The 55208-nt window shown below is 70.1% G+C and carries 59 protein-coding genes, 2 tRNA genes and 1 pseudogene (2 of these 62 cut by a window edge); 44 read left to right on the top strand and 18 right to left on the bottom strand.

Features of this window, described 5'->3' with window-relative positions; translation table 11 throughout:
* From AOM00_RS03365 to AOM00_RS03395, 7 genes are all read left to right on the top strand, one after another.
* Positions 1 to 391, top strand: the end of a protein-coding gene (locus tag AOM00_RS03365; RefSeq protein ID WP_082096500.1) for a sugar ABC transporter ATP-binding protein. Its footprint begins 1109 nt before the window's first position; only the last 391 of its 1500 coding nucleotides appear in the window; its start codon lies beyond the left edge, outside the window; its stop codon occupies positions 389 to 391.
* A 29-nt stretch (positions 392 to 420) separates the two neighbouring features.
* Positions 421 to 1470: an ABC transporter permease gene (locus AOM00_RS03370; RefSeq protein WP_062516528.1), complete on the top strand. Its 1050-nt coding sequence runs from the start codon at positions 421 to 423 to the stop codon at positions 1468 to 1470.
* 68 nt (positions 1471 to 1538) lie between these two features.
* Positions 1539 to 2768, top strand: a complete 1230-nt coding sequence (locus AOM00_RS03375) for a type 1 periplasmic-binding domain-containing protein (protein WP_156159011.1) — start codon at positions 1539 to 1541, stop codon at positions 2766 to 2768.
* Positions 2769 to 2802: 34 nt separating this feature from the next.
* On the top strand, positions 2803 to 3834 hold the full coding sequence (locus tag AOM00_RS03380; RefSeq protein ID WP_082096506.1) for an ABC transporter permease: 1032 nt from the start codon (positions 2803 to 2805) through the stop codon (positions 3832 to 3834).
* Between the two features lies 1 nt (position 3835).
* Positions 3836 to 5530 (top strand): glycoside hydrolase family 3 protein, encoded by a 1695-nt coding sequence (locus tag AOM00_RS03385; protein WP_062516449.1) that lies wholly within the window; start codon positions 3836 to 3838, stop codon positions 5528 to 5530.
* Positions 5527 to 6171: an HAD-IA family hydrolase gene (locus tag AOM00_RS03390; RefSeq protein WP_062316023.1), complete on the top strand. Its 645-nt coding sequence runs from the start codon at positions 5527 to 5529 to the stop codon at positions 6169 to 6171. The genes AOM00_RS03385 and AOM00_RS03390 overlap by 4 nt, the downstream gene beginning before the upstream one ends.
* Positions 6172 to 6208: 37 nt before the next feature.
* Complete coding sequence (locus AOM00_RS03395; protein WP_062516450.1) at positions 6209 to 8728, top strand: GH39 family glycosyl hydrolase; 2520 nt, start codon at positions 6209 to 6211, stop codon at positions 8726 to 8728.
* Positions 8729 to 8815: 87 nt separating this feature from the next.
* Here AOM00_RS03395 and fucO read toward each other — a convergent pair whose 3' ends face one another.
* The 10 genes from fucO to AOM00_RS03445 form a co-directional block, all read right to left on the bottom strand.
* Positions 8816 to 9970, bottom strand: coding sequence for a lactaldehyde reductase (gene fucO / locus AOM00_RS03400; protein ID WP_267127708.1), 1155 nt, complete (start codon positions 9968 to 9970; stop codon positions 8816 to 8818).
* A 149-nt stretch (positions 9971 to 10119) separates the two neighbouring features.
* Positions 10120 to 11163, bottom strand: a complete 1044-nt coding sequence (locus tag AOM00_RS03405; RefSeq protein WP_062316018.1) for a LacI family DNA-binding transcriptional regulator — start codon at positions 11161 to 11163, stop codon at positions 10120 to 10122.
* A 27-nt stretch (positions 11164 to 11190) separates the two neighbouring features.
* A complete protein-coding gene (locus tag AOM00_RS03410; RefSeq protein WP_062316016.1) occupies positions 11191 to 13788 on the bottom strand; it encodes an alpha-L-rhamnosidase in 2598 nt (865 codons plus the stop codon).
* Positions 13785 to 14696, bottom strand: a complete 912-nt coding sequence (locus tag AOM00_RS03415; protein ID WP_062316013.1) for a carbohydrate ABC transporter permease — start codon at positions 14694 to 14696, stop codon at positions 13785 to 13787. Before AOM00_RS03415 ends, AOM00_RS03410 begins: the two co-directional genes overlap by 4 nt.
* A 5-nt stretch (positions 14697 to 14701) precedes the next feature.
* Complete coding sequence (locus tag AOM00_RS03420) at positions 14702 to 15586, bottom strand: carbohydrate ABC transporter permease (protein ID WP_062516452.1); 885 nt, start codon at positions 15584 to 15586, stop codon at positions 14702 to 14704.
* A gap of 89 nt (positions 15587 to 15675) precedes the next feature.
* The gene (locus AOM00_RS03425) at positions 15676 to 17007 is read right to left on the bottom strand and encodes an ABC transporter substrate-binding protein (RefSeq protein ID WP_228372999.1); all 1332 of its coding nucleotides are present in this window, start codon (positions 17005 to 17007) and stop codon (positions 15676 to 15678) included.
* A gap of 326 nt (positions 17008 to 17333) precedes the next feature.
* The gene (locus tag AOM00_RS03430) at positions 17334 to 18488 is read right to left on the bottom strand and encodes an acetyl-CoA C-acyltransferase (protein WP_062316010.1); all 1155 of its coding nucleotides are present in this window, start codon (positions 18486 to 18488) and stop codon (positions 17334 to 17336) included.
* A complete protein-coding gene (locus AOM00_RS03435; protein ID WP_062316008.1) occupies positions 18485 to 19132 on the bottom strand; it encodes a 3-oxoacid CoA-transferase subunit B in 648 nt (215 codons plus the stop codon). Before AOM00_RS03435 ends, AOM00_RS03430 begins: the two co-directional genes overlap by 4 nt.
* Position 19133: 1 nt before the next feature.
* Positions 19134 to 19829, bottom strand: a complete 696-nt coding sequence (locus AOM00_RS03440) for a CoA transferase subunit A (protein WP_062516453.1) — start codon at positions 19827 to 19829, stop codon at positions 19134 to 19136.
* Position 19830: 1 nt separating this feature from the next.
* On the bottom strand, positions 19831 to 21039 hold the full coding sequence (locus AOM00_RS03445; RefSeq protein WP_062316004.1) for an alpha/beta hydrolase family protein: 1209 nt from the start codon (positions 21037 to 21039) through the stop codon (positions 19831 to 19833).
* Between the two features lie 238 nt (positions 21040 to 21277).
* On the opposite strand from AOM00_RS03445, the gene AOM00_RS03450 reads away from it, so the two are divergent.
* Positions 21278 to 22294, top strand: coding sequence for a VOC family protein (locus AOM00_RS03450; protein ID WP_062316003.1), 1017 nt, complete (start codon positions 21278 to 21280; stop codon positions 22292 to 22294).
* 41 nt (positions 22295 to 22335) lie between these two features.
* Here AOM00_RS03450 and AOM00_RS03455 read toward each other — a convergent pair whose 3' ends face one another.
* A complete protein-coding gene (locus AOM00_RS03455) occupies positions 22336 to 23262 on the bottom strand; it encodes a LysR family transcriptional regulator (RefSeq protein WP_062316002.1) in 927 nt (308 codons plus the stop codon).
* A 178-nt stretch (positions 23263 to 23440) separates the two neighbouring features.
* On the opposite strand from AOM00_RS03455, the gene AOM00_RS03460 reads away from it, so the two are divergent.
* The 6 genes from AOM00_RS03460 to AOM00_RS03485 all read left to right on the top strand — a co-directional run bounded on the left by AOM00_RS03460 (position 23441) and on the right by AOM00_RS03485 (position 30097).
* A complete protein-coding gene (locus tag AOM00_RS03460; protein WP_062316929.1) occupies positions 23441 to 24415 on the top strand; it encodes a cyclase family protein in 975 nt (324 codons plus the stop codon).
* 23 nt (positions 24416 to 24438) lie between these two features.
* A complete protein-coding gene (locus tag AOM00_RS03465) occupies positions 24439 to 25572 on the top strand; it encodes an FAD-dependent monooxygenase (RefSeq protein ID WP_062316000.1) in 1134 nt (377 codons plus the stop codon).
* Positions 25569 to 26543 carry a fumarylacetoacetate hydrolase family protein gene (locus AOM00_RS03470; RefSeq protein WP_062315999.1) on the top strand — a complete coding sequence of 325 codons (975 nt, stop codon included), beginning with the start codon at positions 25569 to 25571 and terminating at the stop codon, positions 26541 to 26543. The genes AOM00_RS03465 and AOM00_RS03470 overlap by 4 nt, the downstream gene beginning before the upstream one ends.
* A gap of 26 nt (positions 26544 to 26569) precedes the next feature.
* Positions 26570 to 27808, top strand: a complete 1239-nt coding sequence (locus AOM00_RS03475) for an MFS transporter (RefSeq protein ID WP_062315997.1) — start codon at positions 26570 to 26572, stop codon at positions 27806 to 27808.
* 82 nt (positions 27809 to 27890) lie between these two features.
* The gene (locus AOM00_RS03480) at positions 27891 to 28868 is read left to right on the top strand and encodes a PDR/VanB family oxidoreductase (protein ID WP_062315996.1); all 978 of its coding nucleotides are present in this window, start codon (positions 27891 to 27893) and stop codon (positions 28866 to 28868) included.
* 17 nt (positions 28869 to 28885) lie between these two features.
* On the top strand, positions 28886 to 30097 hold the full coding sequence (locus AOM00_RS03485; protein ID WP_062315994.1) for a cytochrome P450: 1212 nt from the start codon (positions 28886 to 28888) through the stop codon (positions 30095 to 30097).
* A 58-nt stretch (positions 30098 to 30155) separates the two neighbouring features.
* On the opposite strand, the gene pgmB is transcribed toward AOM00_RS03485, so the two are convergent.
* Positions 30156 to 32543: a beta-phosphoglucomutase gene (pgmB, locus tag AOM00_RS03490; RefSeq protein ID WP_082099348.1), complete on the bottom strand. Its 2388-nt coding sequence runs from the start codon at positions 32541 to 32543 to the stop codon at positions 30156 to 30158.
* Positions 32544 to 32646: 103 nt separating this feature from the next.
* Entirely contained in the window at positions 32647 to 34197 is a 1551-nt protein-coding gene (locus AOM00_RS03495; RefSeq protein WP_062516454.1) for an ABC transporter substrate-binding protein, read from the bottom strand.
* Between the two features lie 131 nt (positions 34198 to 34328).
* Here AOM00_RS03495 and AOM00_RS03500 point away from each other — a divergent pair, with 131 nt between their 5' ends.
* Together AOM00_RS03500 and AOM00_RS03505 are read left to right on the top strand one after the other, a co-directional pair.
* Positions 34329 to 34943 (top strand): TetR/AcrR family transcriptional regulator, encoded by a 615-nt coding sequence (locus AOM00_RS03500; RefSeq protein WP_062315991.1) that lies wholly within the window; start codon positions 34329 to 34331, stop codon positions 34941 to 34943.
* A 78-nt stretch (positions 34944 to 35021) separates the two neighbouring features.
* Positions 35022 to 37907, top strand: a complete 2886-nt coding sequence (locus tag AOM00_RS03505) for an alpha-L-rhamnosidase (RefSeq protein WP_082096514.1) — start codon at positions 35022 to 35024, stop codon at positions 37905 to 37907.
* Between the two features lie 476 nt (positions 37908 to 38383).
* Here AOM00_RS03505 and AOM00_RS15915 read toward each other — a convergent pair.
* A pseudogene (locus AOM00_RS15915) lies at positions 38384 to 38794 on the bottom strand (methyl-accepting chemotaxis protein); the annotation flags it as partial.
* A 155-nt stretch (positions 38795 to 38949) separates the two neighbouring features.
* Here AOM00_RS15915 and AOM00_RS03510 point away from each other — a divergent pair.
* The 4 genes from AOM00_RS03510 to AOM00_RS03525 all read left to right on the top strand — a co-directional run bounded on the left by AOM00_RS03510 (position 38950) and on the right by AOM00_RS03525 (position 42464).
* Entirely contained in the window at positions 38950 to 39375 is a 426-nt protein-coding gene (locus AOM00_RS03510; protein WP_062315990.1) for a hypothetical protein, read from the top strand.
* Between the two features lie 324 nt (positions 39376 to 39699).
* Positions 39700 to 40998 carry a hypothetical protein gene (locus AOM00_RS03515; RefSeq protein WP_062315989.1) on the top strand — a complete coding sequence of 433 codons (1299 nt, stop codon included), beginning with the start codon at positions 39700 to 39702 and terminating at the stop codon, positions 40996 to 40998.
* Between the two features lie 301 nt (positions 40999 to 41299).
* Entirely contained in the window at positions 41300 to 42070 is a 771-nt protein-coding gene (locus AOM00_RS03520) for a metallophosphoesterase family protein (RefSeq protein ID WP_062315987.1), read from the top strand.
* A 31-nt stretch (positions 42071 to 42101) separates the two neighbouring features.
* On the top strand, positions 42102 to 42464 hold the full coding sequence (locus AOM00_RS03525; protein ID WP_062516455.1) for a hypothetical protein: 363 nt from the start codon (positions 42102 to 42104) through the stop codon (positions 42462 to 42464).
* Between the two features lie 226 nt (positions 42465 to 42690).
* Here AOM00_RS03525 and AOM00_RS03530 read toward each other — a convergent pair.
* Positions 42691 to 42764: transfer RNA gene (locus AOM00_RS03530), tRNA-Ile, on the bottom strand.
* Positions 42765 to 42911: 147 nt separating this feature from the next.
* On the opposite strand from AOM00_RS03530, the gene AOM00_RS03535 reads away from it, so the two are divergent.
* Both AOM00_RS03535 and AOM00_RS03540 read left to right on the top strand, forming a co-directional pair.
* The gene (locus AOM00_RS03535; RefSeq protein ID WP_062516456.1) at positions 42912 to 43112 is read left to right on the top strand and encodes a CsbD family protein; all 201 of its coding nucleotides are present in this window, start codon (positions 42912 to 42914) and stop codon (positions 43110 to 43112) included.
* 77 nt (positions 43113 to 43189) lie between these two features.
* A tRNA-Asn gene (locus AOM00_RS03540) sits at positions 43190 to 43262 on the top strand.
* On the opposite strand, the gene AOM00_RS15920 is transcribed toward AOM00_RS03540, so the two are convergent.
* Positions 43224 to 43526: a helix-turn-helix domain-containing protein gene (locus tag AOM00_RS15920; protein WP_082096548.1), complete on the bottom strand. Its 303-nt coding sequence runs from the start codon at positions 43524 to 43526 to the stop codon at positions 43224 to 43226. The two genes, AOM00_RS03540 and AOM00_RS15920, sit on opposite strands and share 39 nt — an antisense overlap.
* Before the next feature lie 132 nt (positions 43527 to 43658).
* Between AOM00_RS15920 and AOM00_RS03545 the strand changes: the two genes are divergently transcribed.
* Positions 43659 to 43919 carry a hypothetical protein gene (locus AOM00_RS03545; RefSeq protein WP_156159013.1) on the top strand — a complete coding sequence of 87 codons (261 nt, stop codon included), beginning with the start codon at positions 43659 to 43661 and terminating at the stop codon, positions 43917 to 43919.
* Positions 43920 to 43924: 5 nt separating this feature from the next.
* Here AOM00_RS03545 and AOM00_RS03550 read toward each other — a convergent pair whose 3' ends face one another.
* A complete protein-coding gene (locus AOM00_RS03550; protein ID WP_156159014.1) occupies positions 43925 to 44290 on the bottom strand; it encodes a hypothetical protein in 366 nt (121 codons plus the stop codon).
* A 68-nt stretch (positions 44291 to 44358) separates the two neighbouring features.
* On the opposite strand from AOM00_RS03550, the gene AOM00_RS03555 reads away from it, so the two are divergent.
* The 14 genes from AOM00_RS03555 to AOM00_RS03615 all read left to right on the top strand — a co-directional run bounded on the left by AOM00_RS03555 (position 44359) and on the right by AOM00_RS03615 (position 51248).
* On the top strand, positions 44359 to 44577 hold the full coding sequence (locus AOM00_RS03555; protein ID WP_062516459.1) for a hypothetical protein: 219 nt from the start codon (positions 44359 to 44361) through the stop codon (positions 44575 to 44577).
* Positions 44574 to 44735, top strand: a complete 162-nt coding sequence (locus tag AOM00_RS15345) for a hypothetical protein (protein ID WP_156159015.1) — start codon at positions 44574 to 44576, stop codon at positions 44733 to 44735. The genes AOM00_RS03555 and AOM00_RS15345 overlap by 4 nt, the downstream gene beginning before the upstream one ends.
* Positions 44732 to 44977: a hypothetical protein gene (locus AOM00_RS03560; RefSeq protein WP_062516460.1), complete on the top strand. Its 246-nt coding sequence runs from the start codon at positions 44732 to 44734 to the stop codon at positions 44975 to 44977. Before AOM00_RS15345 ends, AOM00_RS03560 begins: the two co-directional genes overlap by 4 nt.
* On the top strand, positions 44974 to 45198 hold the full coding sequence (locus tag AOM00_RS03565) for a hypothetical protein (protein WP_062516461.1): 225 nt from the start codon (positions 44974 to 44976) through the stop codon (positions 45196 to 45198). Before AOM00_RS03560 ends, AOM00_RS03565 begins: the two co-directional genes overlap by 4 nt.
* Positions 45195 to 45551: a hypothetical protein gene (locus AOM00_RS03570; protein ID WP_062516462.1), complete on the top strand. Its 357-nt coding sequence runs from the start codon at positions 45195 to 45197 to the stop codon at positions 45549 to 45551. The genes AOM00_RS03565 and AOM00_RS03570 overlap by 4 nt, the downstream gene beginning before the upstream one ends.
* 1 nt (position 45552) lies before the next feature.
* Positions 45553 to 45840, top strand: coding sequence for a hypothetical protein (locus AOM00_RS03575; RefSeq protein ID WP_062516463.1), 288 nt, complete (start codon positions 45553 to 45555; stop codon positions 45838 to 45840).
* Positions 45841 to 45863: 23 nt separating this feature from the next.
* Positions 45864 to 47345 (top strand): ParB/RepB/Spo0J family partition protein, encoded by a 1482-nt coding sequence (locus tag AOM00_RS03580; protein WP_062516464.1) that lies wholly within the window; start codon positions 45864 to 45866, stop codon positions 47343 to 47345.
* A complete protein-coding gene (locus tag AOM00_RS15925) occupies positions 47345 to 47737 on the top strand; it encodes a WhiB family transcriptional regulator (protein ID WP_082096519.1) in 393 nt (130 codons plus the stop codon). The genes AOM00_RS03580 and AOM00_RS15925 overlap by 1 nt, the downstream gene beginning before the upstream one ends.
* The gene (locus AOM00_RS03590; RefSeq protein WP_062516465.1) at positions 47734 to 47925 is read left to right on the top strand and encodes a hypothetical protein; all 192 of its coding nucleotides are present in this window, start codon (positions 47734 to 47736) and stop codon (positions 47923 to 47925) included. Before AOM00_RS15925 ends, AOM00_RS03590 begins: the two co-directional genes overlap by 4 nt.
* Positions 47922 to 48464: a hypothetical protein gene (locus AOM00_RS03595; protein WP_062516466.1), complete on the top strand. Its 543-nt coding sequence runs from the start codon at positions 47922 to 47924 to the stop codon at positions 48462 to 48464. Before AOM00_RS03590 ends, AOM00_RS03595 begins: the two co-directional genes overlap by 4 nt.
* The gene (locus tag AOM00_RS03600) at positions 48457 to 48906 is read left to right on the top strand and encodes a hypothetical protein (protein WP_062516467.1); all 450 of its coding nucleotides are present in this window, start codon (positions 48457 to 48459) and stop codon (positions 48904 to 48906) included. The genes AOM00_RS03595 and AOM00_RS03600 overlap by 8 nt, the downstream gene beginning before the upstream one ends.
* A 109-nt stretch (positions 48907 to 49015) precedes the next feature.
* The gene (locus AOM00_RS03605; protein ID WP_062516468.1) at positions 49016 to 49906 is read left to right on the top strand and encodes a hypothetical protein; all 891 of its coding nucleotides are present in this window, start codon (positions 49016 to 49018) and stop codon (positions 49904 to 49906) included.
* A gap of 120 nt (positions 49907 to 50026) precedes the next feature.
* Complete coding sequence (locus AOM00_RS03610; protein WP_062516469.1) at positions 50027 to 50761, top strand: hypothetical protein; 735 nt, start codon at positions 50027 to 50029, stop codon at positions 50759 to 50761.
* 31 nt (positions 50762 to 50792) lie between these two features.
* Positions 50793 to 51248 carry an ASCH domain-containing protein gene (locus AOM00_RS03615; RefSeq protein WP_062516470.1) on the top strand — a complete coding sequence of 152 codons (456 nt, stop codon included), beginning with the start codon at positions 50793 to 50795 and terminating at the stop codon, positions 51246 to 51248.
* Between the two features lie 2 nt (positions 51249 to 51250).
* Here the strand turns inward: AOM00_RS03615 and AOM00_RS03620 are convergent, their stop codons facing one another.
* Positions 51251 to 51433: a hypothetical protein gene (locus tag AOM00_RS03620; protein WP_062516471.1), complete on the bottom strand. Its 183-nt coding sequence runs from the start codon at positions 51431 to 51433 to the stop codon at positions 51251 to 51253.
* A 71-nt stretch (positions 51434 to 51504) separates the two neighbouring features.
* On the opposite strand from AOM00_RS03620, the gene AOM00_RS03625 reads away from it, so the two are divergent.
* The 7 genes from AOM00_RS03625 to AOM00_RS03655 all read left to right on the top strand — a co-directional run.
* Positions 51505 to 51876, top strand: coding sequence for a hypothetical protein (locus AOM00_RS03625; RefSeq protein WP_156159016.1), 372 nt, complete (start codon positions 51505 to 51507; stop codon positions 51874 to 51876).
* Complete coding sequence (locus tag AOM00_RS03630; protein ID WP_062516473.1) at positions 51876 to 52298, top strand: hypothetical protein; 423 nt, start codon at positions 51876 to 51878, stop codon at positions 52296 to 52298. Before AOM00_RS03625 ends, AOM00_RS03630 begins: the two co-directional genes overlap by 1 nt.
* Positions 52299 to 52529: 231 nt before the next feature.
* Positions 52530 to 52730 (top strand): hypothetical protein, encoded by a 201-nt coding sequence (locus AOM00_RS03635; RefSeq protein WP_062516474.1) that lies wholly within the window; start codon positions 52530 to 52532, stop codon positions 52728 to 52730.
* Positions 52731 to 52765: 35 nt separating this feature from the next.
* Entirely contained in the window at positions 52766 to 53761 is a 996-nt protein-coding gene (locus AOM00_RS03640; RefSeq protein ID WP_062516475.1) for a hypothetical protein, read from the top strand.
* Positions 53762 to 53763: 2 nt separating this feature from the next.
* Positions 53764 to 54486, top strand: a complete 723-nt coding sequence (locus AOM00_RS03645; RefSeq protein WP_062516476.1) for a DUF7341 domain-containing protein — start codon at positions 53764 to 53766, stop codon at positions 54484 to 54486.
* Positions 54483 to 54689: a hypothetical protein gene (locus tag AOM00_RS03650; RefSeq protein WP_062516477.1), complete on the top strand. Its 207-nt coding sequence runs from the start codon at positions 54483 to 54485 to the stop codon at positions 54687 to 54689. Before AOM00_RS03645 ends, AOM00_RS03650 begins: the two co-directional genes overlap by 4 nt.
* A 238-nt stretch (positions 54690 to 54927) precedes the next feature.
* Positions 54928 to 55208: the 5' portion of an HNH endonuclease gene (locus AOM00_RS03655; protein WP_228373394.1), read on the top strand. 31 nt of this gene lie beyond the right edge of the window; only the first 281 of its 312 coding nucleotides appear in the window; it begins with the start codon at positions 54928 to 54930; the stop codon falls past the right edge of the window.

A 55208-nucleotide genomic window follows, 5' to 3' on the forward strand; every position in this document is an offset into this window, starting at 1 on the left:
CCTCATCACCAAGGGCGCGGAGAACGCCTACGTCCAAGAGCCGATCGACACGCTGGAGATCAAGGCGCCCGGCGCCGGCACCATCGTCTCGACCCTGTCGGGCGGCAACAAGCAGAAGGTCGTCTTCGGCAAGTGGATCGCATGCGGCACCGAGGTGCTGATCCTCGACTGCCCGACACGCGGCGTCGACGTGGGCGTCAAGCAGGCCATGTACCGCCTCATGACGCAGCTCAAGGACGAGGGCAAGGCGATGGTCCTCATCTCCGAGGAGATGACCGAGCTCATGGGCATGAGCGACCGCCTCCTGATCATGAAGGACGGTCGTGTGGTGCGCGAGTTCGAGCGCAATGCCGACCTCAACGAGATGGAGATCATCGAATGCATGATCTGAACCCCACTGACGTCAGCAAGGAGACCGACGTGCCCGTCGACACCAGGAACGACGCGACCGCGAAGGCGGCCGACAAGGCCGAGTCGACCGCGAAGGCGGAGGCCAAGGCTGCGTCCAAGGCCCGCCGCAGCAAGCTCTTCGCGGACCTCGCTCCGCTCATCGGCCTCGCGGTCCTCGCGATCGCGTTCGTGGTCGTCGGCACCTCGAGCGGCACCAACATGAGCTACGCCCTCGAGACGCTCATCAACCAGTCCGTGATCATCGTGATCATCGCGACCGGCGCGATCTTCATCTTCGCCATGGGCTCGTTCGACATCAGCCTCGGCGCGTCGACGCTCGTCGCGGCGATGGTTGCCGGGCTCGTGCACAACGCCACGGGAAGCCTCTGGCTCATGCTCGGCGCCGCCGTCCTGACCGCCGTGGTCACGTCGCTCATCAGCGCCACGCTCGCCGCCGTGTTCAACCTGCCGGTCTTCGTCACGACCGTCGCGATGCTCTCCGTGCTGGGCGCGGTCGCCTCCGCGCTCGTCCAGACCACGGGCGGCGCGCAGATCCGCGTCGATCGCTCCTTCGCCCGCGAGTACGACACCCTGACCGTGAAGCTCATCGTCGCGGCGGTCTTCATCGCGCTGTGCGTCTTCCTGTTCAACTACACGCGCCTGGGCCGTGTTGAGAAGCTCATCGGCGGCAACCCGATCACAGCCAAGCTCACCGGCGTGTCGATGAAGCTCACCGCCATCGCCGCCTTCGGCATCGCCGGCCTCGGCGTGGGCCTCGGCGCGTTCCTCACTGTGCTGCGCACGCCCACGCTGACCGTCACCAGCGCCTCCGACATCGGGATGAACATCCTCGTCGCGATGGTGTTCGGCGGCATGGTCATCTCCGGCGGCCCGCGCAGCCGCATCTACGCGGCGATCATCGGTGGCATCTCGATGGCGCTGCTCAATCAGACCATGGCGATCATGCTCCAGGGCATGGCCGGCGGTGCGGGCATCGCGCAGATGGTGCGCGCCGTCCTGTTCCTCGCGGTCGTCTGGCTCGCAGCCTCCGGGTTCCGCACCAAGGTGCTTCCCCGCTGACCCCCAAGACCCCTCCTCCCCACGCAGTACCTCACCAAGCGCAGTACTCACCCAATGAAGGGAAGATCATGAGAATCACACGCAAGACCGTGGCCGGCACCGCCGCCGCCGTCGGCACCACCCTGGTGCTCGCCGCGTGCAGCAGCACCGCGTCCCCGGAGGCCTCCGGGTCCCCCGACGCGGATGGCGACGCCGCTGCCCTCGAGTCCGTCAAGATGTGCGTGCTCGTTGCTGACGTGACCTCCTCCGAGGCGCTCAGCTTCCGCGACTACTACACCCAGTACGTCGCGAGCGAGTTCCCGGTCGAGTTCGTCTACTCGGACGAGCTCGCCGACGCCGAGGCCGAGAAGACCGCGATGGAGGGCTTCATCGCGAACAACTGCGAGGCCGTCATCTCGTTCGCGTCGGCTGACCGCCCGACGCAGCTCGACATGGCCGAGGACGCCGGCATCTACTACGCGGTGGCCACGGGTGCGCTGTCCGAGGAGGAGTACGAGACCTTCAAGGACTACGAGTACTACGTCGGCGCGATCGGCCCCGACGTCATGACCGAGTACCAGGCCGGCTACGACATGGCCCAGTACTTCATCGGTGAGGGTGACACGTCCTTCGGCATCTTCGGCGGCGGCATCCCCTACTACCTGGAGATGCACATCTACCGTGCCGCTGGCATGCTCGCCGCGCTCGCGGAGGACCCGACCACGTCGTACGGCGGCGCCACCGAGATGGGCGACATCCTGGGCAAGATCTACGCCGACGGCACCATCAACATCGGCGACTTCGAGTCCGACGTCTACGAGCTCACGGGCTACCTCGAGACTTGGGACTTCGACGCCGCGTGGCAGGCCAGCATGGCGGACATGGTGGGTGCGAGCCCGGACGCGATCCTCGCAGTGGGCACCGGCAACGCGATCCTCGGCTCCGCCGTCGACGGCACCGGCATCCAGATCGGCGACATCGATGCCTACACCGAGGACAACCTGGCCGCGATGGAGAACGGCACGCTCGGCTACCTTGCCGGCAAGTTCACCTCGATCAACGGCCCGATCTTCGCCGCCACCTACTCCGCCGTCGTGGGCGAGCCGTACCGCACCGAAGACGGCTCGGCCTTCGCGCTCAGCCAGGGCTACTGGACCGCAACCTCGGCCGAGGAGTTCCAGGAGATCATCGACGCCGACAACGTCGAGACGCCTGTCTACGACGCCGACACGCTGACTCCGTTCATCGCCCAGGGTGCGACGTTCGACGAGTTCGCGGACTTCGTGAGCAAGTACACGTTCGCCGACCTCGCCGGCTGACACATCTCTAAGAAAGGACAGGGAGGCACCGAAGATGGGTAGCTTCATGCAACGGACCACGGGAACCTTGATCATCCCGGTCGGGGTGTTCGCAGTCGTGTGGGCGTTGGCCGCCATCGACGGTGCCTCCCTGTTCAGCTCGGGTGACAGCCTGCTGATCCTGGCTCGCACCACCGCGGTGACGATGCTCACGACCATGGCTCTCGCGATCAACCTCAACAGCGGGCGCTTCGACTTCTCGCTGGGCGCGATGGCGCTCGCCTCGAGCACCATCGGCGCCCATATCGCGATCACCTACGGCGGGGGCTTCCCCGCGATGGCCGCGATCACCCTGGTCGCCGGCGCGCTGCTCGGCGCGTTCTCCGGCTTCCTCTACACGACGCTGCGCATCTCGCCGCTCGTGAGTTCGCTGGGCGTCACGCTCCTGTACGAAGGCTTCGCCTTCACCATCACGGGCGGCGCGAACATCAGCTTCACGCAGTACCCGGAGCTGGTGTCATTCGGCAAGAGCCTCACGGCCATGATCGCCGTCATCATCGTCGCGCTGTTCGCCGTCTACATGGTCTTCGACCGCTCGCGCTTCGGCTCCGACTACCGGTCGCTCATCACCGGCCAGTCCGCCGCAGTCTCCGCTGGAGTCAAGGAGAAGGGCAACGCGATCAGGACCTACGCGGTCTCCGGCGCCCTCATGGGTATGGTCGGCCTGATCCAGGCGTCGAGCAAGGGCCTCATCGAGGCCGGAAGCATCAACTTCTCCACCATCGGCATCATGTTCACCGCGTTCCTCCCGATGTTCGTCGGCGGCTACATCGGCCGCTTCTCGAACGACAAGCTCGGGTACCTGCTGGGCGCGCTGTCCATGTCGGTGATCGGCCTCGGCTATTCGGCGCTCCGAATGACGTCCGCGGAGCAGTCCCTGATCACGGCGCTGCTGCTCGTGGCCTTCCTCATCTTCCTCAGCAACGAGGAGCGCGTCACCCGCTGGTGGCGCCGGATGAAGGCCGGCAAGGGCGCGGCACCGTCGGAGCCGACCTCCCTCGAGTCAGTCGGCGCAGGAGCCCGCTGACATGATCGACCTCACCGCGGCGCCATTTTCGCTCGGCGCGGACGATGCCGCCTGGGTCTCCTCCACCCTGACCGGCATGAGCGACGAGCAAAAGCTCGGCCAGCTCTTCTGCCTCATCACGTACACGAACGACCCGGGCTACCTGAACTACCTCACCCGGGGGCTCCACGTAGGCGGCGTCATGCTGCGCACCATGGAGATCGATGAGGCCGCCGCCGCGGTGACCACCCTTCAGCAGTGCGCCGACGTCCCACTGCTGATCTCCGCCAACCTCGAGGGTGGCGCCGACCAGACCCTGATCGGCGCCACCCACGTGGGCAGCAACATGGCACTCGGCGCCACCGGCAGCACCGACCGCATCCGCGAGGCCGCGGAGGTGATCGGCCGGGAGGCCCGCGCCGTCGGCATCAATTGGGCGTTCACGCCCGTGTCCGACATCGACCTGAACTTCCGCAACCCCATCACCAACACCCGCACGTTCGGCGCGGACGCCCAGGCGGTGGCCGCCGCGACCACGGCGTACGTCGAGGCGCTGCAAGCCCAAGGCGTGGCCGCATCGGTCAAGCACTTCCCCGGCGACGGGGTCGACGAGCGCGACCAGCATCTGCTCGCCTCCGTCAACACCATGGGCGTCGACGAGTGGGAGGCCAGCTTCGGCGAGGTCTACCGTGCCGGCATCGAGGCGGGCACCAAGACCGTCATGGTGGGGCACATCATGCTTCCGGAGTACAGCCGCGCGCTGCGTCCCGGCATCGCCGACGCGGACATCATGCCGGGCATCGTCGCCCCGGAGCTGCTGAACGACCTGCTGCGCAAGCGCCTGGGCTTCAACGGGCTCATCGTCTCCGACTCCACCACCATGGCGGGCATGGCGACCGTCCTCCCCCGTCGGGACGCGGTGCCGCGGGTGATCGCCGCCGGCTGTGACATGTTCCTCTTCACCAAGAACCTCGAGGAGGACTTCGCCTTCATGCGCGAGGGCCTCGCGAACGGGGTCATCACGCCGCAGCGCCTCGACGAGGCAGTCACCCGCATCCTCGCGCTCAAGGCGTCGCTGGGCCTCCACACGTCCGACAACCTGCCGCTGGCCGATGCCGCAGAGCGGATCGCGACCGCGGACGCCGCGCGCGTGGCCGAGACCGTCGCAGCCGAGTCCATCACGCTGGTCAAGGAAGAGCCCGGCGTGCTGCCGATCTCCGCCGAGCGCTACCCGCGTGTCATGGTCTACGACCTCGAGCAGGGCGAGAACGACTTCGGCAACGGCGGCAAGGCCGGCACCATCGACCGCTTCGTCACCATGCTCGAGGAGGCCGGCCACCAGGTCGACCGGTTCGTGCCGGGCGGCGGCTGGGAGGGCCTCGCCGCGCCGACGAGCGACATCACCGAGAACTACGACCTGATCGTCTACGTGGCGAACATGGCCACCAAGTCGAACCAAACGGTGGTGCGCATCGAGTGGGCGTCCCCCATGGGCGCCAACGTTCCGGCGTACGTCCCGACCGTGCCCACGGTCTTCGTCTCGCTCGAGAACCCGTACCACCTGCTGGACGTGCCCCGCGTGCGCACGTACATCAACGCCTACGGCTCGTCGCCCGCGGTGCTCGACGCGGTGCTCGCGGCTCTCCAGGGCGCCACGGAGTTCACCGGCACCTCGCCCGTGGACGCCTTCTGCGGCCGCTGGGACACCCGGCTATGAACGCGCCGCGCGGTGTGATCTTCGGAGTCGACGAGGTGCTGATCCACACGGACGACCTCCACTACCAGGCATGGTTCTCGATCGCGGACCGCCTCGGGGTGCCGTTCGCGCGCCAGCAGCACGAGTCCCTGCGCGGCCTGACGCGCGACGACGGCCTCAACAGGATCCTGGGCCTCGGCGCAACGCAGGTGTCGCGGACCGAGAAGGAGCTCCTCTCCGACGACCTCGACGGCATCTACCGCGACCTGATCCGCGGCCTCTCCCCCGCGCACGTGACCCCGGGTGTCGCCGAGACCCTCGCCACGCTCCGCGACCGCGGCATGCGGCTCGCCGCCGCGTCGGTGAGCCGCAACACCCGCGTGATGCTCGAGCGCACGGGGCTGCGCGATCGGTTCGACGCCGTCTCCGACGGCGAGAATATCGTGCATGCCGAGCCCGACCCCGAGATGTACCTCCGCGCCGCCGACTTCCTCGCGCTGCGGCCCGGCGACTGCGCCGTGGTGGTGGGGACCCGCGACGGGGTCGAGGCCGCGCGCCGGGGAGGCTTCGCCTCCTTCGGCCTGGGCGCCGCGGCCGGGCACCCGGACGTCACGCACCCCCTCTCCGACCTCACGGACATGCTGCACTCTTTTGTAGGCTGATCTCCCGTCGATGGACACGGCGAGGGAGGGGCGAACGGTGTACTCGGAGAGCGAGCTCGTGGTGCTCGCACGCGCCGTCCCCGCTCGGGTGGTCTTCATCGAGGCGGACGGCCTCATCCCTCCCGCCCGACGGGACGAGGCGCAGCTGTTCTTCGTGGTGCACGGCCGTCCCACGATCGTCGCGGACGAGGACGAGGCGACGCTCGAGCCGGAGGGCCTGTACCTCGCGAACAGCCGCAGCCTGGTCGCGCTGGAATCCGACGGCCCGTTCCAGGTGATCGCGCTGAGGATCGACATCAGGCGCCTCGACCAGTCGCTCGACGATGTCGAGTTCCGCGTGAACTCCGCCACCGCCTCCAACCCGCGTGCCCTCCGCCCCCTGCTCCACCTGCTGGCGCTCATCATCAAGGCGAACGCGACGGAGGACGAGCAGAACCGCTTCAAGACCAGCGCGCTCCTCTACTCGCTGCTCGACGAGCTCACCCGCAGCTTCGTCGCGAGCCCCGCCGGCCCCTCCCCCGCGTCCGACAAGCATCGTGCGCGCATGCGCAGCCTGCTCCGGTACATCGACGAGCACTACGCCGAGGGCCTCACGCTCAACCACGTCGCGGACCACGAGCACCTGTCCGCCCCGTACCTCTCCGCGTTCTTCAAGGAGAACGTGGGCATGACCTTCTCCGCGTACTACAACGCGCTCCGGCTCGACCGTGCGGTGGACGACCTGGTCACCACCGATGAGAGCGTCGAGACGGTCGCGCGTCGCAACGGGTTCCGCGACCCGCGCGCGTTCGTCAAGGTCTTCAAGGAGCGGTTCGGCGTGCTGCCGAGCCAGTACCGTCGTGACGAGCTCGAGAAGCGGGAGGAGCGCGACGCCCAGGGCCGCCGCTCCACCACCGCGGAGCCCGCCCCCGACACCCCGCTGAGGCTGCTCGCCAAGTACCTCCCCGAGGACAGCGCCGACCACGTGGGCGTCACCTACGACGCCGACCCCCTGGCGAAGGTGGTCGCGGTCGACCCGGTCGATGCCACGGCCCCCGGCCGCGCGCTGCACCACGCCTACCGCAAGGTCACCACCGTCGGCCGCGCCAAGGAGCTCCTCTACGAGGAGGTGCGGACGATGCTCGCGCAGTGGCAGTCCGACGTCGGCTTCGAGTACATCAAGTTCCACGGCCTGTTCAGCGACGACATGCATGTGTACCGCGAGGACAAGGGCGGTCAGCCGGTCTACAGCTTCCTGCTCCTCGACAAGGTCTTCGACTTCCTGCTGTCGATCGGTCTCAAGCCGTTCGTGGAGCTGTCCTTCATGCCCCTCGAGCTCGCCTCGATCCCCGAGCGCATGGTGTTCTCCGCGCCGTTCAACGTGAGCCCGCCGGCGCGCCTCGAGAGCTGGGTCGCGCTCGTCCAGGCGTTCCTCGGCCACGTGATCGACCGCTACGGCTACGCCGAGGTGTCGACCTGGCTCTTCAGCCCCTGGAACGAGCCTGACACGGGCCCCACGCTCTTCGGCTTCGACGACGATGCGCAGTTCCACGCCTTCTACAAGGCGACGTACGAGGCGGTGAAGGGCTTCGGCGAGGAGCTCACGTTCGGCAGCCCCGCGATGCTCGTCACCTACGCGCAGGGCAAGGACTGGATGCTCGCGTTCCTCGACTACGCGGACCTCCACGAGTGTCGGCCTGACTTCCTCACGGTGCACTTCTACGACAACGACTTCGCTCACGCGACGCTGGCGGAGCACGCTCCCGCCGAGCCCGCCGGCCTGCGCCTCAACAAGGACCAGGACACCTTCCACAAGACGGTCCGCCAGCTCAAGCTCATGCTGCGCGACCGCGGCATGAGGATGCCCGTCTACATGACCGAGTGGAACCTCACGGTGTCCCACCGCGACCTGCTGAACGACACCACCTTCAAGAGCTGCTACCTCGCGAAGAACCTGCTCGAGAGCTACGACGAGCTCGACTCCTTCGGGTACTGGACGCTCACCGACCTGGTCGAGGAGCTCCAGCCCAGCGACGACATGTTCCACGGCGGGCTCGGGCTGCTCACCCACAACGGCGTCAAGAAGCCGCACTACTACCTGTTCGCGGCGCTCCGGCGGGCGGGCGACCGTCTGCTCGCGTCCGGCGAGGGGTACTTCGTCACCGCGAGCGACGCCGATGTGCAGATCTACCTCTACAACTACGAGCACTTCGGGCACCTGTTCGCCTCGGGCGAGCGGTACGACATGACCTACCTCGAGCGCTACGCGCCGTTCTCCGAGGTGGGCCGCATGGATTTCTCGCTCGAGCTCACGGGTCTCGCCCCCGGCAGCTACCGCCAGCGCGAGGAGGTCATCAACGCGGACCACGGCTCGGCCTTCGACACCTGGCTGCGGATGGGGGCGCCCGCGATCGACCCGCAGGCGGTCTCCTACATCCGTCAGGTGTCGGTGCCCCAGATGATCGTGAACGATGTCGACACCGACCCGACCGGGATGCTCACGGTGTCCGCGGTGCTCGAGCCGCTCGAGGTCCGGCTCATCGAGCTGATCCCGCACGCGCGGCACCCGCAGCACTGAGCGCGGCGCGCGCGGATGCGAGAAGCCCCTGTCCCGCCCTCATGAGGGCGGGACAGGGGCCAGATCGGTCTGCCGCCGGATGCCGGCTCAGGCGACCGAGACGCCGAGGAGCGAGCGGTAGAGCGTCTCGAACTCGGCGACGGTGGTGTCGCGCGGGTTGCCGCCCGCGCACACGTCGTCGAACGCGGCCTGCGCGAGGGCGGGGATGTCCGCGTCCTTGGCGCCGATCGCGTCGATGGTGAGCGGGTTGCCCAGGTCGCGCGCGAGCTGGGCCACGGCCTCGACGGCGGCCTCGCGGGCCTCCTCCAGCGGCATGCCGTACGCGTTCTCGACACCGAACGCCGCGGCGATGTCGCGGAACTTCTCGCCCGTGTGCGGCGCGTTGAACGCCATCACGGGCGCCAACAGGATGCCGTTCGCCACGCCGTGCGGCGCCTTGTAGAACGCGCCGAGCGGGTGCGCCATCGCGTGCACGATGCCGAGGCCGACGTTGGAGTAGCCCATGCCCGCGATGTACTGCGCGAGAGCCATGCGCTCCATCGCCTCGGCGTCGCCATCCGCGGCGGCGCGCAGCGAGGCCGCGATCACCTGGATGGCCTTGAGGTGGAACAGGTCGGACAGCTCCCACGCACCCTTGGTGGTGTAGCCCTCGATCGCGTGCGTGAGCGCGTCCAACCCCGTGGCGACCTTGAGCGCGCGGGGCGCGGTGGCCATCATCTCGGCGTCGACGACCGCGAGGACCGGGATGTCGTGCGGGTCCACGCACACGAACTTGCGATTGTTCTCCACGTCGGTGATCACGTAGTTGATCGTGGTCTCCGAGCCGGTGCCCGCGGTGGTGGGCACCGCGATGATCGGCACACACGGGTTCTTGGTCGGCGCCACACCCTCGAGCGAGCGGACATCGGAGAACTCGGGGTTCGTCACGATGATGCCGATTGCCTTGCACGTGTCCTGCGGCGAGCCGCCACCGACGGCGATGAGGACATCCGCACCCGAGGCCTTGAACGCCTCGACGCCGGCCTGCACGTTGTCGATGGGCGGGTTGGGCAGCACGTTGTCGTAGACCTCGTACGGGAAGCCCGCCGCATCCAGGAGCGCGGTCACCTTGGCCGTGACGCCGGTCTCGATCAGCACCTTGTCCGACACCACGAACGCCTTGGAGAAGCCCCGCGAGGCCAGCTCGCCCGGGATCACCTCGATCGCCCCCGCACCGAAGTACGCCGTCTGATTCCAGATCATCCGATGTGCCACGTCGTACCTCTCATTCCGGGACCCACCGTGCGACCGTCTGCCGCAATGACGCCGGGCCCATGCCTGAATCGTTTCAAGGATTCGGGGACGATGCGCGGGACCCTGGTCCTGCGGATGCGGGTGGACGGGCGCGGCGGCTACCGCGCGAGCGATGCGCCCGAGTCGACCGTCGAGCCGCGCACCACCAACGCGGGGTCGAGCGACACCGAGCGGTGCTGGTGGCGCGGGTTCGAGATCTCCTCGAACGCGATACGTGCGCCCGCCTCGCCGAGCTCCTCGCCCGGCTGGTGGATGGTGGTGAGCGGCGTGGGGCTGTCCCACGCCGCGCGGTTGTCGTCGTAGCCCACGATGCCCACATCGCGCGGGATGACCAGCCCGGGCTCGGCGGCGAGCGCCTGGGCGACGCCTGCGGCGACCAGGTCGGCGACCGCGAAGACGCCGTCCACGTCGCCGGCGACCACCTGCGACGCGATGCGCCGGCCCAGCGCCCAGCCGTGCGACCGGTCGAGCTCGTCGACGTGGTCGTACATGACGTCGAGCCCGGCCGCGCGCGCCTCCTCCGTGAAGCCCGCGACGCGGTCGGCGACCGGCTGCAGCTCGAGGGGCCCGCCGACCACCAGAAGGCGCCGCCTTCCGGTCTCGATGAGGTGCCGCGCGGCGAGCCTGCCACCCTCGCGGTTGCCCATGTCGATGGTGCAGTGGGAGTCCGAGACCCCGCGGTAGTTGAGGAACACCAGCGGACGCGACGAGCGGTGCTGGGCGACCAGCATCCGGTAGTGGCTCGCGTCGTTGATGGTCACCAGTGTCGCGAGCGCCTGCGTCGCCTCGAAGTTGGCCAGGTACTGGCGCTCGCGGGCGAGATCGGTGTCGGAGTTCGCGATCAGCACGAACGCGCCGTGCTCGGAGGCGATGCGCTCGACCCCCCTGCTGACGTCCACGAACAGGGAGTTCGTGAGGTCGGACAGGATCAGGCCGAGCGCCTGCATCGAACCCGCCGCGAGGGAGCGTGCGGGGCCGTGAGGGACGAAGTCCAGGCGTGCGATCGCATCCTCGACCCGCTCACGGGTCGCTGCGGACACGCGGTCGGGATGGTTGAGCACGTTGGACACGGTGCCTTGGGACACACGTGCGAGCCTCGCGACGTCTGCGATGCTCGTGCGCTTCGCACCTCCGCCAGTCATGCGGCTCATCGTATGGCCTCCCCGGTCTCAGTCGGCCCAGGACGGCGCGATGCCACCGGGGACGCCGGACGGGTGGGCGCAACGGCGCTCGTGCGACCCCGAGGCGACCCGCGCTGACGTGCCATCCGGGAGCTCGATGACGCCGGACACCCCGGTCGGGAGCTCGGCCTCGACCACCAGCTCGCCATCCTCGACGCGCCACCCGACCGCGATCGCGCCGAACGGGCTGACGTGACGGGCCCGCGCCCACGTCAGGCCTCCGCCGGGACGCGGCCGGATGAGCACCTCGCGGTAGCCGGGCGCGGCGGGCGCGAGGCCCGCGACCTGGCGGTGCATGAAGTCGACCACGGCGCCGAGCGCATAGTGGTTGAAGGACGTCATGTCGCCCGGGTTGATGGAGCCGTCGGGAAGCATCGAGTCCCACCGCTCCCAGATGGTGGTCGCCCCCATGCTCACCGTGTAGAGCCACGAGGGGCACTCGCGCTGCAGGAGCAGCCCGTACGCGTCCTCGAGGTGCCCGGTCGAGGCGAGCGCGTCGCAGATGATCGGCGTGCCCACGAACCCGGTCTGGATGCGGTGGCTACCGGCCCGCACGGCCTCGGCGAGGAGCCCGCCCGCGCGGAGGCGCTCGTCCTCGTCCCGGGCCAGGTCGAACTCGATGACCAGCGCGAGCCCGGTCGGGGCGTCGGCCAGCACCGACAGGTCGTCGATCCAGCGGCGCCGCATCCCGGCGAGCACGCGCGAGGCGAACGCCTCGTACGTGGCCTGCGCGGCATCGTCCCCGAGCAGCGCCGCGGTCGCGGCCACGATGCGCGCGGAGCGCACCGCGTACGCCGACGCCACCAGGTAGTGGTCGGTACGCGCATCCGCCGGGTCCTCGGGCGGGGCCGCGGGGTCGAGCCAGTCGCCCAGCTCCATGGATCCCTCGACCACGTCGTCCGCACCGATCCGCAGCGCGAGGTGGTCCACCCACGCGCGCATCGAGTCCCACTGGCGCGCGAGCACGCCCCGGTCGCCGCGCCGCTGGTACATGACCCACGGCACCACGGTGGCGGCGTCGCCCCAGGCCGCGGACGCGCCGCGCGGGAAGCCGCACTCGACCCACGGCACGAAGTTCGGCACCCAGCCGTCCTGGCCCTGCTCGGCGGCGACGTCGCGCAGCCAGGAGGTCAGCACGCCGTCGGCACCGTAGAGGAACTCGGCTGCCGGGGCGAACACCTGGATGTCGCCTGTCCACCCCATGCGCTCATCGCGCTGCGGGCAGTCCGTGGGCAGGTCCACGAAGTTGTCGCGCATGGACCACACCGTGTTCTCGTGAAGACGGTTGAGGTCCCGATTCGAGCACTCGAACCAGCCGCGCCTCTCCATGTCCGTGTGGAGGACCACCGCCTCGACTGCATCGGGCGCGAGCTCGCCCGGCCAGCCCTCGAGCTCCGCGTAGCGGAAGCCGTGGATGGTGAAGCGCGGCGACCAGGTCGCCGGCTCCCCCGCGCTGATGAACGTGTCGATCGACACGGCGCGGCGCAGCGGACGGGTGCCGAGCGCACCGTCCTCGAGCACCTCGGAATGGTGGAGCGACACGGCGTGCCCGGCGGGCGCGTCGACGCGGATGCGGAGCACGCCGGAGATGTTCTGACCCAGGTCGAGGCGGATGCGGCCGTCGGGGCGCCGCTCGACGCTCACGGGTGCGAGCGTTTCGATGGGCCGGACGGCCTCGTTGATGGCGGGCTCGAGCCGTCCCTCGATGGAGGCGACGGGTCGCAGCTCGGGCAGCGACCAGGCCGAGTCGTCGAAGCCGGGCATGTCCCAGCCCGTGGGCAGGAGGCGTGCATCGTACGTCTCGCCCTCGTACAGCCCGGCGGCTACCGCGGGTCCGGATGCGACGCGCCACGCGCCGCCGAGGGGGACGATGCGCGTCTTGCCGCTGCCGTCGGTCACCTCGAGCTGCGCGAGCAGCCCGACATGGCGCCCGAAGACGTCCCACAGGCCGCCGTCGAAGCCGATGTTGCCGCGGAACCAGCCGTCGGCGATCTCGGCACCGATGACGTTGTCGCCGGCACGCAGGGCGGCGGTGACGTCGTGGACACGGTGGCGCAGGCGGTGGCGGTAGCTGGTCCATCCCGGCGCCAGGTGCTCGTCGGAGACGGCCGCACCGTTGAGCGAGGTCACCGCGACGCCGTGCGAGGTGAGGTGGAGCCGCGCGGCGAGGGGGACCTCGTCGAGCGCGAACGCGGCGCGCAGCAGGTATGAGGGACGGAGCTCGTGCGCGGCCTCGGCGGAGGCGATTACGAGCGGCTCGGTCCAGTCCTCGGCGCGGTACAGCGCCCCCTCGATGCGCAAGGGTTCGGACCAGGCGGTCCACTCCCCTGCCACCAGCGCGCGGACCGCCACCGAGACCCGCTCACGGGACGCGAGCGGCGCGAAGGGCCAGGCGACCAGCACCTGCTCGGCGCCGTCGTGACGGTGCGTCGCGGTGTCGGCGCCACGCGAGATCCGCACCTCGGCCGCGTCCTGCGCTGCCTCGGCCGGGGCGTCCTCGACCCGCCAGGACAGGCGCGGTGCAGGGACGGCGACGCCGAGGGCGTCCGCGCGCAGCTCCGCGCGCACGCCGACGACGCGGCTCATCCCTTCACCGAGCCGGCCGTGAGGCCGGCCATGATCTTCTTGTTGAGGAACAGGTACAGGAGGAACGTGCCGAACACGCTCACCGAGATGCCCGCGAACAGGGGCCCGTAGTCGACCGCGCCGTACTGGCCCGTGAAGTTGAGCAGGCCCACCTGGATGGTGCGCAGGTCCGCCTTGGTGACGAACGTCAGCGCGATCAGGAGGTCGTTCCACAGGAAGAAGAACTGCACCAGGGCGACCGTGAAGATCGCGTTGCGCGTGAGCGGCACCGCGATCGACCAGAACATCCGGAAGATGTTCGCGCCGTCAATGGTCGCGGCCTCGAACACCTCGCGCGGGATGGAGCGCATGTAGGTGGCCAGCATGAACACCGTGAGCGGGAGCCCGATCGCGACGTACGTGATCACCAGCGGCCACATCGAGTTGGACAGCCCGGTCTTGAAGTACACCGTGAACAGCGGCAGCAGGATCATCTGAGCGGGCACCATGATGCCGGCGAGGAACATCAGCAGCACCGCGCCGCGGCCCTTCCACACCAGGATCTCGAGGGCGAACGCCGCGGCGACGCCGATGACGATGATGATGAGGAGCGAGGGGAACACCGCGACGACGGAGTTCCGGATGTACGTCCCGAGCCCGCCGTCGACGAAGGCGCTCACGTAGTTGTCGAGGTTCCACGAGCTCGGGAGCGACCAGAACGGCTCGGACAGAAACTCGTCCTTGCTCTTGAAGGAGCCGAGGAGGATCCACACCATCGGGTAGATCACGAGCAGCAGCAGGATGCCGACCCCGATGTGACCGGGCAGGCGGCGCAGCGACTTGAGGCGCGAGGCGCGGCGCGAGCGTGCCTGGGCGGCGGTCGAGGCGGAGGAGGCGGTCGGAGCCGACGGGGTGGTGGTGGTCGTCATGATGATCAGCCCTTCGTGACGTCGCGGCGCATCGAGCGGAAGATGAACACGGTGACCAGCAGGCACAGCAGCGTGAGCATCATCGCGATGGTGGAGCCGTAGCCGTACTCGCCGTAGGCGAAGGACGTCCGGAACATGTACAGCGTGAGCGGGGTGGTCGCGGAGCCTGGCCCGCCGTTGGTGAGGGCGACGATGGTGTCGAACACCTTCAATGTGCCGTTGATCGAGAAGATCACGGAGGACAGCAGCACCGGCAGGGACAGCGGGATGACGATGCGGCGCACCAGCGTGAGGCCGCTCGCGCCATCGATGCGACCCGACTCGAGCACCTCGGCGGGGATGTCCACCAGGCCGGCGTAGAGCAGCACGGCGTAGAAGCCCATGGACCGCCACAGATCCATGAGGATGATGATCCAGAACGCGCTGCTCGAGGCGCCCAGCCAGTCCACGCTCGAGCCGCCCAGCGCGGTGATGATCGTGTTGACCGGGCCGTCGGTGGGAGCGGCCTGGAAGAACTTGGAGAACATCAGCGCGACGGCGACCGTTGGCAGGACCACCGGGAAGAACAGCACGGTGCGCACCCACGAGGCCTTGTGGCGCAGGTAGAAGACGTAGAGCAGCGCGAGCCCGTAGCCGCAGCCGACCTGGAGGACCGTCAGCAGCACGGCGTAGCGGACCGTGAACCACAGCGCGTCGATCGCGGCCGGGTCCTGGAAGAAGTGGGTGTAGTTGTCGAGGCCGACGAACTCGAAGCCGGTGATGGCGTTGCCGTCGAGGGTGGTGTAGCCGATCGACCAGAAGATGGGCACGATCATCACCAGCGTGTAGACGAGCAGCGCCGGCGCGATCATGAGCAGGGCCGCGCGGCGGTCCTTGAACACGGAATCCACGGTGATTCTCCAGAGTGGGGGGCCGTCCCGGCCCGCCGGGACGTATCGCGACGGGCCGGGACGTAGGTGAGGGGTGGAGCGGGAGGGGGTCAGCCCTCGTTGGCGGCCTGGACCAGCGACATGAACTCCTCGCCGGACAGCTGACCGGAGGCGAGCGCGCCGCCATTGGTCTGGCTCACCGAGGTGCCCTGGGCCGAGAACTTCGCCTCGAACCACAGCACGGAGGAGGGAGCGTTCGCGATGGTGTCCTGCACCAGCGTGGTGAGCTCCGGCTGGTCGGCCGGGACCTCGGTGACCGCGAAGCCGGTGACCTGACCCGAGTCGGCGAGCGCGACGTCGCCGTAGTTCTCGACGATGCACTTGAGCCACGCGGCGGTGTCGTCACCGTACGTCGCGGACGAGAGCATCACGGGCACGCCCGCGTTCGCAGGGACCTCGTCGATCGAGCCGGCGCCGCCGGTGACCTCCGGGAACGGCATGAAGCCGATGTTGTCCGCACCGATCTGGTTCTGCTCCCGGTCGTTGAAGTTCGACACGGCCCACGAGCCCATGTAGAAGAACGCGCCGCCGCCGGTGAGGAACTGGTTCATCGCGGTGTCGTAGTCGACGGTGCCCGGGGAGGCGCCGAAGTAGCCGGCCGAGCCGAGCTCCGCGATCGCGTCGGCCGCGGCCACGTACTCGGGGTCGGTGAGGCTCGCCTCGCCGTCGGCGACCTTCTGCAGCGCGTCGGCGCCCAGGTCGCGGAAGATGTAGTCGCCGACCAGGCGGGTGACGGGCCAGCCCTCGCCGCCCGAGGCGACGAACGGCTGCACGCCGGCGGCGTCGAGCGTCCCGGCGGCCGTGACCAAGTCGTCCCACGTGGCGGGCACGTCGATGCCGTTGTCCTCGAGGAGCTGCTTGTTGTACCAGAAGCCCTCGATGTTGAACTCGGTGGGCAGCGCGTAGAGCGCGTCCGCGCCGTAGAGCGCCTCGATGGTCGACGCCGCGGCGGGCAGGACCTTGTCGGAGACGCCCAGCGTGTCGAGCTCGGTGGACAGGTCGACGACCTTGCCCGACGAGATAAAGTCCTGCATGAGGGCCGGCGTGCCCGGCGCCATCGAGATGCTCGCGAGAGCGTCCTGGCCCGCGAGCAGCTGGAGCTGCTGGTCCCAGGTGCTGCTGTCGATCGAGTCCTCCGAGAGCGTCGCTGCCTCGTTTTCCGCGGAGCAGGCCCCGGTCGACAGGGTAGTCAGGGTGGTGGCGATGGTGGTGTTCTGGATCTGGCCCAGGTAGGTGAACTCGCCCGAGCCGCCCGAGCCTTCGTCCGAACCGCTCGACGACGGCGACGACGAACCCGAGCATGCGGTCAGAACGATCGCACCTGCGCCCACCAGGGCGAACGCGGCAGCACCGCGGCGCCCACGAATGAGGGACTTCTTCACGATTCCTCCTTGAATCAGAAACGCCACTACTTTGAAGCGCTTCATTGGGGACCATAGGGCTCGCCATCAGGCCTGTCAACAGTGTCTGCGAGGCGAGTTCAGATGGACCGTCCACGGGCTCAACGAGTGCCGAAACCCCTGCTCTGACGCGCTTCCGCGACCGATCACAGCGGCTCTACCTGCAGTTTTGTGCGCTTCAATTCGCACGGCGATCCGGCGCCGGCGACCGCGCCTCGGGCATGACCGGAGGAGCCGTCCGCACACGGCACAGAGGACCGTTATTGAATCGATACAAAGCCGCCGCCTGCTGCGGGCAGGCGCCGCGGCTAGAGCGCCTCCACCACCACGGCGGACCCTTGACCGCCGCCGCCGCAGATGGCCGCGACGCCCAGCGCACCGGGGCCAAGGCCCGCCACGCTGCGCGCCGCGTGACCCACGAGCCGCGCGCCCGACGCGCCGATCGGATGCCCGAGCGCGATCGCACCCCCATGGGGGTTGACGATGCGGGGGTCCAGCCCGAGCCTCGTGGTCGAGGCGAGCGCGACGGCCGCGAAGGCCTCGCTCAGCTCCGCCGTCGCCAGCTCCGCGGCGGACCGCCCGGCCCTCGCGAGCGCCGCCTCGGCCGCCGCGGCCGGCTGGTGGTGAAGCGACACGTCCGGCCCCGCGACGAGGGCCCACGACAGGATCCTCGCGAGCGGCGACTCCACCAGTCCCTCACGCGCGAGCACGATCGCGGCCGCGCCGTCGGAGATCTGCGAGGCGTTGCCCGCGGTGATGGTGCCGCGACCACCGAAGGCGGGACGGAGGCGCGCGAGCGACTCGACCGTGGTCTCGGTGCGCAGGCCGTCGTCGGCGACGACCGCATCGTTCGCCCGCGGCGGGGTGAGCGGTGCGATCTCGCCCGCCTGGAACTCGAGGGAGGCCGCGAGGCGCCGATGCGACTCGGCTGCCCATGCGTCCTGCTCCTCGCGGGTGAGCGCGTAGCGCTCGGAGTGCTCCTCGGTGGACGCGCCCATCGCGCGGTGCTCGAAGGCGTCGGTGAGGCCGTCGTGGGCCATCGTGTCGAGCAGTTCGATCGCGCCGTAGCGAGCGCCTATCCGGGAGCCGACGTACGCGTGAGGCGCGAGCGTCATGGACTCCTGCCCGATCGCGAGCACGACCTCCGCCTCGCCTGCCGCAATGAGGCGCGCACCCTGGGCGACCGCTTCGGTGCCCGACAGGCACACCACGTTGAGCGTCGAGGCGGGCACCCGCATCGGCAACCCCGCGCCGACCGCGGCCTGGCGCGCGGGATTCTGCCCGGCGCCTCCCTGCAGGACCTGCCCCGCGACCACCCGGTCGACCCGGCCCGGTTCGATCCCCGCCCACTCGAGCGCGGCCGTGGCGGCATGCGCCCCGAGGGCGGTCGCGGGGATCCGAGCGAAGACGCCGCAGTACTTGACGAACGGCGTGCGGGCGTAGCCCGCGATGACCACGCTCACGCGACCTCCTCCACCTCGACGCGGACCGGCGCCCCCGTGGCAGCCGCGACCTGTGCGACAGTCACCCCCGGGGCGAGCCGTCGCAGCACGAGCCCGCGCTCGTCGACATCGAGGACGCACAGGTCGGTGACGATCCGATCCACCACGCGCACGCCTGTGAGGGGCAAGGTGCACGTCTCGACGATCTTGGGGTTGCCGTCCTTCGCGACGTGCTCGGTGAGCACCACCACGCGCTTGGTGCCCGCGACCAGGTCCATCGCGCCGCCCATGCCCTTGACCAGCTTCCCGGGGATGGTCCAGTTGGCCAGGTCGCCGGCCGCGGACACCTGCAGCGCGCCCAGGATCGCGGCGTCGACGTGCCCCCCGCGGATCATCGCGAAGGACGTCGCCGAGTCGAAGAAGCTGCCGCCGGGCAGCACCGTCACCGTCTGCTTGCCTGCGTTGATGAGGTCCGCGTCCTCGTCGCCCTCGTGGGGGAAGGGCCCCATGCCGAGCATGCCGTTCTCGCTCTGCAGCGTCACGGTGACCCCCGGCGGCAGGTGGTTGGCGACCAGCGTCGGGATCCCGATCCCGAGGTTCACGTACTGCCCGTCCCGCAGCTCCTCGGCGGCGACGGCCGCCATCTCCTCGCGCGTCCATGCCATGTCAGGCCTCCCTCACGGTGCGCTGCTCGATGTCCTTGACGCGCGGCGTGGAACGCACCAGGCGCTGCACGAAGATCCCCGGCGTCTCCACGGTGTCGTGGTCCAGCGGATGCGGGTCGACGTGCTCGGCCTCGACCAGCGTGACCCGGCCGCTCATGGCGGCGAGCGGGTTGAAGTTGCGCGCCGTGAAGCGGTAGCGCAGGTTCCCGGCCGTGTCCGCACGATGCGCCTTCACCAGGGCCACGTCGGCCACGATGCCCCGCTCGAGGACGTATTCGACGCCGTCGAACTGCGCCGTCGGCTTGCCCTCCGCGACCGGCGTCCCGACCCCGGTGCGGGTGTAGAAGCCCGCGATGCCGGCTCCGCCGGCGCGCATGCGCTCGGCGAGCGTGCCCTGGGGCGCGAACTCGACCTCGAGCGCGCCCGCCAGGTACTGCTCCGCGAACAGGCGGTTCTCCCCCACGTAGCTCGCGACCACCTTGCGCACCTGGCCGGCCTCGAGCAGGATGCCCAGCCCCTTGCCGTCGACGCCCATGTTGTTGCTCACGATGGTGAGGTCCCGCGCCCCCGACTCGCGCACCGCCTCGATGAGGTCCGTCGGGTTGCCCGAGAGCCCGAAGCCCCCGACCACAATGGTCTGCCCGTCGCTCACCACGTCTCGCACCGCGTCCGCGGCGCTGGGGTACAGCTTCCCCATGTCAGCCCCGCTGCGCGTCGACGGTCACGGCCGCGACCGCGAGCGCGTCGAGCTCGGGCACCGTCTCCGCGATCCAGTCGGCGATGAAAGCCGCGACGTACGCCATGTGGTCGATCGAGATGTGCTCGGTGCCGCCCTCGGGGTCCTCGAAGACCCTGAGCTCGCGCTTGGGGCTGTGCACCGCCTGCTCGAAGCTGCGGTGCGCCATGGCGACCGGGATCTGGCGGTCGTTGGCACCGTGGGTGATGAGGAACGGCACGGTGATGTGCTCGACCACCCCGTCGAGGTGCATCTCCTTGGTCTTCTTCATGAAGTCGTCCAGGTCCGCGGCGTCCCAGACCCAGAACACGTGCTTCCAGTAGTGCGGCACGGGGTTCTCCCCCTCGCGGTCCACGCGCCGGCGCTGCACGGCCGCCCAGTCGTGGTTGGCGCCCCACGCCACCACGAACCTGAGGCGCTTCTCGAACGCGGCGGCGCGGGGGGCGTAGTACCCGCCCAGCGACCAGCCGACGATGCCCGCCCGGGTGGCGTCCACATCGTCCCTGGGCTCGAGGTAGTCCACGCACGCGGCGGCCCACACCTCGGTGTCGTGCCGCGCGGTGAGCCCGCGCATGCGCAGCGCCTCGCCGGAGCCGGGGGTGTCGACCATGAGCGTCGAGATCCCGCGCCGCGCGAGCATCTGCGGGAACTGCGAGTAGTACATCATCTCCTTGGTCGAGTCGAGCCCGTTCCACTGGATGACCACCGGCGGCTTCTCCCCCGGCGCGAGCGCCGCCGGGTCCGCGTGGTAGAGGTAGCCGGGCAGGCTGGCGCCTTCGAACGGGATCTCGACCGTCTCGACGGGCGCGCCCGAGAGCTCGACGTGCCTCAGCAGGAGGTCGATCGACTTCTGGTATGCCGCGTTGCGCCCGTCCCACTCGGGCGACTGCAGGCGCTCGGCCTGCGACACGTAGAGGCTCGCGCGGTAGAGCTTGTCGCCGGCGCCGATGAGCCGTCCGCGCGCGACGTCCTGCTCGGCGGAGGCGATGAGGCGGTCCGCGACGGCCTCCCACGACGCGTAGAGGAGGTCGGTGCCCACGTCGTCGCCGTTGCGGGACGCCTCGAGCACGGGCTTGCAGGCCCGGTCCACCTCGTCGATGTAGCCGCCGCAGTTGAGCGAGGCCACTGCCGCCATGCTCCACACGTAGTTGGTCGGGAAGTACATGAACATGGGGGCTCCACCTCGCTCGCGCCGTTGCGGTCGGCTCCACCCTAGGAAGCCGCCGCGGCATCAGCACAGACGAAACTGCCGATGCCTGCTATCGGCAGCGCTGATAGTCCGCCAGTCGGCGTCACTATCGACGCGAGTGATGCGACGCATACCAATATCGGCATTCCCTGATAACCCGCGGCTGGCGATAGTGGGACGCGTGCCGGCAACGACGCCGGGCCAACCGAAAGGATCGACGATGATCTCGCTGCTGTCGCACCTGTCCTACGTCGCCGTGACCTCGCCGGACGTCGAGGCCTCCGTCAAGTTCTACGAGGAGCAGGTGGGCCTCACCGTCACCGACCGCATCGGAGAGGACGTCTACCTGCGGTGCTGGGGCGACTACTACCGCTACAGCGTGGTCGTGAGGCCCGGCCCCGAGCCGTCGCTGTCGACCATGGCGTGGCGCACGTCGAGCCCCGAGGCGCTCGAGGAGGCGGCCCGCCGCGTCCAGGAGGCCGGCATCGAGGGCCGCTGGATCGACGGCCACACCACCGGTCGCACCTTCGAGTTCGTCGGCCCGTGGGGCCACTCGATGACCCTCCACTGGGATGTCGAGCACTACCACGCGACCGGGAACCAGGCCTCGATCTACCCCGACCGGCCCCAGCGCCGCAGCCGCCACCTGGGCGCGCCCCGGCAGCTCGACCACGTCACCATCGCCACGAGCGACGTCGACGCGTTCGCCGCCTGGTACCGCGACGTGCTCGGCTTCCGCATCATGGCGCGCACGGTGCTCGACGAGGCCCCGATCTCGGTGTTCTCCGTCATCACCACCAACGAGAAGTCCCACGACCTCGGCGTGGTGCTGGACGGCTCCACCCGTGCGGGCCGTGTCAACCACTACGCGTTCTGGGTCGACACCCGCGAGGACCTGCTCCAGTGCGCCGACGTGCTCATGGAGAACGGCACGGACATCGAGTACGGTCCGTCGATCCACGGCATCGGCGAGCAGAACTTCCTCTACTTCCGCGAGCCCTCGGCCCTGCGCATCGAGGTCAACACGGGCGGCTACCGCAACTACGTACCGGACTGGGAGGTCCAGACCTGGACCCCATCGCTCGGCTCGAACAACTTCTACCGCAACAGCCAGATGCCGATGTCGATGACCGAGTCCTTCCCGCCCGCCGACGGCCCGTCCGCCACCGAGGAGGGCGTGCCCGACGAGATCAAGGAGCTCCTGTTCAACCCCTACGCCACGCACGGCCGGGGCTGACGCTCCTCCCCCTGTCCCGACGGCGGCGCCTACACATGGGCTCAGGCGCCGCCGTCGGGCACCCTCATGCCCGTCGCGACCTCGGCGAGCAGCGCCCGTAGCCACTGGTGCCCGGGGTCCGAGTCGTAGAGGCCGTTCCACCAGAACGCGTCCTTGATGGGGGCGATCGGCACGGGGAAGTCGAGGATCCGCAGCCCATGGAGGCTTCTGACCGCGAGCGCGAGGCGCTCCTGCAGCAGCCCGAGCCGCCGCGTGCCCGCGACCAGCGCGGGCAGGGTGGCGAAGCTCGGCGTCACCACCTCGACACGCGGCTCGATCCCGAGCGTCTGCATCTGGCGCACCGCCGGCGTGTACTGGGTGGTGCGGTTCATCGCGAGCACCCACGGCAGGCTCGCCAGGTCCTCGATCGCGAGGACGTCGCCGACCTCGTCGTTGTCCTCCCATGCCACCACGACCCAGCGGTCGTCGAGCAGGTCGAGGTAGCGCTCCGAGCCGATGAACCCGTGCGGGAGGATCATGCCGTCGCAGTCGCGCAGCGAGTCCGGCGCGGCCTCGAGGGTCTCCCGGGTCAGGGTCTCGAAGGTCAGCCGCGCCCGCGGTGCCGCGGCGGACACCGCCATGGAGATCTCGCGCCCTGCAATGCGGAACGCGTAGTCCGCGCCCAGGATGCGGAAGTCGCGGTCGCTCGTGGCCGGGTCGAACTCCGCCTGCGCGGAGAACAGGCGGTCCATCGTCTGGACCGCCGCCCACGTGCGCTCCCGCAGCGCCTGAGCGAGCGGGCTGAGCTCGTAGGTGTTGCCGTGACGCACCAGCAGCTCGTCGCCGAACAGCCGCCGGAGCTTCGCGAGCGAGGCCGACAGCGCGGGCTGGCTCAGGCTCAGACGCTCGGCCGCGCGCGACACGCTGCGCTCCTCGAGCAGCGCGTGCAGCGGCAGGAGCAGGTTCATGTCGAGGCTGCGAAGGTCCATGCGGCGACCATAGCGCCGTATCAGCTCCGCGAATAGTGCGCATCGCTGAATTCGTGTTTGCTGATGCGCCCGTCCACGCTTGACTAGGCCCTGGACGCGATGAGGCGTCCTAAGGAGCGACATGGGCGTCACATCCGCAGGCTTCGATCCTCGCGATCCGGAGGCCGCCATCGCCACGATGGCGCGCTTCGATCCTCGCGATCCGGAGGCCGCCATCGCGGCCATGGCGAGCGCCGTGAGCAACTGGGGTCGCTGGGGCGAGGACGATGCGGTGGGCACGCTCAACCTCATCGATGACGCGGCCCGCGCACGGGCCGCGGCGCTCGTCCGCACGGGCGCCTCGATCTCCCTGTCGCAGACCTTCGACATGAACGGACCTCAGCGCGGGTGGCGCCGTCGCACCAACCCCGTGCACACGATGCTCGACACGGGCACGGACGCCGAGCGCGGCCAACCGGGCTTCCCGCATGGCATCGGCGGCGCGGACGACGTGATCGCGATGCCGCTCCAGTGCTCCACGCAGTGGGACGGGCTCGGGCACATCTTCGACCACGGCATCGCCTGGAACGGCCGCCGGGCAGGCGAGGTGGTGACCTCCGCCGGCGACATCGTCACCGGCATCGAGCATGCGGCGGCACTGGTCACGGGCCGCGGCGTGCTGCTCGACCTGGGCCGCCACCTGCGCCCGGACAGCGGCGAGCTCGAGGACGGCTACGCGATCACCGCGAGCGACCTCGATGCCTGCATCGAGGCCCAGGGCGCCTCCAGCGAGGTGGGCTCAGGCGACATCGTCCTGGTCCGCACGGGGCAGCTGTCGCGCGCACGCCGCGAGGGCTGGGGCGACTACGCCGGCGGCCCGGCACCGGGCCTGTCCTTCGCGACCGCCACGTGGCTGCGCGACCGCGACATCGCGGCGATCGCGACCGACACCTGGGGCTTCGAGGTCCGTCCCAACGAGTTCGACGACGCGTTCCAGCCGCTACACCAGGTGGTGATCCCGCACATGGGCCTCACCATCGGCGAGATGTGGGACCTCGACGGCCTCGCCGTCGCATGCGCCGCATCGTCGTGCTACGAGTTCCTCCTCACCGCCGCGCCGCTGCCCATCACGGGCGCGGTCGGCTCCCCCGTCAACCCGATCGCCCTGCTGTAGCCCCGGAAGGAAGGAAGATCACCATGACCGCAACGACGCGTGTCGCCATCGCAGGAGGCGGGCTCGCCGCCACCGCGCTCGCCATCCAGCTCGCCCGCGCGGGCCTCGAGGTGGAGATGTTCGACAAGGCCGAGTGCGTGAGCGCGCTCGGCTCGGGCATCACGCTTCAGGGCAACGCACTGCGGGCCTTCGACCGGCTCGGGGTGTGGGAGCAGATCCAGGAGGCCGGGTACGCCTTCAACGGCCTCACGCTGCGGGCGCCTGGACCGGGCGCCGTGATCGTCGCCGACATGCCGGAGATCAGCATGGGCGGACCCGCCTTCCCCGCCGGGATGGGCATGTACCGCCCCGAACTCGCCCGCATCCTCACGGATGCGGCGCTCGATGCGGGTGCCCGCCTCCACCACGCGAGTGCGGTGACCGGCTGCACCAGCCGCGACACCGACGTCGACGTCGAGGTCAACGGCGAGCAGAGGGGCACGTACGACCTGCTGGTCGGGGCCGACGGGCTGCACTCGGCGGTCCGCTCCGCGATCGGGATCGACCTCCACCCGCGTCGCACCGGCATGGGGATCTGGCGCGCTTTCGTCCCGCGACCTGCGGAGGTGACCCACACGGAGCTGTACTACGGCGGCCCCATGTACATCGCCGGCTACACCCCCACCGGCGAGGACTCGATGTACGCGTTCCTGGTCGAGGACGCCAAGGAGCACGTGGACGTCACCGATGAGCAGGCGGTGGAGATCATGCGGGGGCAGTCGATGGCCTACGACGGCCCGTGGAACCACATCCGCGACAACCTGTCGACCGCGTCCCACGTCAACTACACGTGGTTCACCGAGCACGTGATCGACGGCGCTTGGAACCGCGGACGTGCCGTGTGCATCGGGGATGCGGCGCACTCGTGCCCGCCGACCATCGCGCAGGGCGCGGCGCAGGCGCTCGAGGACGCCGAGGTGCTGGGCGAGCTGGTCCTGCGCGGCGGTCGTATCGACCAGGCGATGTGGGACGAGTTCCACGAGCGCCGCGTCGAGCGCGCGACCATGGTGGTGCGCTCCTCGGTGCAGCTGGGCGACTGGCTCCTCGAGGGACGCCGTGACGCCGACGTGCCCGGGCTGGTCGCGAGCGTCGCGCAGCGGGTGAGCGTGCCCGCGTGAGGCTCGCCCGCTGGAGCCTGGAGGGCGCCGTCCACGACGGCGTCCTCCAGGACGATGCGGCGGTCCCGTTCGCCGGCGGCCGCACGGTAGCCGACGCTCTGGCGCTCGGGCTGGCGCACCTCGACGAGGTCGCCGCGTGGGCCGACACCGCCCGGACCGTTCCCCTGGACCAGGTCGAGCTGCTGGTGCCGCTGGAGGCGGCGAGCGTGCGCGACTTCGTCGCGTTCGAGGAGCACGTCGAGGGGGTGAGCGCCGCGATCGACGGCGCGAGCCACGTCCCCGACGAGTGGTACGCGGCGCCCACGTTCTACTTCACGAACCCGCACACGCTGCTCGCCGACCGCGCCGTGGTGACGCCGCCGCTGACCGCACGGCTCGACTTCGAACTCGAGGTCGCGGCGGTGGTCGGCGCCGTCGAGCGCTCCGACGGGCGCAACCTCTCCCCCGCTGCGGCTGCGCGCCACCTGTTCGGCTTCACCGTCATGAACGACTGGTCGGCGCGCGATGTGCAGGGCCGCGAGATGCAGGTGCGCCTGGGCCCATGCAAGGGCAAGGACTTCGGCACGTCGCTCGGCCCCTGGATCGTGACCGCGGACGAGCTTGCGCCGTATCTCGACGATGACGGCTTCCTCGACCTGGAGGTCGAGGCGTACGTCAACGACGTGCGGGTCGGGCACGACCTGCTGTCGAACATGGGCTGGCCCTTCGCGGAGCTGGCCGCCTACGCGTCCCGGGACTCGCGCATCGTCCCGGGCGATGTGCTCGGCTCAGGCACCGCCGGCAACGGCGGCTGCCTGGCCGAGCTCTGGGGCCGCTCCGGCGGCCTCCTGCCCGCGCCGCTGTCCGCGGGGGACGAGGTGGTCCTCCGCGTCCAGGGCATCGGTACCCTCCACGGCACGGTCGGCCTCGCCGCCGAACCCCCTGCCATCCCGCCCGCACGGGCACGCAGCCGCGCACGCACGCGCGTCTGAATCATCCATCTCACCCGGGAGATTCAATGGCGAATCCGATCACCGAGACCGCGCCCGCCGCGGCTCAGAGCCGTCGAGCCACAGGCTGGCAGGCGGCGCTCCTCCTCGCGGGCAGCTGCATGCCCGTCATGGGCTCCGTGCTCATCACCCCGATCCTGCCCCAGCTCTCCGAGCACTTCGGCGCGCAACCCGGCGCCGATGTGCTCGTCCCCATGATCGTCGCGATCCCGGCGCTCATGATCGCGATCTTCGCTCCGTTCGCCGGGCAGATCGTCGACCGGCTCGGTCGGCGCACGCTGCTCGTCGTCGCGATGGTCGCCTACGCGCTCGCCGGCACCGCGCCCGCGCTGCTCGACGACCTCCAGGCGATCCTCGCGAGCCGCGTGCTCGTCGGCGTGTGCGAGGCGGCCATCATGACCGCCTGCACCACGCTCATCGTCGACTACTTCCACGACCCCGAGAGGCGCAACAGGTACCTGGGCCTCCAGACGGTCGCGACCACCCTGGGCGCCACGGTGTTCATCGCGATCGGCGGCGCGCTCGGCGTCGGCGGCTGGCACACGCCGTTCTGGGTGTACTCGATCGCGATCGTCCTCGCGGTGCTCATGGCGGTCTCGCTGTGGGAGCCCAGCCGCACCGACTCGACGGACACCCACGTGGCCGCCGGGGAGAAGGTCCGCGTGCCGTGGTCGCGCATCGCCTTCCCGCTCGCAGTGACGCTGTTCGGCGGCTTCTCCTTCTACGTCCTCATCATCGAGGCCAGCTACCTGGTGGTCGGCACCGGCGTCGCCCCGGAGGACACGGGGAAGATCGGCATGGTCTCCGCGATCGCGTCGCTCGCCACCGCGGTGGGCGCGTTCACCTTCGCCCGGGTCGCACGGCTCCAGCCCAAGCGGCTGCTGCCCGTGGCCTTCGGGCTGCAGGCGGCGGGCATGCTGGTGATCTGGGCCGCCGGGACCTCGTTCGCGGGGGTGGGGGTCGGCGCCGTGATCGCGTCCGCGGGCTCTGGCCTGCTGCTGCCGACGCTCGTGACGTGGACCATCGCGCCGCTGCGCTTCGAGGAGCGCGGCCGCTCGACCGGCTGGTGGAACTCGGCGTTCTTCCTCGGCCAGTTCCTCACCCCGCTGCTCATGACGGGGCTCAGCAACGCGACCGGCGCGCTCACCGTGGCCGTCGGCGCCGTGGGCGTCATCGCGGCGGTCATGGCCGTGGGCCTGGGCATCGCACTGCGACGCCAGGAACCGGCCGTCTCCGCGATCGCCTGACAGGGCCCGGCCCGCATACCGGACGCCTCCGCGGGAGGCACGGCATGCGGGCCGGCCGCCCACCCCGACCGAGGAGGGATCCATGACAACCACGCAGGACGATGCGCGACCCCAGCCCGCGCCCGCCGTCGCCGGCGTCCGCACGCTCGTGGTCGATGCGCGCCGCGAGGTCGCGGAGGACACGGTCGAGCTCACGCTGCGCCGGCCGGACGGCGCGCGGCTGCCCGACTGGGCGCCCGGCGCGCACCTGGACCTGGTGCTCCCCGACGGCCGTTCGCGTCAGTACTCGCTGTGCGGGGACCGCTGGGACGCGCACACGTACCGCATCGCGGTGCGTCGCGAGGCGCAGGGCCGCGGCGGCTCGGTCTACCTCCACGACGAGGCGCAGATCGGGGACCGCCTCGAGTTCGCGGGCCCGCGCAACAACTTCCGCATGACGCCCGCGCCGCGCGTGCTGCTGATCGCGGGCGGCATCGGCATCACCCCGATGCTGCCCATGCTTCATCAGGCGATCGCCCTCGAACTCGACTGGCGCCTCGCGTACCTGGGTCGCAGCCGCGCCTCGCTGCCTTACCTGGACGAGCTCGAGGCGCTCGGCGACCGCGTGACGGTCCACGCCAAGGACGTCGACGGGCGCGCGGACCTGGACTCCTTCCGCCCGGACGATCCAGCGGTGCAGGTCTACGCGTGCGGCCCGGAACGGATGCTCGACGCCGTGGAGGCCTGGGCGCCCGCGCTGGGCCATGCGCCCCGCATGGAGCGCTTCGCCGCCCGCGCGGACGACCGCCCTCGCACGCCCTTCGAGGTGGTGGCGGCCCGTTCAGGTGTCGCCACTCCCGTCGGCGCCGACGAGACGATCGTCGCAGCGCTGCGCCGCGTGGGCGTCGACGTCATCACCTCGTGCGCCCAGGGGGTGTGCGGGACCTGCGAGACGAACGTGCTCGAGGGCACCCCGGACCATCGCGACTCCGTGCTCGATGAGCGTTCCCGCGACGAGGGCGCATGCCTGCTGCCGTGCGTGAGCCGCTGCCTCGACCGCCGCCTCGTCCTCGATCTCTGACCGCCTGAAGGAACGCCATGACCCCGACCACCGCCACCGCCGTCCCGACGTCGGACGTCGACCCGTTCTCGCCCGAGTTCCTCGAGGACCCGTGGCCGTTCGTCACCGCGCTGCGCGAGACCGCGCCCGTGGTGCACCTCCCCCGCCACGACGTGTACGCGATCGGACGCTACGAGGACGTGCACTGCGCGCTCACGGACTGGCAGTCGCTGCAGTCCTCCGCCGGCGTGGGCCTCGCGAACTTCCACCATGAGAAGCCCTGGCGCCCGCCCAGCGTGCTCCTCGAGGCCGATCCCCCGCGCCACGACGCGCCCCGGTACGTGCTCCAGGAGATCCTCTCCCCGCGACGCCTGCGGGCGCTCGAGGAGCGGTGGCGTGCCGATGCCCGCGTGCTCGTCGACGCCGTGCTGGAGCGCGGCACCACCTTCGACGCGGTGACCGAGCTCGCCGAGGCCTTCCCCCTGCGCGTGTTCCCGGACGCCGTCGGGCTGGGACCGGACGGGCGCGAGAACCTGCTCCCCTACGGCGACTTCGCCTTCAACGCGTTCGGGCCGCAGGAGGGCCTGGTCGCGAAGGCGCAGGCAGGCATCGGCCCCACCATCGCGTGGATCGGCGAGCAGTGCCGTCGCGAGAACCTCGCCCCCGAGGGCTTCGGGGCGGAGATCTGGGCGTCCGCGGATCGCGGCGACATCACGCCCGAGCAGGCCCCGCTCATGGTGCGCTCGCTGCTGACGGCGGGCGTGGACACCACCGTGACGGGGATCGCCGCGGTGGTGCACGCGGTGTCCACCACGCCGGGCGCGTGGGAGCGGCTGCGCGCGCAGCCCGCGCTGCTGCCTCGCGCCTTCGAGGAGGCGGTGCGGCTGCAGTCCCCGGTCCAGACCTTCTTTCGCACCACGCGCGTGCCCACCACCATCGCGAGGATCACGCTCGAGCCCGATCGCAAGGTGCTGATGTTCCTGGGAGCCGCGAACCGCGACCCGCGGCGGTGGGACCGCCCGGACGCGTTCGACCTCGATCGCGACCCGTCCGGCCACGTGGGCTTCGGGATGGGCATCCACCAGTGCGTCGGCCAGCACGTGGCGCGGCTCGAGGCGACAGCGGTCCTCGGCGCGCTCCTCGAGCGCGTCGCGGAGATCGCGCCGGCGGGACGGGTCCGCCACCACCCGAACAACACGCTTCGAGGGTTCGAGAGCGTCCCGGTCACGGTGACGCTCGACCGGGCATGAAGCCCGGCGCACCGCCCTCTCCCCTCAGGGCCCCTCGTGGGACGGTGCGCCGGACGCTCTAGAGCCGCGCGTCCCAGTAGCCCATGAACGGGTCGACCGGGCTCACGCCCCGGAACTCCGACTCGCCCGTGAGCTTCGCGGCGACCGCGGAGATCGTGGCGTCGTTCGACGCGTACGCGTTGATGTACGTCTTGACGCGCGGGACATCCTGCAGGTGGAACGGGTTGGCGACCGACACCACGATGGTGGGGACCTCGTGCGTGAAGCGCGGCAGGTTCGCCGCGGTCCAGAAGGTCCAGTCGAGACGCGCGGTCGGGTGGTTCGACGTCGGCGGCACGTCCGCGACGTAGATCACCAGGTCGTAGCTGTCGCGGAGGTCGTCGCCGACGATCGCGCCGTCACGGCCCACGTTGCGGAACATCGTCGCCTCGCGCGGCGGATCGTCGTGGACCGTCGCCTCGAAGCCGCGCTCCCCGAGCGCCGCCGCGAGCTTGTCGGCCGCCGCGGTCGACGGCATCGCACCGCCGCGCAGCGAGTACAGCAGCACGCGCGGCGTGCGCTCCGGGGACAGCGGGAGGAGGCCTTCCTCCCGGTCCTTCACCAGGGTGACGGCCGCATCGGCCTGCTGGGCGGCCCAGCCCTCGTGCATGCCGCGGTTCACGCCCTCGAGGCCCGGGGTGAGCTGCTCGCGCGTTGCCGTGTGGAGGCCGAGCGCCGCCTTGAGCGCGAGGACGCGCGTCACCGCGTCGTCGAGGCGCTCCGAGGTGACGATGCCCGCCTCGACGCCCGCAAGCATGTGGGCGTAGTCGGCGGCGTAGTCGTCCGCGAAGAGGAACATGTCGCAGCCGGCGGCGATCGACCGCGGGACCGCCTGGGCGCGCGGCATCGACATCTGCATGCCCGCCATGAGCGTCGCGTCGGTGACCACCAGGCCGTTGAAGCCGAGCTTCCCGCGCAGCAGGTCGGTGGTGATCTCGGGCGCGAGCGAGGCCGGCAGGATGTCCTCGTCGGCGATGCCGGGGCGCAGCGCGCGCGAGTAGGACGGCAGCGCGATGTGCGCGGCCATGACGGTGAACGCACCCGCGTCGATGACGGCCTGGTAGACCTCGCCGAAGGTCGCGTCCCACTCCTCGGTGGACATCGTGTTGACCGTGGTGATGAGGTGCTGGTCGCGGTCGTCCACGCCGTCCCCCGGCCAGTGCTTGACCGACGCGGCGACGCCGTTGTCCTGCAGACCATGCACGAACTCGACACCCATGTCGCGCACGGTGGCGGTGTCCGAGCCGAAGCCGCGGTTGAGGACGATGGGGTTGTGCGGGTTGGTCTGGATGTCGACGATGGGCGAGAACGCCCAGTTGACGCCCATCGCGCGGCCCTGGACCGCGCACACCGCGCCCATGCGGTAGGCCGACTGCGCGTCCCCGGTGGCGGCGGCCTGGAGCGGCGAGCCCATCGACGTCTGGTCGAAGGCCGCGCCCGAGGCGCCCGCCTCGAGGTTCGCCGCGATCAGCGCGGGCACCGTGCACCTGGACTGGATGTAGCGGTTGAGCTCGATGATCTCGTGCGAGAGGGACGGGCGTCGCATGTAGCCGCCCGGCTCCGCGACCGCGAGCTCGGCATCGATCTGCTCGGTGGTGCCGGGCATGCCGAGCAGGCAGAACAGCTGGCCCACCTTCTGCTCGGTGCTGAGGCCCGCGAGGGTGTCGTGCACCCAGGCCTGGGCGTCGGCGTCGAGGCTGAACGGCGCGGCGTCGAGGCGGACGGCGGTGTCGACGGACGCGCGTGCGGCGGCGAAGCCGATGCCGTGCGCGGCGAGGTCGGCGACCGCATGGAGCCCGGGGATCACCGCATCGGCCTGCGTGAGGACGGCGGGGACGCCGATGCCGACCGCGGTCATGCCGGCGGCCTTCGCTGCCTGCACGCCGGCGATCGCGTCCTCGAAGACGATGCAGGTCGAGGGGTCGACGCCGAGCGCACGAGCGCCCTCGAGGAACACCCGCGGGTGCGGCTTCGCCTCGGTGACCACGGAGCCGTCCACGATCGCGTCGAACAGGTGGGTGATGCCCAGGCGCTCGAGGATCAGCGGCGCGTTGCGGCTGGCCGAGCCGAGCGCCGTGCGGATCCCCCGGGCGCGGAGGTCCTCGAGGGTCTCGAGCGCGCCGGGAAGCATGTCGGCCGGGGTGATCGAGGCGATCGCGTCGACATAGCGCGCGTTCTTCTCCTCGGCGAGGTGCAGCGCGGTCGCGTCGTCGACCTCGACGCCGCCGATGCCGAGCACGATGCGCAGCGCGTCCATGCGCCCCACGCCCTTGAGCAGCTCCTCGTCCTCGTCGGCGAGGGTGAAGCCGAGCTGATCGGCGGTCTGACGCCACGCGGCGAAGTGGTGGACTGCGGTGTCGACGATGACGCCGTCCAGGTCGAACAGCGCGGCGGAAGCCGTGGTCATGGTGGGTGTCCTGCTTTCGGTGGGAGAGGGGTGGGAGGCGCCTCACGCGGGGACCGCGGGCGCGCTCATGCCGATGCGGGCCCAGGGCCCGCATCGGCGAGGGTCAGGAGGCCGAGGGGCCGATGTTCCAGAGGTACGGGTACGCGTTGCCCACCTGGAGGGTCACATCGGTGCCAGGCGCCGTGTAGAACACCTGGAGGTTGCGGTACCACGGGGCGAACCAGGCCTCGTTGACCACGTACTTGTTGAGCGCCGCCGCGGCGGCGATGTCGCCCGTCGCGATCTTCTCGCCGAGCTCGTCGATCCACTCGTCGGAGCGGTGCGTGACGTTCCACGGGGAGTCCGCGGCGATTTCGAGCGCGTAGGTTTCCCACGCGCTCGCCGGCTGCTCGATCTGCATCGAGGCGACCGCGTACTGCCCGCTGAGGAGCGAACCGACGTAGGACTGCGTGGACTCCTCCACGAACTCGACCGTGATGCCGACGTCGCCGAGCTGCTCTGCCAGCAGGTCGAAGGTGGCCCCGGGCACGAACGACACGGTGGGGATGGTGAGGGTGAAGCCGTCGGGGTACCCGGCGTCCGCGAGCAGCGAGCGCGCCTTGGTGGGGCTGTAGATGTACGTCGTGTCGAGCTCCTCGGCGTATCCCGCGGTGTCCGGGCCGAACACCTGCGCGGTGGTCTCGCCGCGGCCCCCGAGCAGCGTCTCGAGCATCTGGTCGCGGTCGATCGCGTAGTTGATCGCCTGGCGGACCTGCGTCGAGGCCAGCTCGGGCGCGATCGCGCCGTTCCGGTCGAACAGGAGCAGCCCGGTCCAGTCGAGGGTGAACTCGTGGCTCGCGTACCCCGCGGCCTCGATCTGGTCGAAGCCGGAATACCCGGTGTAGAGCGCGGCATCGAGCTCGGACCTGAGCAGCGCGCTCTGCATCGCGTCGGGCTCCTCGTAGACGCTCATGATGATCTCGTCGTAGTGCTGGCTCGCGGGGTCCCAGTACTCGGGGTTGGCCGTGAACACGTAGGAGGCGTCGTCGATCGAGCGCGCCTCGTCGAGGATGTACGGCCCGGTGCCCACGGGGGCCGGGTCGTCGAACGAGGCCGGCGACTCCATGTAGCCGGCGGACTTCGACAGGTGCGTGAGCAGCGCCTGGTCGGGCTCGGCGAGCGTGATCTGCACGCGGCGCGCGTCGAGCGCGACCACCTCCGTGACGCCCGCGAGCCACGACGCGTTCTCGGCCGAGCCGTCGCGGAAGCGGAGAAGGTTCTGCACGGCCGCGTCCGCGTTGAACGCCGTGCCGTCCGTGAAGGTCACGCCCTCACGCAGCTCGAGCTCGAGGATCGTGCCCGTGACGTCCCAGGCCCACGTGGTAGCGAGGCCCTCGACGGGCGCCCCCTCCTCGTCGGAACGCACCAGAGTGTCGTACACCGCCTGGCCGTACGGGGACTGCGTCGCGAAGCGCATGTTGGCGGCGACGAAGCCGTTCTCGCCCGGGGCGTCGACCATGCCGAGGCGCAGCAGCGGGGCATGCGCGGCGCTCGTGGTGGTCACCGAAGGGTCCGCGGAGGGAGAGGGGTCGGCGGTGCCTCCCGCGCTCGAGCACGCCGCGAGGGCGAGCACGCCCGCGGTGGTCGCTGCGATGACGCTGGTCCTTCGAAACATCGTCGTTCCCCATTCCTTGTGCGGAGGCCGGCCGTCCGCGGCTTCGGCTGCGCACGGAACCTACCACGGAACCTGAACGTGCGGTTAGTTTTCACGGCTCGACACGCCACTCGGGTGCTACGGTGTGCGCCATGACCGCACGCAGCGCCGCGCGGGGCAGCTACGCCAAGACCGCTGCCCGCCGCCAGGAGATCCTCGAAGCGGCCTTCGCCGTGTTCGCCGCGAACGGCTACGAGAACGGCTCGCTGCGCGATATCGCGGACAAGGTCGGCATCAGCCAAGGCGGCGTGCTCTTCCACTTCGGCTCGAAGATCGACCTTCTCGAAGCCGTGCTCGACCTGCGGGACACGCGCAGCCGCGAGCTGTTCGAGGCGCGCGTCGGCACACTCCCCGCCGGACTCACGCACCTGCGAGCCTTCGTCGACCTGGTGCGCGACAACGTGGAAGAACCAGGCATGATCCAGCTCTACACGCTGCTCTCCGCCGAGGGCACAGACGCGGGCCACCCGGCCCACAACTACTTCAGCACGCGCTACTCGTGGCTGGTCGAGCAGGCCCACGCGTCCTTCCTCGCCCTGCGGGACGAGGGCCTGCTGAGGCCGGGCGTCGAGCCGGGCCATGCCGCGCGCTCGATCGTCGCACTGGTGGACGGTCTGCAGCTCCAGTGGCTCTACCGGCCTCAGGACGTGGACCTGGTGGGCGACCTGCGCGCCGCGATCCAGCAGCTGATCTCGGTCCCGCTCTAGGACCCCTGCGCCCGGCCGGACGCCTCCGCCGTGCCACAATGGAGTCAAATCTGACCATGCGCTCAGTACTGGCGCCGCATGAAGGGAATCACCGTGTCGAAGGTGACGCAGCTCTGGCTCGACGGTCGCGGAGGACCCCGCTTCCTCGCCTCTCCCACCCCCACCCTGACCTGGGCGTCGGCGTCCGAGACGGACTGCTGGCTCCAGGCCGCCGCCGAGATCGAGCTGTCGCTCGCCGGAGCCGTCACCACGCACCTGGTCGACGGCCGCGACTCGGCGGCCGTCGCATGGCCGTTCGCGCCGCTCACGCCGTACGCCGCGGGCGCGGTGCGGGTGCGAGTGCGGGCGGAGGGCGAGGACTGGTCCGAGTGGAGCGAGCCCATCGAGGCGCTCACCGGGCCCCTCACCGCCGACGACCTCACCGCGTCCTTCGTGACCGCATCGGCCCCCGTTGTCGACGGCGAGGACCTGGGCGCGGACCGTCCCGCGCTGCGCGTCGCCGGGGTGGTCCCCGTCCGCGCGGGGCTGGCGCGCGCCGTGCTGACGTCGACCGCGCTCGGCATCTACGAGCCCGTGGTCAACGGCGCCGTCGCGACCGATGAGGTGCTCGCGCCCGGCTGGACCGTGTACCAGGACCGCCTGCTGTACCAGACCGTCGAGGTCACCGACCTGCTCCGCGAGGGCGAGAACGTGGTGGGCGCCGAGGTCGCCGAGGGCTGGCACCGCGAGCGGTTCGGCTTCGACGGGCACTTCGCGGTCGCGTACGAGGGCGAGACCTCGCTGCTCATGCAGCTGCGCCTCGAGTACGCGGACGGCAGCGTCGAGGCGCACGCCTCCGACGCGGGCTGGTTCGCGACGCGCACGGGCCCGACCGTCTCGGCATCGATCTACCAGGGCGAGCGTCGCGACGAGCGCCTGGACGATGCAGGACTCGCGATCGCTGTCGATGGCGCCCCCGCCTTCGCCGACGCCGCGCCCGCGCGCATCGTCCCCCACCCCGCCGCCGCGCTCGCGCCCGCCGCTGCGCCGCCGGTGCGCCGCATCGAGACCGTCGCTCCCGTCGAGACGAGCGTGCTCGAGGACGGCACCGTCCGCCTCGACCTGGGCCAGAACCTGGTCGGTTGGCTCCGCATCCGGGCGACGGCCCCGGCCGGCACCGTGATCACGCTCCGCCATGCCGAGGTGCTCGAGAACGGCGACCTGGGAACGCGTCCGCTGCGCCACGCCGCGGCGACCGACACCCTGGTGGTCGGCAGCTCCGGGACGCTCGACTTCGCCCCCCGCTTCACGTTCCACGGCTTCCGCTACGCCGAGGTCTCCGGGCTGCCGTCCGCGGACGCCCTGGACCTCGCCGAGGCGGTCGTGATCCACACCGACATGACCCGCACGGGCTGGTGGGAGTGCAGCGATCCGCTGCTCACCCAGCTCCACCGCAACGTCGTGTGGGGCATCCGCGGCAACTTCGTGTCGCTGCCCACGGACTGCCCGCAGCGCGACGAGCGCCTCGGGTGGACCGGCGACATCCAGGTCTTCACCCCCACCGCCGCGTACCTCTACGACTGCGGCGCGATGCTCGGCTCGTGGCTCGAGGACCTCGCGGCGGAGCAGCGTCGCTACCACGGCGTGGTGCCGATGATCGTGCCCAACCCCACCCCCGCGACGCCCGTGCTGCCCGCGGCCGCCTGGGGCGACGCCGCGACGCTGGTGCCCGACGCGCTCTACACCGCGCTCGGCGATGGCGAGGTGCTGCGCCGCCAGTACGCATCGATGACGGCCTGGGCCGAGGTGGTGCTCGACCGCGCGAACGACCAGGGCCTGTGGGCCGGCGGCTTCCAGTTCGGCGACTGGCTGGACCCGAGCGCTCCGCCGCACAACCCGTCCGCCGCGAAGGCCGACCCCGACATCGTCGCGACCGCGTACCTGTTCCGCACCCTCACGGCGTGCGAGCGCGCCGCCACCGTGCTCGGTCTCGACGAGGACCAGGCCCGGTGGGCAGCGCTCGCGGCGCGCACGCGCGCCGGCTTCCTCGCGACCTATGTGACGCCCACCGGCCGCATCCTGTCCGACGCGCACACCGTCTACGCCGCCGCGATCCAGTTCGGGCTGCTCGACGGCGACGAGCGCCGCCAGGCCGCGGGCGATCGCCTTGCCGAGCTCGTGGTGAGCCACGGCTTCCGCATCCGCACCGGGTTCGTCGGCACGCCGCTCCTGTGCGATGCGCTCTCCTCGACCGGCCACAGGGACGTCGCGCACCGCCTCATCGCCGAGACCGGCCTGCCCTCGTGGCTCTACCCCGTCACCATGGGCGCGACCACCATCTGGGAGCGCTGGGACTCGATGCTGCCCGACGGCTCGATCAACCCCGGCGAGATGACGTCCTTCAACCACTACGCGCTGGGCGCGGTGGCCGACTGGCTGCACCGCGACGTCGCCGGGCTGTCCCCGGTCGAGCCGGGCTACCGGGTGGCGCGGATCGCGCCCCGACCGGGCGGATCGCTCACGTCGGCAAGCACGTCGCACCAGAGCGCCTATGGCCGCTTCGCCGTCGCGTGGACGCTCGAGGACGGTGTCCTCACGGTCACCGCGGAGGTCCCCGCGAACGCCACCGCCGTGGTGTCCCTGCCCGGCCGCGACGAGTTCGAGGTCGGCTCCGGCGTGTTCACCTGGACCGTCCAGACCGCCGGTGAGGCACGCGCGCCGCGGCGCATCACCATGGATACCCGCATCGCCGACCTCGCCTGGGACCCGAGCATCGCGGGCCGCATCATGGGCGTCTGGGGCCGCACGAGCTACTTCATCGGCTTCGGCTGGAACGACACGGGCCGCTGGCGCGAGGACACGACGCTGCGCACGGGCCTGCCGATGATGACTCCTCCGCAGCTCCAGGTGCTGGGAGCGGAGCTCGACGCCATCAACGTGCAGCACGGCTTCGAGCCGTGCGGCGAGGAGCACTGGGTCCTGTAGGCGGCTGTCAACGTGGTATTCACGCGGAGATCCACCGACATCCGCGTGTGCACCACGACTGCCAGCGGATGCACACCTTGAGCGCAGGTCCACGACCGCGGCCTGCAGCCGAACGAGCCGGCCCGACGTCGCGCCCAAGGCAGCGAGCGAGGCCTCGATGCCGACGACGGCCCCATTTGTGCCATAGGTGATCTGGGCGACACAGGAGGCAAGCTCCGCATCCCTTGCCGCAGCCTCGCCCCCACGCCGCTGCATCTCCGGGGTCGTGGCAGTCTGCTCCTCGACCGCCGACGCGATCGATGCCTGGAAGGCATTGACGCGGCCGACGATCTGGCCAATCGCCTCAATGGCGCCGCCCGTATCGCGCTGGGTCGCGGCGACCCGGCGTGCGACCTCTCCAACTGCCCGAGCCACCTTCGGTGCCAGGTCCTTGACCTCTGAGGCCACCACGGCGAAGCCTCTGTCGCGTCGCCTGCCCGCGCCGCCTCGATCGGCGCGTTCAACGCGAGCAGATTCGTCTGCGCCGCGATCGACGAAGTCACCTTCATGACGTCGCCGAACTCCTGCGACGAGACCGCGACCTGCGCCACCCTGGTGTTGGTAGCTTCGGCCACTACCGTCGCACTGAAAGCCACGCGCACGGTCTCGTTCGCACGGTGGGCTATCTCGCGGATCGAGGACGCCATCTGGTCCGCACCAGATACCACCGACTGAACAGACCGGTTGACATCGTCCTCCGCAACGGTGACCGCACCCGTGGTGTCCACGTCACTGCGGAGCGCGTCCGCCGCGAACCCGGACCCACGGATCATCGTGCCCGTGATCGCGGCGATGGGGTCTGCACCGTAGTTGATTGACGTCAACCAACGCTGGGGCAGTCCCCCCATCCACGCATCGCACCTGTGCTTTCCGGTGGCCGCACACCGGGGGCTGTTGGAGTGCCGAGGCGACTGCTTGGTCAGGGCGCACTTGGGTCCCTGCGGATGGCCTACCCTCCGTACCGCCGGAACGGACGGCTCAAACGAGGAGATGAGGGACAGTCGTGAACGACGATGTCATGTGGTTGGCGAACCGGGCGCTCGACGAGTGGGGCGACAGATGCGCCGACGCGGTCAAGCGTGCGCAAGCAGACGTGAACGATGACGGCGGGACGTGGGACTACCTCGGCATTGAAGTCGACCACTGGTTCCGCTACCGAAGCATCGGGACTGACCCTCCGCTCAAGCACTGCATCGGTGGTCCAGCGGGGATCTCCGCCGATGTGGATGCGGCGCTGCGGCTGGAGTGGTTCGTCTTCGACGAGTACCACCGCACCGACGGCCCCGCGATCATCGAGTGGAACGCCGACGGTGAGGTGGTACTCGAGGAATGGTGGATTCGCGGGGAACGAGTCTCCACCGCCAGTCACGAGACCACCAGCGACGAAAGCGAGTACGCAGGCGAGCACAAGGGCCCGACAGCATCGTGATGCTCGCGGATCGCCTCACCACGGCCGGGCATACCGCTCCCTCACGTCATCCAACTGTTCCATCGCACCGTTCGGCGCAGTAGCTGTGCATCGCCCCGCGCCTCCCTTTGACACACGGGTCCCACGTCCGGCGCTGCGCGATCTCCGCCAGTAGCCTGCATAGAACGGGCCTTCGGACGGGGCCCGAGTCGAGTTTCCCCGGCCCTACGCACCGGGGAAGCGTGAGGGACCAAAGTGCTCAGCGCTACGTGCGGACCCACTGTGATCGCCGTACGCGATCGGGGCGTAGGACCGACCGCGTGTGACGCACACTGGAGAGCACCCATGCCGTTCCCGTCCAACTTCGGCTCCAGCGCCGACGACTCCTACGACTTTGCACGCCACACCGGGATCCCCGAAGCGACCACTGGCTGGCACACCAACAACCCCGATCGGCGCAAGACGCCCGCCAGGTACGAGGCGCACGTCACGGCTGTAGTGCCCACGGCAAGCCCGTCGACGTCGGCCCTGGCAACCACCTCACGCTTCCCCCTCACCCCGGTCCACCGATGGGTGGCTGCTCGCTTCGGCTCGGCAGTTGACTTCCACGCGTGGATGATCCCGACCGCGAACCCGGATCTGCAAGCGTTCCATCTTGCGCTGCACTGTTCCTCGGGCGCTGAGCGCGATCTGCGCGCCTCAGGCGACCACCGCGTCGCCCGTCTCGTCAACGCCGCTCTCGAAGACCTCGATGTCCTGGCCATCATGGTGTCGCGCGCCGTCACGCAGCACCCCGATCATGGGATCACCGACCAGCTCGTCGACCGCATCGGCACCATCGAGAGCGTCACAGCGGAGTCGATCCTCACGGAGGTGTCGGCCCGAGTCGACGAGGGCTCGCCAGACCGCGAGTGGGTCGCCAAGGTGTGCGCCGGGGCGATAGTGCCGAGGTTCGAGCGTGTGAGGCGTCTCGCCGACATGACCGAACGCATCGAGGTCGGCGACCTGCTGCCAGCGCTCGCTCCCGACCGTGCGAACCTGGAGGCGGCGCTCGCGGAAGCCGCTGCCACCGCCGTCGCCCGAGAGCTGATGAGGGCCGGCGAGTGGGACACCGCAATGCCTGGAGCGACTGAACAGATGGCCTATGCCACGCACATGGCCGCCTCAGAAGTGGTGAGACACACCCGGTCCGATATCAGCTTTCAAGGTCTCGCACGCGCGTTCCACTTCGCCGAACTCAACGTGTGCGGCCGCTGCTACTGGTGCATCCTCAACGAACAGCCCGCAGGCCCGCTGACGCCGGAGACCGAGGCGCGCGTCCTTGATGAGATCTACGCCCGTAACCTCGACGATCACGGCTCGCCCGAGGAGATCACCTACTCCAACGGGCGATTCGACACCGGCGGCCGCGCATACTGCACCACGCTCGCCTTCAAGTCCCTCGACCAGATTTGCCAAGAACCTGAGAGTGGATTCGCAACCCGCGGTGCGCGCATCACAAGCGCAATCGCGTCAGCGGTGGCAGCCGGCCGTCTCACCTACAACGATCTCATTCACGCCGAACCGCTGTTCGAAGACCTCGAGCACGACGCCCTGCTCGCACACCGCAACGCTCAGAAGTCCCGCCACGTCCGTGGCGGATGACCCCACGGCGCGACCACACGAGGCAATCCGCCGCCGCTACAGGAGGGGCTACCCAAGTACTGGTGGCGGCAACCAACGCTGGGGCAGTCCCGCGCGCACGCATCATGCCGCCGGCAAGGTGTTCGACCCACGCGACGATCCGCCCTGTGTCCGTCTCGAGGACCGCAGTGCGACCGCCACGGTCAGCGGCGTGGAAGGTGAACTGGGGATCTCTCATCTACCCATCGTCCCGTCGGACGCCGAGTGTCGGTGTCAGACCCCGCCTTTACCGTGGCTCTGACCAGGCGATATGGAGGCGGACATGCGTGTCGCACTGCTCGGGGATACCCACGGCAACGAACTGTGGCTGTATGAGGCTACGAACGTCTTCGCGGGCGCGGGTCTCACGACGATCATCCAGGTCGGCGATCTCGGGGTGATGATCGGCGCGGCTGGCCGCGACATGTGGGACCGCGTCGACGAGCGCCTCGCTCGCAACGGCCAGACGATGCTCGTCGCTCCCGGCAATCATGAGAACTACGACGTGATCGATGAGCTCGAGGCGAACGCCGACGGCTGGCTGGTGCTCCGGGAGCGCATCCTGCTTGCGCCGCGCGGCCACCGCACCGTGATGGGCGGCAGGTCGTTCGTGTGGCTGGGTGGTGCCGCCTCAGTTGATCGGCGTTGGAGGCGTAAGGCTGCGCCTGTGCGCGGCAAGACGTGGTGGGAGCAGGAGGTACTCACGGACGCCGACGTTGCAGCGGTCGTTGCCGACGGCCACGCGGACATCATGGTCGCTCACGATGCGCCCCACGGTGTCCCGACGATCGAAGAGAACATGCGTCGCACCCGTGCCGCCTTCGCGCCGGAGGATCTCATGTACGCCCACTATTCGCGGTCGGCGTTCACGACGGCATTCGAGGCGGTGAAGCCCGACGTGTTGCTTCATGGGCACTTTCATTTCCCCGTCGACGAGCCCGTGGATTTCGACGGCTTCGAGACCAGAGTGTTCGGACTGTCCAAGGACGGAGATCCCTACTCCTTGGGTGTGCTGGATCTGTCCTCCGAGCCGCTGCGGCCCGACTTCCTGTGATGCCTGCCGCACCGGTCGATACGATAACGCCGTGATATTCACCGTGGAGGCCAGGCCGCTGCCGGGAGGTCAGTGGCTGCTGAGCGTGCTCGAGGTGCCGTCGGTGACGCTCGTGGTCGACGATATCGAGGCGTCTGCGCAGCGGGTGCGCGCCGAGATCGGCGGAACGCTGGTTCTCGATGTCGATGATGATGAGATGCGGTTTCTCGCGAATGCCGACGCACCCGACGAAGCCCCCACTATGACGCCGCTGTCACCGTTCGGACAGAGGTGGCGCAGCTCCGAGGATGAGAACGACCAGCCCCACCGCATCACCGGGCGCCGCATGCTTGAGATCACCGACGATCCACCCATGAGGCCCACTGCAGTACCGGACATTCCCCAAGTCGCATAGCCCCGAAGCCCGCCTCGAGCGGGCCGCGAAGCATGCGGGCAATCGCCCGCGGGGTCTAAATCGCGCGCCGCTCGACGGATCATCAGGCGCCTGGGCCCATCAATGCGTCCGATATGCGCGGCCCGAGAGGTCTGAAGCGGCCCACGCCTCACCAAACTGCCCGTTTGTGGCGCGTCGGAAGAGAACCGAGTGCATGAACACCCGAATACCGAGTGCACGCCGCGCGTGGGCCAGGCGGGGCTCGAACCCGCGACCGATGGATTATGAGTCCACTGCTCTAACCGGCTGAGCTACTGGCCCGAGGCCTCGGGGAGGCCGCCCGACAGTCTAGCGACGCGCCGGGCCGGCACCCGCGCTCCCTGCATGCCGGGAATGACTCGGCCGCCGATCGACTTGCACCTGGGGTGACCGCGACCGCGGTCGACGACGATTCGACGAGGAGGAGTCATGAGCATGTCCGACCGTGCGAGCAACGCTGCCGAGGACCTCAAGGGCAAGGCCAAGGAGGGCGCCGGCAAGGCGACCGGCGACGAGCAGCTGGAGGCCGAGGGCAAGATGGACCAGCTCAAGGCCGGGGCCAAGGACAAGGTCGAGGACGCGAAGGACGCCGTCGCCGCCAAGTTCAACGAGGCCACCGACAAGGACTGACAGGCGAAGAAAGGCGACTCTCGACCCCCGGATTGGTCATCAGAGCCCTCCGGGATCCGGTAGAGTATTCCTCGCCTTCCTCCGTAGCTCAATTGGCAGAGCAGCCGACTGTTAATCGGCAGGTTGCTGGTTCGAGTCCAGCCGGGGGAGCTTCTTGATCGAGGCCCCTGCCTTGGCCGCCACCGGCGGCTGGGTGGGGGCCTCTGTCGTTCCCCACTGCAACCAGTACGCGGGCACGCCCGTGACCTCGGCCCACGCGCGGCGCGCGAGCGGCTTTGGCGTAGAGCGCCCCTTCTCGTAGCGGATCACTGTGCCCGGCGCGATGCCGATGCGCTCGGCAATCTCTCGGACTTCGAGCCCGGCCTCCTCGCGCGCGATACGCATCCGGTGACCTTCGTGAATCGTGGGGATCATGTCGCCCTCCTCCCAAAACGGTGACTACAGGATAGCAACTAGTAATCAATACGCAAGAGGGAACTAGAGGGGCGACACGCGGCGTATAGACACTGGTTGCGCTTTGGTGCTCGGCATGCTTCACTGCCACCCATGAGCGAAAACGACACGGGTGTCCATATGGGCACAGAGGTCGCCCTCCTCGCCACGGGAGCGGCGGCGAAGCGCCTCGCGATGACGCCGGCCGCCGTGCGCAAGGCGGCCGAGCGCGGCGACCTGAGGGTCGCGCAGAAGCTCGAGGGATCGCACGGCGCCTACCTCTTCGACGAACGCGACGTCACGGCGTTCGCCGCCGTTCGCCGCGCAGAGCTCGAGGCGAAGCTCGCCGCGATGCGCGCGGGCGGCGCGTCATGAGCGACCTACTCGCTCGCGACGATGAGCAGCTGGTACTCGTCCGTGAAACGCAGCATGCTCGCGTTGGCAACGAGGCGGGCCTTGCCGGCACGCTCGAGCTCGCGGTGTGCCCAGTCGAGGTGTCCGCGCGGCACGTGTCCGAGGACCGTGACGCCCAGGCGAACCGCGACCGCGCGTGCGTCGTACTGATTCCGCGGCTCAGCCCGCAATTCAACGACGCACTCCGCAGTCGGTGCCGCCGCGCCGTGCTCGACCCAGTCGAGACCGCGTCGATGCGCTTTGTAGGCGCTCTGGTAGGCGAAGGAGCCCGCCACGCGGAACCCCTCCGGCACATGCGCAAGCACAGTGTCCTTCCTGCTGAACAGTCCCATCACGTCCCCCTCAAGATCGTGTCCCCCACTCTCTCGGTTCAGGCGTGCGGCCACAAGGGGGGCGTGCGATGAACGATGGGACGTTCCTGCAGGTCGTGGCCTTCTGGCTGCTGTTCGCCGCACTGATGTGCCTCGGGCTCGCGGGCGGCGGCTACTTCTTCGCCCAGGGCTTCGCCTGGTGGGGGCACCGCCGCTTCCACTCCCTCGTCGACTTCGCCGTCACGCTCGCGATCTGGGGCGTCACCGGCGCGATCCTCGCAGGGCTCCTCCTCGAGGTGTCGGCATGAAGGCCCGTCGCGCCGCACGCGCCACCCACGTCGCCGCCCACGGCCTCGTCGTCGGTGTCGCCTGCGCCGCGCTCCCCCTCGCTCTGGCGCTCGCGATCGCACTGCTGGCGGCCACGCCCGCTGCGCTGATCATCCTCGCGAAGGGACGCGAGCAGTGACCGGCCGGTATGCGGGCCTCGACCGCCGCACCTTCGACCGCACCCTGCCCGCGGTCGTCGTGATCGAGCACTTCCCCGACGGCGCCCCCGCGCACTACGTCCGCGTCGGCAACGAGATCACCTGGGTCCCGTCCCACGCCGAAGCACTCCGCCGCGCCTACGTCCACAACGTCGTGAACGGTCACGCCGCGACCCCTGCAGACCTCCGCAAGCCCACGCCCACCACAGGAGGTACCCGATGAACAAGCCCGTAGCACCCAAGCCCCGACCCGAGCCTCCGGTCGACCCGGCCGCCGCGCACGTCGAGGCGATCCTCGACAACGCGACCCACCGCGTCCACACCGAAGCCGTCGACGCCATGACCGCGCTCCACCGGTACGCGCAGCTCATGGACCGCCCGACCCTCGAGTCCGCCACCCAGGACGTCCTCGACGCTCTCGATCGAGTGGAGGCCGCACTGTGACCGCGACCCTCACCCCGCGTGACCTCAAGCGCGCCGGCCAGCAGGCTTCCGTCTACCACCTCGACTCCCGCGAGGCCCGCGAGGCCGCGACCGAGGCGATCGTGACCGCACTCCCCGCCGGCATGGTCGTGTCCGTCAACGTCATCCGTCCCGAGCTTGACGCCGCGAACATCCCCAACCGCTCCCGCGGCGGCCTCATGGTCATCATGTGCTCGCGCGGTCACCTCGAGCCGATCTGGACCACGTTCCGTGGCCTCGACGTCCCGGTCACGGAGCCCTCGACCGGCCCGTCGGCGCACAGCGCCCCGGTCCGCGTCTACATCCGGACGGCGCACCTCCCGGAGGGCAGCTGACATGGCCTACGCCCCCGACGACCGCTGCCCCGAGGCGGGCTGCCGCGCACCGATCAACTTCGTGTACGTCCCTGCGCGCCGTAAGTCCCTCCGCTTCGACCCGACGCACGTGCGTCGCAACGGCGACCCCCTCGCGAAGTGGGTCGCCTACCCCGACCCGCGCACCGGAGCGACGTTCGCCCGCCGCCTCACCCCCGGTGAGCACGTCGACTTCGAAGGCGGTGAGGAGGTCATCCGCCTCCACGCCGCTGTCTGCCCCGCCGTTGTCCGCGGCAACCACGACTCCTGACGCCCACCGGAAGGAACCCCATCATGCCCACGAAGAAGCGCACCTCCGTCACCACCGCCACCGACGTCGACGTCGACGTCGCGCTCGACACCGCCGACCTGATCACGGAGCGCCTGCAGGCGACCGGCCTGGTCGCGATCGATCCGCACCTGATCGACCCCCACCCGCGCAACCCCCGCAAGGAGTTGGGTGACCTCACCGAGCTGTCCGCCTCGATCGCGGCCCACGGCATCCGCCAGCCCCTCACGGTGGTGCCGCACCCCGACGACCCCTCCCGGTTCCGTGCCGTCATCGGCCACCGGCGTCGCGCGGCCGCGATCGAGGCGGGCTTCACCGTCGTCCCCGCCCTCATCGACCACGAGCTCGACGAGGCCGGCCAGCTCGAGCTGATGCTCCTCGAGAACATCCAGCGTGTCGACCTCAACGTCATCGAGGAAGGCACCGGCTATCAGGGTCTCCTCGACCTCGGCGTCACCCAGGCCCGTATCGCATCCGAGACGGGCCGTGCCGCATCGACCGTCGCACAGCGCATCAAGGTTGCGTCCCTGCCGGAGAACTTGCATGCCGCGGTCCTCGAGCGTCAGTGCACACTCGAGGAGGCCGCGGACTTCGCGGGCCTGCCCGAGCGTGACGACGTCGCGTTCGCGAAGGCGATCAAGGCCGTCGAGGCGGGCAAGAAGATCCCCGGGTACGCGATCCAGGACGCCCTCACGCAGGCCCGCCGTCGCGAGCGGCTCGCCCGTGCGAAGGACCTCGCCGCCGAGTTCGACTTCGACGTCACGATGAAGAGCGAGTGGGAGTACTCCCCCAAGGTCTCCCTCGGTGAGCTCGAGTGGACCCCGAAGCAGCACCACAAGTCGGGTTGCGACGGTGGTCTCCTGTGCACCTCCGACTACTACCTCGGTGGGGACACGCTCACGTCGCTCGGTCGCCTGATCTGCGTCAAACCCGACAACCACGCCAAGCGCCGCGAGGAGCTCGCCGCGATCGCCGCTGCGAAGCGTGCCGCCCAGCCCGAACGCGTCGAGTCCGACGAGGACCGCGCGGACCGTGAGGAGATCGAGCAGCTCGAACGCGACATCAACGCCGCCACCGAGGGCCGCCGCGCGTGGGTCGCGGCGCTCTTCCTCCCCGCTGCCGAGCACGTGGGCCCGATGCGCGCCGCGCTCGCGGCCTACGCCACCGACATCGTCAAGACCGGACGCCGCACCATCAACGTGCACCTGTGGGGCGACACCATCATCGACGACGTCCTCGCCGACTCCGTAAAGGGCCCCGACCGCCTCGCGACCCTCGCACTCCTGTCCGCCACCGAAGCACTCGTCCCGACCGACCCGTGGGGATGGGAGCGGATCGCACGCTCGGCGGGCTACAACCCCCTCGGCGCCGCCCAGGGTCCCGTCCACCGCTACCTCACCACGCTCCGCGACATCGGCTACGAGCTCACCCCCCGCGAGACCGACCTCGTCACCGCGCTCGCGGATCTCATCAAGGACGCGGACTGATGGGCGCCCTGGACTGGCAGGCAGACGCGCTCTGCGCGCAGGTCGACCCGGAGGTCTTCTTCCCCGGCAAGGGCGGCTCGACGCGCGAGGCGAAGTGGATCTGCAGCCGCTGCGACGTCCGAGAGAAGTGCCTCGAGTGGGCGATCGCGAACGACATCAGCGGCGGCACCATCGGTGGTCTCTCGGACCGCGAGCGAGCGAAGGTCCGCCGCGCTCGCGGCATCCCGAGCGCAGACGAGCAGCGCCGCAAGCGTGAGGACGCTGCGATCGCTGCCCGCGCCGCCGCCGGTCTCGACGTCGAAGAGATCGCCGCTTCGCTTGCCATGAACGCCGAAACCGTCCGCCAGCGCCTGTCCCGCATGAACCGTCGACCAGCGGAGATCGCATCATGACCGCCGCCGACGTCCGCGCCCTCACGATCATCGCCCTCCTGACCGTCGCGACCGCGGCCGTGTCGACCCACGTCGCCGCGACCGCCGGCCGCGGTCTCGCCGCCCTCGCCGCGCTCGCGGTGCTCACCGCGGTCGCGCTCCTCGCGTGGGCCCGCCGCCGCCTGATCCTCGAGGAGCGTGCACGATGACCACGGACGCCTGGATCACCGTCATCGCGGTCGCGATCCTGTTCACCCCCCTGGGGCTGGTGAAGCCCGCCATGCGTTGGTGGCGCGCCCACCACACCCAGCCCGCCACGGTGTCCCCGATCGCACAGCAGGCCAGCGAGCACATGCGCCGCGGCGTCCCCGGCGCACGCTCCCGTCAGCCCCTCCCGGACGGCTTCGCACCCCTCACCGGCGGGGCCCTCACGATCGAGGCCGGCAACGTCGCGATCTTCACCGCGTCGAACGGGATCGTGCTGCACAAGCTCACACCCCTCGACGCACCCGGCATCCTCATCGCCCACGACGGCACCCTCTGCGGATCCCCCGTCACCTGCTGCCGCCGCTCCCCCGACCTGCCCGCCTACGGCGGCTGGTCCGACTGGCTCATCGAACTCGACGCCATCCGCGCGACCGGCCGCGCCCTCGCAGAGCTCACCCTCGCAGACCTGCGAGCCATCACCGCCTTCACCGAGTACGGGCAGACGCAACGCGCCCGCCAGAACGGAGCCCACCGTGCCTGACACCATCAACCACCGCGCGCTCGCGGACGACTACCTCGAGCGCGCTGGGATCGCGCGCAGCGTGGACGACCACGACGCGACAGCCGCGCTCGTCGCGATCGCCACGCACCACCAGCTCGCGGCGCTGACTGAGCTCACGGCCGAGCTCGTCGACCACGTCAGGTTCCTCGCGGGCGCTGAGGTGCAGCGTCTCCGCGACGAGGAGGAGCTCGCGAAGCCCGACCCCGACATCGCCTACACGCCCAGCCTGCCGGTCCTGCTCTACACCGAGCCCGACCCGCCCATCATCGTCAACACCCCCATCGAGTTCGCGGGCGTCGCGGATGACGCGGTCGTCGAGGACGCGACGGGATGGATCAACACCGCGCACGCCTGGCGCTCCACCCCCTACCAGTCCCTCACGCTCCCCGCACGCGTCCTCGTCCGCACCACCTCTGCATGACCCGCTGCCCCGCGGCCTGCCCCACCTGCGGCCACCGCTGCGAAGCGATGACCATCGGCCACGCCAACCACTACGACGAAGCCCACACCTGGCCCGAGGAGGACCCGACATGAACGGCTCCGACACCATCACGATCCACCACCTCGTCACCACCACCATCGCGATCACCGCGAACCCTGACCCGACGGCCCCCGCTGCGTTCCTGACCCTCGGCGACGCCCACCACACCGTGCGCCGTCTCACCGACGACGAGATCAAGCGGCTCTACCTCCTCGGCGTCGTCACCATCGTCGGCGTCGGCCCCGACCCGGAGATCATGATCCCGCTCGACCCGGCCACCGCCGCACCGGTTGTGTCCGACCCCAAGCCCACGCCCGACCCGGCACCGGCACCGGCTCCCAAGGCCAAGCGCACCCCGCCCCGCGGTGGCCGCAAGACCGCCGCCGAGACCCAACGCATCAACGACGCCATCCGCACCGCGCTCGCGACCGGGGCATCCATCACCGAGGCAGCGGAGGCCGCGGGCGTGTCGTCGTCGGCCGCTCAGCAGCGGATCTCGAGGTACAAGCTCCGCGACGGCCTCAACCCGTCGAAGCACGCCCCGGCCAAGACGAAGAAGGTCACGAAGCTGCCGAACCCGAAGGCCGTACCCGCGCCGCAGCGGCCTGCATCGTTCGCGCCGAAGCCCACCGAGGCCCCCACCTCCCGCATGGTGTCCGCGCTCGGAGCGAAGCGCCGCATCCTCTCGCTCTACCGCATCGGGTACGACCACCTCCGCCTCAACCAGCGTCTCGGCGCTGCCGGCATCGTCGTGTCGTCGATCCTCGCTGACGACGTCACCGAGATCCCCCGCGCCACCCACGCCGCGATCGACGACCTCTGGCACCGCCTCCGCTACACCCCCGTCACGCCGTCCCCCGCCTCCCACGCTCCGCGCGCGTTCCCGCCGCCCGGAGCGTGGGACAACATCGACGACCCCAACGAGCACCACGAGATCTAGGAGCAGCCGCCATGGAACCGAACTGCACCACCTGCGGCCACCCCGCCAGCGAGCACACCCCCATGCTCCGCGGCTGCGACCGCATCACCTGCAAGTGCCCGAAGTACATCGAGTCCAGCGATGAGTGACCCCATCACCGCCGAGGTCGACGCACTTCTCGATCTCCACCAGTGCTCCGACGAGTACGACCTCGACATGGGCAACGGCGTCACCGCGAAGTCCTGCACCTCATGCACGACCACCATGTGGCCCTGCCCGAGCCATGACCGGGCTGTCGCTATCCGCGCCATCCTCGACCGCACCGCCCCGAGCGGTGGCGAGGGCGTGACGCTGGAAGACCGCTACCGGGTGACGCGCCGTGATGGGCGCGACGCACCCGGCGAGAAGCACCACGGGTGCCGGTACTTCGTGTTGGACCTCACGCATGACCCGAAGGCCCCGGAACTTCTGGATGCCTACTTCGACCGCACCGCCGCGAGTGAGGACCCGCCGCTGCCCGGGTGCACGGGTGACTACAACTGCCCCGCCCCCGCCCACCAGCACGGGTGCTTCTCGGACACTCAGGGTCACTGCAACGACCCGGGCGACCACAACCACGCCGCCCCGAGCGAGGACGAGCGGGAGGCGTTGGTCCAGGCTCTGCGACGCGATGCGGGCGACTACGCGCGCCACATGCGAGGCGAGACTGGCCAACTGTCGTGGGATCAGCGCGACGTGCGGGCGTGGGAGGCGGCGGGGGTGCTTGCCGCTCTCACCGCCAACCACCGTCCGACCGCGAACCATCCCGCCACGTGCGCCTGTGGGTGGGAGTTCCCGTGCGCGACCGTGCGCATCATCCGAGGAGGCCGCGCATGAACGCCCGCGCTGTGCTCGCGGAGGTGGCCCGATGAGGGTCCTTACCGTGCGTCAGCCCTGGGCGTGGGCGATCATCCACGGCGGCAAGCACGTCGAGAACCGCTCGCGCAACATCGCGGGCGACTACCGCGGCCCCGTCGCGATCCACGCCGCAGCTCGCGAGGCGGAGAGGTACCACCAGGCGGCTGAGGAGATCTACGACCGCGCCGGCACCTACGTCCTCAAGGCCCCGCAATCGGCGATCGTCGGCGTGGTCGACCTCGTCGACGTCCACAAGGACGACCGCTGCGACGACAAAGCCCACCCGCACACTCCTGGCGAGCTCGCCTGCTCCTCCTGGGCGATGGCGGACCACCACCACCTGGTCCTCACCAACCCCCGCCCGCTCACGAATCCGATCCGCGCTCGCGGCCGCCTCGGCCTGTGGAAGCCTGACGAGGACCTCGAGCAGGCGATCGCCGCCGCGCTCGCGGAGGTGACGCGATGACGTCAGGCGCCGTGCACGCGGCCGGCCGTGATCTCGCGAGCCCTCGCCTGACCGGCTTCGAGGCCGATCGTCGCAGCGCCGTCCGGGTTGCCGTCCTCGAACCGCGCCTTCAGCGCAGCATCCAGGCCGACCTTGAGCGCATCCGCCCACTCGGCATCCGTCAGCGTGTAGGTGATCTCGGCCATGTCCGCCCCCTCGTAGTAGGTGGCCCCAACCGTAGCGGCTGCAATCGCGCGAGCAACAGGAGGAACAGCCGATGAGCGCGTTCAGCCCGGCACAAATGTTCGCCCTCGACCAGGCGTGCAAGCCGATCCGCGAGGCCTTCCCAGCCGCGCACGGCCCGTACCTCGTCGGCACCGGCACGACCCGCGGCGGGTACCGCGACGTCGACGTCCGCCTGATCCTGCCCGACGACTACTACGCCGACGTCGAGCGCGCCCTGGGCCGCGACGCCGTCACGTTGCTCGCGCTCGCGATCAGCGCCTACCTGGCCGCTGCGACGGGTCTGCCGATCGACTTCCAGTTCCAGCAGTTCACCCTCGCCAACGAGCACCTGGGCATGCGCAACCCCCTCGGGATGCGCTCACTCGGCCACTACGTCGGCGACGCACGACCCGAGGTGAAGTGATGGGCTACAACTACAGGGCTGTTCAGGGTGAGGCTTCCTACGACGCGAACATCGCCCTCGGCACCAGACTCGCGGACATCATGTTCGACCTCGGTGCCGGCCACGACTCGCAAGCGCCCCCGGCACCGAGCGCTGAGGCGTGGGCCGCCATCCCCGACCATGACGACGACGAGAACGGCTACCTCGAAGGCCTAGACCGCCTAACCTCGCCGCACGGTGACGGCCCGCCCGGCATCCCGCTCCACAAGATCGACGGCAGCAATGACGGCTGGCTCGTCACCGAGCAGGAGATCCGCGACGCGCTCGCGGTCATCGACGCGTCGCCGCCGCCGGCGCTCGAGGGGCGCATGGCCGAGTTCTGGACCGCCTGGGTCGAGTTCATGCGAGCCGCCTCCACGAAGGGAGGGTTCCGCACGTGGTGACCGATGCTACGACCGAGATCGCCCGGTGGGCGGGTCCGCACTTCAATGCTGCACACCAGATCGACGCACCGCGCACGCGCATGACGCGTCGCGCGACCTGTGGGTGCACCTGGAAGGCACCGATCGCCCGACTGACATACCGGGCGGCCGTGCGCGACGTGATGCGCCATGTCGAGGCGGTGCGCGAAGCCCGTCATCGCGACCGCGGCACAGGGAGGAGGTGAATCCCTGATGAAGATCAAGCTCTGCTCGGAGTGCGCTCGCGGCAACCACTACGAGTGCACGGGCCTGTCGACGACTCCCCACGAGGACGACGCGAGCCCGCACCCGTGCCCCTGCTACCGCTGCCACCCGCCCCAGCCCGGCAAGTGCACAGCGTGCGGCCGTTCCGTGAACCCGCACACCGCCGAGTGCGCCGGCTGCTCCGACTGACCCACCCGACCACCAGCTGAGAGGACCCTCCCCTCGTGTCATGGCTCCGTACCGGCGACACCGCCGCCCACGACCCGCGCACCCTCGCGCCCCTCGACCTCGAGGACGCTGACGAGCGCACCGTGGACGAGGTGTTTGGGTTCTCCTGCCGGCTCGCGCTCGAGGCCGGCTCGAAGGAGACCGACCGGAAGGTCACCCTCGGCATGGTCCGCTCCCTCGCGGGTTCCCCGGCCCGCGCACAGCACCTGATGGGCATGCTCGTGTACGCGAAGGTGTGGAAGCCCATCGACGGCGGCTGGGAACTCATCAACGACCCCGCCTACCTCCACCTCCGCGGCCAGGACGACATCGACAACGACCGCATCCGCGCTCGCGATCGTCGTGACGACCGGCTCGTCGTGTACGCACGCCTGCGGGATGGCGACAACTGCCGGTACTGCTCGAACCCGGTCAACTGGCGTGACCGGAAGAGCCTGCGGGGTGCGGAGTACGACCACGTCAACATCGCCAACCAGCCCACCGTGCTCGACGAGTTCGTCGTGTCCTGCCGGGACTGCAACGGCGACCACGCCAACAAGGGCGACCTCCTGCCCCCGCCCGAGCACCCCGTCTACGGCGCGGTGACGAAGGAGTTCATCAAGACCCGTCTCGGCACCTTCCCCACTCGGGCGAAGATCGCCGAGATGCTCAACGGCCAGCGGACCACGCCCGTGGAGAACGCGACCGACCGCCAGCGGACCACCTCGGAGAACGCGACCGGCACGCACGGCCAGCGGCCCAAGATGGAGAACGCGACGGCCGGCCAGCGGACCACGCGCGCGGAGAACGCGACCGAAACCCCAGGTCCGACCACAGATCCGCCCGATCTACGTCAGATCACAGATCCGGGGGGTGTCGGAACTAGATCTGTCGGGTCGGGTCGGGACGGGACTAGTAGTTACGGGCCTGACCTGGACTCGCCTGGCAGCATGCCGCGCCCTCGCAGGTCTCGCCGCCATCGCCCGAAGCCTCAGCCCACCACGGAGGTCTAGCCATGCCCACCCCTCAGCCCACCACGGACACTCCGCCGCTCACCGCTCAGGAACGCCGCCGCCTGCAGGCTGATCTCGCGCACCAGCTGCGGCCGATGATCGAGCCGTTCACCAGTCACGAGCCGTGGTACCGGTGGGACGACACCGACCACCGGTGGGAGAACATGCCCGCCGGCCTTCACACGACCGAGCTGCCGAGTCTGCTCGAGCAGCTGCAGCATGCGACGAAGCAGGCCAACGGGTCGACGTCGGGCGGCTACCAGTCGACGGTCCTGGCGCACACCGACGCGATCGACGGGCAACGGTCCATCGACCACGATGTCACCGCGTTCGTCAGCGGCAAGCTCCACACCCAGCCCGGCCCGCTCGAGGCGAACCTGGCCCTCATCATCAGGCGGATCCCGACCCTGGTGGACGCGGACCTGCTCGAGCTCGCGGCGCTCGCGAAGCGTTGGGTCATCGCCGCGAAGGTCCTGTCGGGTCTCGACGCGCGGCCGTGGGCTCCGCACAACCGATGCCCGTGGTGCTCGGCGATGGACTCTCTGCGGATCCGGTTCGACGTGTCGGGGCAGCTCGGCGTCGGCTGGTGCAAGGAGTGCAAGGAGACGTGGGACGAGAACCAGATCTGGATGCTCGGTGCGGAGATCAAGAAGCAGAACGCTGAGGGCGTCGACGAGGACGACGCCGACGGTGAGGATGACGACGCAGTGGAGGATGACGCATGACCATGGATGAGACCGGGCTGATCGAGCAGTACGACGTCGACGACACCGTGACGGTCGACGCGGCCGTGCAGACGGGCCGCATCGGGATGCTCCTGACGAACCGGTGCATCGGCTGCGGGGCGTGGCTGACGAACGACGACGTGCCCGCCCACGTCGCGTTCCATGCCCGTCTCGGTGATCTGCCCGACACGCCGACACCGTGAACGCTTCCCCGATGGCCGGTGTCAGGCGTACCATCGGAACCACTGGGTGACGTGCGCCTGCAGGCGTCCACCCGTGAAGGCCCGGCCCGATGGTCCGGGCCTTCCGCATGTCCAGCCCCGGTGGGCGAGGCTGCATGCACGGCGGGTCGCACGGGCGTGGGCAGCGCCCGGGCCACACAGAAGGCCGACGCTCGACCCACGCGACCCGGGGCGGCGTCGGCTCACCCCGGAGGATCCCATGCCGCTGAATGAGTGGGACCCCAGGCGGGGCCGGGGCGGGCGACGATGGCGCGAGCTGACGCGCGAGGTCTGCCCGCCCGGCTCGATGTGCGAGGCCGAGCGCTGCAAGGCGTCGACCCGCGAGATCATCTTCGGCCTCCGCAGGAACCACCCGCTCGGACCCTCGGTCGACCACATCGTGTCGCTCAAGAAGGGCGGGCACCCGACCGCACGAGAGAACCTGCGGCCCGCGCACTTCGGATGCAACTCGTCCCGCGGGTCCGGCGAGCACGAGCAGCG

The sequence above is a fragment of the Demequina gelatinilytica genome, from assembly GCF_000971115.1.
Taxonomy (GTDB): domain Bacteria; phylum Actinomycetota; class Actinomycetes; order Actinomycetales; family Demequinaceae; genus Demequina; species Demequina gelatinilytica.

Bases quoted from the DNA above. Each gene is read 5' to 3' on its own strand.
- AOM00_RS03375 (WP_156159011.1), top strand. From the start codon at position 1,539: ATGAGAATCACACGCAAGACCGTGGCCGGCACCGCCGCCGCCGTCGGC.
- AOM00_RS03380 (WP_082096506.1), top strand. From the start codon at position 2,803: ATGGGTAGCTTCATGCAACGGACCACGGGAACCTTGATCATCCCGGTC.
- AOM00_RS03385 (WP_062516449.1), top strand. From the start codon at position 3,836: ATGATCGACCTCACCGCGGCGCCATTTTCGCTCGGCGCGGACGATGCC.
- AOM00_RS03390 (WP_062316023.1), top strand. From the start codon at position 5,527: ATGAACGCGCCGCGCGGTGTGATCTTCGGAGTCGACGAGGTGCTGATC.
- fucO (WP_267127708.1), bottom strand. From the start codon at position 9,970: ATGATCTGGAATCAGACGGCGTACTTCGGTGCGGGGGCGATCGAGGTG.
- AOM00_RS03405 (WP_062316018.1), bottom strand. From the start codon at position 11,163: ATGACTGGCGGAGGTGCGAAGCGCACGAGCATCGCAGACGTCGCGAGG.
- AOM00_RS03410 (WP_062316016.1), bottom strand. From the start codon at position 13,788: ATGAGCCGCGTCGTCGGCGTGCGCGCGGAGCTGCGCGCGGACGCCCTC.
- AOM00_RS03415 (WP_062316013.1), bottom strand. From the start codon at position 14,696: ATGACGACCACCACCACCCCGTCGGCTCCGACCGCCTCCTCCGCCTCG.
- AOM00_RS03435 (WP_062316008.1), bottom strand. From the start codon at position 19,132: ATGGCATGGACGCGCGAGGAGATGGCGGCCGTCGCCGCCGAGGAGCTG.
- AOM00_RS03440 (WP_062516453.1), bottom strand. From the start codon at position 19,829: ATGGGGAAGCTGTACCCCAGCGCCGCGGACGCGGTGCGAGACGTGGTG.
- AOM00_RS03445 (WP_062316004.1), bottom strand. From the start codon at position 21,039: ATGTTCATGTACTTCCCGACCAACTACGTGTGGAGCATGGCGGCAGTG.
- AOM00_RS03450 (WP_062316003.1), top strand. From the start codon at position 21,278: ATGATCTCGCTGCTGTCGCACCTGTCCTACGTCGCCGTGACCTCGCCG.
- AOM00_RS03455 (WP_062316002.1), bottom strand. From the start codon at position 23,262: ATGGACCTTCGCAGCCTCGACATGAACCTGCTCCTGCCGCTGCACGCG.
- AOM00_RS03460 (WP_062316929.1), top strand. From the start codon at position 23,441: ATGGCGCGCTTCGATCCTCGCGATCCGGAGGCCGCCATCGCGGCCATG.
- AOM00_RS03465 (WP_062316000.1), top strand. From the start codon at position 24,439: ATGACCGCAACGACGCGTGTCGCCATCGCAGGAGGCGGGCTCGCCGCC.
- AOM00_RS03475 (WP_062315997.1), top strand. From the start codon at position 26,570: ATGGCGAATCCGATCACCGAGACCGCGCCCGCCGCGGCTCAGAGCCGT.
- AOM00_RS03480 (WP_062315996.1), top strand. From the start codon at position 27,891: ATGACAACCACGCAGGACGATGCGCGACCCCAGCCCGCGCCCGCCGTC.
- AOM00_RS03485 (WP_062315994.1), top strand. From the start codon at position 28,886: ATGACCCCGACCACCGCCACCGCCGTCCCGACGTCGGACGTCGACCCG.
- pgmB (WP_082099348.1), bottom strand. From the start codon at position 32,543: ATGACCACGGCTTCCGCCGCGCTGTTCGACCTGGACGGCGTCATCGTC.
- AOM00_RS03495 (WP_062516454.1), bottom strand. From the start codon at position 34,197: ATGTTTCGAAGGACCAGCGTCATCGCAGCGACCACCGCGGGCGTGCTC.
- AOM00_RS03500 (WP_062315991.1), top strand. From the start codon at position 34,329: ATGACCGCACGCAGCGCCGCGCGGGGCAGCTACGCCAAGACCGCTGCC.
- AOM00_RS03505 (WP_082096514.1), top strand. From the start codon at position 35,022: ATGAAGGGAATCACCGTGTCGAAGGTGACGCAGCTCTGGCTCGACGGT.
- AOM00_RS03515 (WP_062315989.1), top strand. From the start codon at position 39,700: ATGCCGTTCCCGTCCAACTTCGGCTCCAGCGCCGACGACTCCTACGAC.
- AOM00_RS03520 (WP_062315987.1), top strand. From the start codon at position 41,300: ATGCGTGTCGCACTGCTCGGGGATACCCACGGCAACGAACTGTGGCTG.
- AOM00_RS03535 (WP_062516456.1), top strand. From the start codon at position 42,912: ATGAGCATGTCCGACCGTGCGAGCAACGCTGCCGAGGACCTCAAGGGC.
- AOM00_RS15920 (WP_082096548.1), bottom strand. From the start codon at position 43,526: ATGATCCCCACGATTCACGAAGGTCACCGGATGCGTATCGCGCGCGAG.
- AOM00_RS03545 (WP_156159013.1), top strand. From the start codon at position 43,659: ATGAGCGAAAACGACACGGGTGTCCATATGGGCACAGAGGTCGCCCTC.
- AOM00_RS03550 (WP_156159014.1), bottom strand. From the start codon at position 44,290: ATGGGACTGTTCAGCAGGAAGGACACTGTGCTTGCGCATGTGCCGGAG.
- AOM00_RS03555 (WP_062516459.1), top strand. From the start codon at position 44,359: ATGAACGATGGGACGTTCCTGCAGGTCGTGGCCTTCTGGCTGCTGTTC.
- AOM00_RS15345 (WP_156159015.1), top strand. From the start codon at position 44,574: ATGAAGGCCCGTCGCGCCGCACGCGCCACCCACGTCGCCGCCCACGGC.
- AOM00_RS03565 (WP_062516461.1), top strand. From the start codon at position 44,974: ATGAACAAGCCCGTAGCACCCAAGCCCCGACCCGAGCCTCCGGTCGAC.
- AOM00_RS03575 (WP_062516463.1), top strand. From the start codon at position 45,553: ATGGCCTACGCCCCCGACGACCGCTGCCCCGAGGCGGGCTGCCGCGCA.
- AOM00_RS03580 (WP_062516464.1), top strand. From the start codon at position 45,864: ATGCCCACGAAGAAGCGCACCTCCGTCACCACCGCCACCGACGTCGAC.
- AOM00_RS15925 (WP_082096519.1), top strand. From the start codon at position 47,345: ATGGGCGCCCTGGACTGGCAGGCAGACGCGCTCTGCGCGCAGGTCGAC.
- AOM00_RS03590 (WP_062516465.1), top strand. From the start codon at position 47,734: ATGACCGCCGCCGACGTCCGCGCCCTCACGATCATCGCCCTCCTGACC.
- AOM00_RS03595 (WP_062516466.1), top strand. From the start codon at position 47,922: ATGACCACGGACGCCTGGATCACCGTCATCGCGGTCGCGATCCTGTTC.
- AOM00_RS03605 (WP_062516468.1), top strand. From the start codon at position 49,016: ATGAACGGCTCCGACACCATCACGATCCACCACCTCGTCACCACCACC.
- AOM00_RS03610 (WP_062516469.1), top strand. From the start codon at position 50,027: ATGAGTGACCCCATCACCGCCGAGGTCGACGCACTTCTCGATCTCCAC.
- AOM00_RS03615 (WP_062516470.1), top strand. From the start codon at position 50,793: ATGAGGGTCCTTACCGTGCGTCAGCCCTGGGCGTGGGCGATCATCCAC.
- AOM00_RS03620 (WP_062516471.1), bottom strand. From the start codon at position 51,433: ATGGCCGAGATCACCTACACGCTGACGGATGCCGAGTGGGCGGATGCG.
- AOM00_RS03625 (WP_156159016.1), top strand. From the start codon at position 51,505: ATGAGCGCGTTCAGCCCGGCACAAATGTTCGCCCTCGACCAGGCGTGC.
- AOM00_RS03630 (WP_062516473.1), top strand. From the start codon at position 51,876: ATGGGCTACAACTACAGGGCTGTTCAGGGTGAGGCTTCCTACGACGCG.
- AOM00_RS03635 (WP_062516474.1), top strand. From the start codon at position 52,530: ATGAAGATCAAGCTCTGCTCGGAGTGCGCTCGCGGCAACCACTACGAG.
- AOM00_RS03645 (WP_062516476.1), top strand. From the start codon at position 53,764: ATGCCCACCCCTCAGCCCACCACGGACACTCCGCCGCTCACCGCTCAG.
- AOM00_RS03650 (WP_062516477.1), top strand. From the start codon at position 54,483: ATGACCATGGATGAGACCGGGCTGATCGAGCAGTACGACGTCGACGAC.